The sequence below is a fragment of the Streptomyces sp. B5E4 genome (genome assembly GCF_039871555.1).
Lineage (GTDB): Bacteria > Actinomycetota > Actinomycetes > Streptomycetales > Streptomycetaceae > Streptomyces.
Map to the genome: position 1 here is coordinate 1 of NZ_JBDPMI010000035.1, position 56,102 is coordinate 56,102.

51 protein-coding genes and 1 tRNA gene (1 of these 52 running past the window's edge) are annotated in these 56,102 nt (G+C 73.1%); 29 read left to right on the forward strand and 23 right to left on the reverse strand.

Features of this window, described 5'->3' with window-relative positions; translation table 11 throughout:
- Positions 1–155: 155 nt before the first annotated feature.
- Together ABGA99_RS31335 and ABGA99_RS31340 are read left to right on the forward strand one after the other, a co-directional pair.
- Positions 156–229: transfer RNA gene (locus ABGA99_RS31335), tRNA-Ala, on the forward strand.
- Between the two features lie 371 nt (positions 230–600).
- Positions 601–1,410 (forward strand): DUF4253 domain-containing protein, encoded by an 810-nt coding sequence (locus ABGA99_RS31340; RefSeq protein WP_347579105.1) that lies wholly within the window; start codon positions 601–603, stop codon positions 1,408–1,410.
- A gap of 233 nt (positions 1,411–1,643) precedes the next feature.
- Here ABGA99_RS31340 and ABGA99_RS31345 read toward each other — a convergent pair whose 3' ends face one another.
- Positions 1,644–2,033: a hypothetical protein gene (locus tag ABGA99_RS31345; RefSeq protein ID WP_347579106.1), complete on the reverse strand. Its 390-nt coding sequence runs from the start codon at positions 2,031–2,033 to the stop codon at positions 1,644–1,646.
- A gap of 80 nt (positions 2,034–2,113) precedes the next feature.
- Positions 2,114–2,554: a DUF4265 domain-containing protein gene (locus tag ABGA99_RS31350; protein WP_347583964.1), complete on the reverse strand. Its 441-nt coding sequence runs from the start codon at positions 2,552–2,554 to the stop codon at positions 2,114–2,116.
- Between the two features lie 590 nt (positions 2,555–3,144).
- Between ABGA99_RS31350 and ABGA99_RS31355 the strand changes: the two genes are divergently transcribed.
- Entirely contained in the window at positions 3,145–3,627 is a 483-nt protein-coding gene (locus tag ABGA99_RS31355; RefSeq protein WP_347580495.1) for a hypothetical protein, read from the forward strand.
- A 95-nt stretch (positions 3,628–3,722) separates the two neighbouring features.
- Here the strand turns inward: ABGA99_RS31355 and ABGA99_RS31360 are convergent, their stop codons facing one another.
- The gene (locus ABGA99_RS31360) at positions 3,723–4,184 is read right to left on the reverse strand and encodes a hypothetical protein (RefSeq protein WP_347580490.1); all 462 of its coding nucleotides are present in this window, start codon (positions 4,182–4,184) and stop codon (positions 3,723–3,725) included.
- Between the two features lie 222 nt (positions 4,185–4,406).
- Here ABGA99_RS31360 and ABGA99_RS31365 point away from each other — a divergent pair, with 222 nt between their 5' ends.
- Positions 4,407–6,260: a sugar-binding domain-containing protein gene (locus ABGA99_RS31365; RefSeq protein WP_347580489.1), complete on the forward strand. Its 1,854-nt coding sequence runs from the start codon at positions 4,407–4,409 to the stop codon at positions 6,258–6,260.
- A 122-nt stretch (positions 6,261–6,382) separates the two neighbouring features.
- On the opposite strand, the gene ABGA99_RS31370 is transcribed toward ABGA99_RS31365, so the two are convergent.
- Positions 6,383–7,411, reverse strand: coding sequence for a LacI family DNA-binding transcriptional regulator (locus tag ABGA99_RS31370; protein WP_347580488.1), 1,029 nt, complete (start codon positions 7,409–7,411; stop codon positions 6,383–6,385).
- A gap of 138 nt (positions 7,412–7,549) precedes the next feature.
- Here ABGA99_RS31370 and ABGA99_RS31375 point away from each other — a divergent pair, with 138 nt between their 5' ends.
- Complete coding sequence (locus tag ABGA99_RS31375) at positions 7,550–8,545, forward strand: superoxide dismutase (RefSeq protein ID WP_347583965.1); 996 nt, start codon at positions 7,550–7,552, stop codon at positions 8,543–8,545.
- Positions 8,546–8,567: 22 nt separating this feature from the next.
- Positions 8,568–9,251 (forward strand): YdcF family protein, encoded by a 684-nt coding sequence (locus ABGA99_RS31380; protein WP_347583966.1) that lies wholly within the window; start codon positions 8,568–8,570, stop codon positions 9,249–9,251.
- 33 nt (positions 9,252–9,284) lie between these two features.
- Here the strand turns inward: ABGA99_RS31380 and ABGA99_RS31385 are convergent, their stop codons facing one another.
- On the reverse strand, positions 9,285–9,902 hold the full coding sequence (locus ABGA99_RS31385) for a hypothetical protein (protein ID WP_347580486.1): 618 nt from the start codon (positions 9,900–9,902) through the stop codon (positions 9,285–9,287).
- Positions 9,903–10,007: 105 nt separating this feature from the next.
- Between ABGA99_RS31385 and ABGA99_RS31390 the strand changes: the two genes are divergently transcribed.
- The gene (locus ABGA99_RS31390) at positions 10,008–10,526 is read left to right on the forward strand and encodes a GNAT family N-acetyltransferase (RefSeq protein WP_347580485.1); all 519 of its coding nucleotides are present in this window, start codon (positions 10,008–10,010) and stop codon (positions 10,524–10,526) included.
- 126 nt (positions 10,527–10,652) lie between these two features.
- Here the strand turns inward: ABGA99_RS31390 and paaK are convergent, their stop codons facing one another.
- Positions 10,653–11,912, reverse strand: a complete 1,260-nt coding sequence (gene paaK, locus ABGA99_RS31395; protein WP_347580494.1) for a phenylacetate--CoA ligase PaaK — start codon at positions 11,910–11,912, stop codon at positions 10,653–10,655.
- Between the two features lie 50 nt (positions 11,913–11,962).
- Positions 11,963–12,466 carry a hydroxyphenylacetyl-CoA thioesterase PaaI gene (gene paaI, locus ABGA99_RS31400; protein ID WP_347580484.1) on the reverse strand — a complete coding sequence of 168 codons (504 nt, stop codon included), beginning with the start codon at positions 12,464–12,466 and terminating at the stop codon, positions 11,963–11,965.
- 86 nt (positions 12,467–12,552) lie between these two features.
- Between paaI and ABGA99_RS31405 the strand changes: the two genes are divergently transcribed.
- The 5 genes from ABGA99_RS31405 (at position 12,553) to ABGA99_RS31425 (ending at position 17,987) form a co-directional block, all read left to right on the forward strand.
- Entirely contained in the window at positions 12,553–13,452 is a 900-nt protein-coding gene (locus tag ABGA99_RS31405; RefSeq protein ID WP_347580483.1) for a 3-hydroxyacyl-CoA dehydrogenase family protein, read from the forward strand.
- A gap of 219 nt (positions 13,453–13,671) precedes the next feature.
- The gene (locus ABGA99_RS31410; RefSeq protein WP_347583967.1) at positions 13,672–15,069 is read left to right on the forward strand and encodes a DMT family transporter; all 1,398 of its coding nucleotides are present in this window, start codon (positions 13,672–13,674) and stop codon (positions 15,067–15,069) included.
- A 152-nt stretch (positions 15,070–15,221) separates the two neighbouring features.
- Positions 15,222–16,097 (forward strand): glutaminyl-peptide cyclotransferase, encoded by an 876-nt coding sequence (locus ABGA99_RS31415; RefSeq protein ID WP_347583968.1) that lies wholly within the window; start codon positions 15,222–15,224, stop codon positions 16,095–16,097.
- Between the two features lie 107 nt (positions 16,098–16,204).
- Positions 16,205–16,561: a YciI family protein gene (locus ABGA99_RS31420; RefSeq protein ID WP_347580480.1), complete on the forward strand. Its 357-nt coding sequence runs from the start codon at positions 16,205–16,207 to the stop codon at positions 16,559–16,561.
- Positions 16,562–16,634: 73 nt separating this feature from the next.
- Positions 16,635–17,987 (forward strand): RNA polymerase sigma factor, encoded by a 1,353-nt coding sequence (locus ABGA99_RS31425; RefSeq protein ID WP_347583969.1) that lies wholly within the window; start codon positions 16,635–16,637, stop codon positions 17,985–17,987.
- Between the two features lie 267 nt (positions 17,988–18,254).
- On the opposite strand, the gene ABGA99_RS31430 is transcribed toward ABGA99_RS31425, so the two are convergent.
- The gene (locus tag ABGA99_RS31430) at positions 18,255–19,262 is read right to left on the reverse strand and encodes a sigma-70 family RNA polymerase sigma factor (RefSeq protein ID WP_347583970.1); all 1,008 of its coding nucleotides are present in this window, start codon (positions 19,260–19,262) and stop codon (positions 18,255–18,257) included.
- 153 nt (positions 19,263–19,415) lie between these two features.
- Here ABGA99_RS31430 and ABGA99_RS31435 point away from each other — a divergent pair, with 153 nt between their 5' ends.
- A complete protein-coding gene (locus ABGA99_RS31435) occupies positions 19,416–20,420 on the forward strand; it encodes a DUF6528 family protein (RefSeq protein ID WP_347580477.1) in 1,005 nt (334 codons plus the stop codon).
- A gap of 131 nt (positions 20,421–20,551) precedes the next feature.
- Here ABGA99_RS31435 and ABGA99_RS31440 read toward each other — a convergent pair whose 3' ends face one another.
- Positions 20,552–21,322, reverse strand: coding sequence for a MerR family transcriptional regulator (locus ABGA99_RS31440; protein WP_347580476.1), 771 nt, complete (start codon positions 21,320–21,322; stop codon positions 20,552–20,554).
- A gap of 267 nt (positions 21,323–21,589) precedes the next feature.
- Between ABGA99_RS31440 and ABGA99_RS31445 the strand changes: the two genes are divergently transcribed.
- From ABGA99_RS31445 to ABGA99_RS31455, 3 genes are read left to right on the forward strand one after another with little or no spacing between them, the layout of a single operon-like run.
- Entirely contained in the window at positions 21,590–23,128 is a 1,539-nt protein-coding gene (locus ABGA99_RS31445) for an NAD(P)/FAD-dependent oxidoreductase (RefSeq protein ID WP_347580475.1), read from the forward strand.
- Positions 23,125–24,210: an alpha/beta fold hydrolase gene (locus ABGA99_RS31450; protein ID WP_347583971.1), complete on the forward strand. Its 1,086-nt coding sequence runs from the start codon at positions 23,125–23,127 to the stop codon at positions 24,208–24,210. Before ABGA99_RS31445 ends, ABGA99_RS31450 begins: the two co-directional genes overlap by 4 nt.
- Positions 24,207–25,115, forward strand: coding sequence for an SDR family oxidoreductase (locus ABGA99_RS31455; RefSeq protein WP_347583972.1), 909 nt, complete (start codon positions 24,207–24,209; stop codon positions 25,113–25,115). Before ABGA99_RS31450 ends, ABGA99_RS31455 begins: the two co-directional genes overlap by 4 nt.
- A gap of 172 nt (positions 25,116–25,287) precedes the next feature.
- On the opposite strand, the gene ABGA99_RS31460 is transcribed toward ABGA99_RS31455, so the two are convergent.
- Positions 25,288–25,485 carry a hypothetical protein gene (locus tag ABGA99_RS31460; protein WP_347580472.1) on the reverse strand — a complete coding sequence of 66 codons (198 nt, stop codon included), beginning with the start codon at positions 25,483–25,485 and terminating at the stop codon, positions 25,288–25,290.
- A gap of 105 nt (positions 25,486–25,590) precedes the next feature.
- Positions 25,591–29,031, reverse strand: coding sequence for a S41 family peptidase (locus ABGA99_RS31465; RefSeq protein ID WP_347583973.1), 3,441 nt, complete (start codon positions 29,029–29,031; stop codon positions 25,591–25,593).
- Positions 29,032–29,232: 201 nt separating this feature from the next.
- Between ABGA99_RS31465 and ABGA99_RS31470 the strand changes: the two genes are divergently transcribed.
- Positions 29,233–29,976, forward strand: a complete 744-nt coding sequence (locus ABGA99_RS31470) for an MOSC domain-containing protein (RefSeq protein WP_347580470.1) — start codon at positions 29,233–29,235, stop codon at positions 29,974–29,976.
- Between the two features lie 21 nt (positions 29,977–29,997).
- Here ABGA99_RS31470 and ABGA99_RS31475 read toward each other — a convergent pair whose 3' ends face one another.
- The 5 genes from ABGA99_RS31475 to ABGA99_RS31495 form a co-directional block, all read right to left on the reverse strand.
- Positions 29,998–31,227: a hypothetical protein gene (locus tag ABGA99_RS31475; RefSeq protein WP_347580469.1), complete on the reverse strand. Its 1,230-nt coding sequence runs from the start codon at positions 31,225–31,227 to the stop codon at positions 29,998–30,000.
- 115 nt (positions 31,228–31,342) lie between these two features.
- Complete coding sequence (locus ABGA99_RS31480) at positions 31,343–32,194, reverse strand: EamA family transporter (RefSeq protein WP_347580468.1); 852 nt, start codon at positions 32,192–32,194, stop codon at positions 31,343–31,345.
- Entirely contained in the window at positions 32,191–32,685 is a 495-nt protein-coding gene (locus ABGA99_RS31485; RefSeq protein ID WP_347580467.1) for a YbaK/EbsC family protein, read from the reverse strand. The genes ABGA99_RS31480 and ABGA99_RS31485 overlap by 4 nt, the downstream gene beginning before the upstream one ends.
- A 94-nt stretch (positions 32,686–32,779) precedes the next feature.
- A complete protein-coding gene (locus ABGA99_RS31490) occupies positions 32,780–34,525 on the reverse strand; it encodes a penicillin-binding transpeptidase domain-containing protein (protein WP_347583974.1) in 1,746 nt (581 codons plus the stop codon).
- A 97-nt stretch (positions 34,526–34,622) separates the two neighbouring features.
- Positions 34,623–36,371, reverse strand: coding sequence for a phospholipid carrier-dependent glycosyltransferase (locus ABGA99_RS31495; RefSeq protein WP_347580465.1), 1,749 nt, complete (start codon positions 36,369–36,371; stop codon positions 34,623–34,625).
- 210 nt (positions 36,372–36,581) lie between these two features.
- Between ABGA99_RS31495 and rsmI the strand changes: the two genes are divergently transcribed.
- The 7 genes from rsmI (at position 36,582) to ABGA99_RS31530 (ending at position 44,524) form a co-directional block, all read left to right on the forward strand.
- Positions 36,582–37,436: a 16S rRNA (cytidine(1402)-2'-O)-methyltransferase gene (gene rsmI, locus ABGA99_RS31500; RefSeq protein ID WP_347583975.1), complete on the forward strand. Its 855-nt coding sequence runs from the start codon at positions 36,582–36,584 to the stop codon at positions 37,434–37,436.
- A gap of 121 nt (positions 37,437–37,557) precedes the next feature.
- Positions 37,558–37,821, forward strand: a complete 264-nt coding sequence (locus ABGA99_RS31505) for a hypothetical protein (RefSeq protein ID WP_347580412.1) — start codon at positions 37,558–37,560, stop codon at positions 37,819–37,821.
- 79 nt (positions 37,822–37,900) lie between these two features.
- Positions 37,901–38,815: a TatD family hydrolase gene (locus tag ABGA99_RS31510; protein ID WP_347583976.1), complete on the forward strand. Its 915-nt coding sequence runs from the start codon at positions 37,901–37,903 to the stop codon at positions 38,813–38,815.
- Positions 38,812–39,705, forward strand: a complete 894-nt coding sequence (rsmA, locus tag ABGA99_RS31515) for a 16S rRNA (adenine(1518)-N(6)/adenine(1519)-N(6))-dimethyltransferase RsmA (RefSeq protein WP_347580410.1) — start codon at positions 38,812–38,814, stop codon at positions 39,703–39,705. Before ABGA99_RS31510 ends, rsmA begins: the two co-directional genes overlap by 4 nt.
- Positions 39,702–40,664, forward strand: coding sequence for a 4-(cytidine 5'-diphospho)-2-C-methyl-D-erythritol kinase (locus ABGA99_RS31520; RefSeq protein WP_347580409.1), 963 nt, complete (start codon positions 39,702–39,704; stop codon positions 40,662–40,664). Before rsmA ends, ABGA99_RS31520 begins: the two co-directional genes overlap by 4 nt.
- A 120-nt stretch (positions 40,665–40,784) precedes the next feature.
- The gene (locus ABGA99_RS31525; RefSeq protein ID WP_347583977.1) at positions 40,785–42,641 is read left to right on the forward strand and encodes an ABC-F family ATP-binding cassette domain-containing protein; all 1,857 of its coding nucleotides are present in this window, start codon (positions 40,785–40,787) and stop codon (positions 42,639–42,641) included.
- Positions 42,642–42,763: 122 nt separating this feature from the next.
- Positions 42,764–44,524, forward strand: coding sequence for a PQQ-binding-like beta-propeller repeat protein (locus tag ABGA99_RS31530; protein ID WP_347583978.1), 1,761 nt, complete (start codon positions 42,764–42,766; stop codon positions 44,522–44,524).
- A 54-nt stretch (positions 44,525–44,578) separates the two neighbouring features.
- Here the strand turns inward: ABGA99_RS31530 and galK are convergent, their stop codons facing one another.
- The 3 genes from galK to galT all read right to left on the reverse strand — a co-directional run bounded on the left by galK (position 44,579) and on the right by galT (position 48,142).
- Positions 44,579–45,796, reverse strand: a complete 1,218-nt coding sequence (galK, locus tag ABGA99_RS31535) for a galactokinase (protein WP_347583979.1) — start codon at positions 45,794–45,796, stop codon at positions 44,579–44,581.
- Positions 45,793–46,827 carry a UDP-glucose 4-epimerase GalE gene (gene galE / locus ABGA99_RS31540; RefSeq protein WP_347583980.1) on the reverse strand — a complete coding sequence of 345 codons (1,035 nt, stop codon included), beginning with the start codon at positions 46,825–46,827 and terminating at the stop codon, positions 45,793–45,795. The genes galK and galE overlap by 4 nt, the downstream gene beginning before the upstream one ends.
- A gap of 226 nt (positions 46,828–47,053) precedes the next feature.
- Positions 47,054–48,142: a galactose-1-phosphate uridylyltransferase gene (gene galT, locus ABGA99_RS31545; protein WP_347583981.1), complete on the reverse strand. Its 1,089-nt coding sequence runs from the start codon at positions 48,140–48,142 to the stop codon at positions 47,054–47,056.
- Between the two features lie 261 nt (positions 48,143–48,403).
- Between galT and ABGA99_RS31550 the strand changes: the two genes are divergently transcribed.
- Together ABGA99_RS31550 and ABGA99_RS31555 are read left to right on the forward strand one after the other, a co-directional pair.
- Positions 48,404–50,074, forward strand: a complete 1,671-nt coding sequence (locus tag ABGA99_RS31550; RefSeq protein ID WP_347580404.1) for a sodium:solute symporter family protein — start codon at positions 48,404–48,406, stop codon at positions 50,072–50,074.
- Positions 50,075–50,083: 9 nt separating this feature from the next.
- Positions 50,084–50,467, forward strand: a complete 384-nt coding sequence (locus tag ABGA99_RS31555; protein ID WP_347580403.1) for a hypothetical protein — start codon at positions 50,084–50,086, stop codon at positions 50,465–50,467.
- A 93-nt stretch (positions 50,468–50,560) separates the two neighbouring features.
- Here ABGA99_RS31555 and ABGA99_RS31560 read toward each other — a convergent pair whose 3' ends face one another.
- Positions 50,561–51,256 (reverse strand): LuxR C-terminal-related transcriptional regulator, encoded by a 696-nt coding sequence (locus tag ABGA99_RS31560; protein ID WP_347580402.1) that lies wholly within the window; start codon positions 51,254–51,256, stop codon positions 50,561–50,563.
- A 357-nt stretch (positions 51,257–51,613) separates the two neighbouring features.
- On the opposite strand from ABGA99_RS31560, the gene ABGA99_RS31565 reads away from it, so the two are divergent.
- A complete protein-coding gene (locus ABGA99_RS31565; RefSeq protein ID WP_234380420.1) occupies positions 51,614–52,378 on the forward strand; it encodes a response regulator transcription factor in 765 nt (254 codons plus the stop codon).
- 237 nt (positions 52,379–52,615) lie between these two features.
- Here ABGA99_RS31565 and ABGA99_RS31570 read toward each other — a convergent pair whose 3' ends face one another.
- Positions 52,616–53,110, reverse strand: a complete 495-nt coding sequence (locus ABGA99_RS31570) for a MarR family transcriptional regulator (RefSeq protein ID WP_347580401.1) — start codon at positions 53,108–53,110, stop codon at positions 52,616–52,618.
- A 71-nt stretch (positions 53,111–53,181) separates the two neighbouring features.
- On the opposite strand from ABGA99_RS31570, the gene ABGA99_RS31575 reads away from it, so the two are divergent.
- Positions 53,182–53,979: a trans-aconitate 2-methyltransferase gene (locus ABGA99_RS31575; RefSeq protein WP_347580400.1), complete on the forward strand. Its 798-nt coding sequence runs from the start codon at positions 53,182–53,184 to the stop codon at positions 53,977–53,979.
- A complete protein-coding gene (locus ABGA99_RS31580) occupies positions 53,976–54,335 on the forward strand; it encodes a VOC family protein (RefSeq protein WP_347580399.1) in 360 nt (119 codons plus the stop codon). Before ABGA99_RS31575 ends, ABGA99_RS31580 begins: the two co-directional genes overlap by 4 nt.
- Before the next feature lie 217 nt (positions 54,336–54,552).
- On the opposite strand, the gene ABGA99_RS31585 is transcribed toward ABGA99_RS31580, so the two are convergent.
- Both ABGA99_RS31585 and ABGA99_RS31590 read right to left on the reverse strand, forming a co-directional pair.
- Complete coding sequence (locus ABGA99_RS31585; protein ID WP_281623503.1) at positions 54,553–55,155, reverse strand: TetR/AcrR family transcriptional regulator; 603 nt, start codon at positions 55,153–55,155, stop codon at positions 54,553–54,555.
- Between the two features lie 88 nt (positions 55,156–55,243).
- Positions 55,244–56,102 carry the 3' portion of a fatty acid desaturase gene (locus ABGA99_RS31590; RefSeq protein ID WP_347583982.1) on the reverse strand. It continues 185 nt past the right edge of the window, so the window shows 859 of its 1,044 coding nt (coding positions 186–1,044); its start codon lies beyond the right edge, outside the window; its stop codon occupies positions 55,244–55,246.

The following is a 56,102-nucleotide window of genomic DNA, read 5'->3' on the forward strand; positions in this document are numbered from 1 at the left end:
CCACCCCGCCGCCCCACCAACCGAACCCCGCTCTTCGACCAGTACGCCGACCCACCCCGCCGCCGCGCAGCGAACGAGTAGCGGGCACCCCCGCACCCGGCAGGAACCGATTTCCGGGCCAGGGATCCGGGATGCTAAGGTTCCTTCCGTTGTGAGGGCCTGTAGCGCAGTCCGGTAGCGCACCTCGTTCGCATCGAGGGGGTCTGGGGTTCAAATCCCCACAGGTCCACTTCAACTTCAGGGCCGTTCACGAGTTAACTCGTAGGCGGTTCACGAGATCCCGTCCCATCGTCTCGATCGGGCGGGATTTCGCCGTTTCCGGGTTCGTCGGGAGGCATGCGTGCCGGTGCCGCGGGGGTGTGGCGGGCGTGCAGCGCCTGCTTGCCTGCTTCCGGGCATGGGGAAGCACACCGATCGTGGCGAGCGGCGTGCTACGGCTACGTGGTGTTGATGTGCGGGGGTCCGGTCAGCGGGCCTCCGGTGCAGCCGTGACGCACCCCTCATCCCCGCGCCACCACCCCTGTGCCTTGCCGGCTTCGAGAGTCTGCGCCACCGCCGTGGGGAAGGAGCACTGTCAGACCTCCGAACTACTCTCCGCTCGTGACCCCTGAACTGCTTGCCTCCCTTTCAAGTTCGCTTCCGGAGGGCCGGGTGATCACATCCGGCGAGGATGACGGCGATGTGCCCTTACTGTGGCTGAGCACCGCTCCGGTCTCGGCCGAGCTTTGGGCTTCTCTGCTCGCCGAGCACTCCGCCTCGGGCCTATGGCCGCTTCTTCTCGATGCCCACGACCCAGACGACGCCGAATTCAGCCCGTGGGCCTCCGGCGAACTGGTTCCTGAACGCCTCACCTCACCTCACGCGTATGACGCGGGCGAACTCATGGATCAGTGGTGGAGCGCGTACACGGAGACCGACGAGGACGATGACATGCTGACGCCGGACCAGCGGCTCGCCCTCGCCGCCCCGTTCGGGCAGACCTGGCCGGGTCCGAACCTCAGCTACGAGCCTGAAGCGAATGCTGACCAGATGGCCGCGGAGTACGCGCAGGTCTTCGCCGACCGGCACCCCCAGGCACGTCTCGGGCTCGTCGCCGCTGCCTGTGGCGCGGACGCCCTCACTGCCGCTGGCTGGAGCGGCCCCGCCAACTACGACGACACGGCCAAGTTCTCCGCGGTCGTGCGCGACTGGGAGCGCCGCTTCGGCGCACGTGTCGTGGGAGTCGGCTTCGACACCCTCCATCTCAGCGTCGCGGGGCCCCCGCTGCATGCGCAGGACGCCCTTCTGGTCGCCGCCGAGCACTTCGCCTTCTGCCCGGACAACGTCTGGCAGGGCTCAAGCCCCCAAACCCTGGCCGCCTACGCGGAGCGCATCGTCGGCATGAACTGCTGGGACTTCTGGTGGGACTGACCGATGGCACCATCCCGGGGAACGATCACCCGAACCCGGGAAATGATCTCCAATGCCCTGGTGCCGTGCAGGTCAACCCCACTCGTGAACACCCCACTTCAACTTCAGAGCCGCTCTCGGGTCAGCTCAGGGTTGGCTGACGGGTTCCCATCCGGTCCTTTGATCGGGCGGGATTTTGTCGTTTCCGGGTTGTCCGGTGAAGTGTCCGACTCCGGCGGCGATTGCGGATACGTCTATGACGCCTCAGGTCCGTCAGTGACGGCGGCGGCGACCAGCGCGACAAGATTGTCGGTCCAGCAGTCCGACTCCTTGGTCGCCACTTCGACGCCGCAGCCGCCGCAGACGAGGTTGGGGCCGTCCTGACCGGCAGGCCCGCAGCAACCGGCGAGACGCCGGGCGTCGCGGTGCCGTGCGGCCCCGGGAAGGTCATCCGGATGCAAGATCAACAGGGTTGCATCGAAATTGACCTTGAAGATGCCCGCAGCCATCCGAGGGGAGGCGATCGCGTGGGCCGTGGGGCGCTCCGGACCTCGCAGAGGTTCTCCAGCCTCCACCTCGTTCGTCAGGGGCTGCCGGCAGTTGGCGCAGTGGAAGACGGTCATCCGGTCGCCCTCCTGCAGCATTCACGCCATGAGAGATGAGCCCGCCATGGCACTCACCTCGAATCCGCGGCCCGCCAGGCATCGGTGACGCACCCTTCCTCTCAATGCCACCACCCCTGGGCGTCGCCGTGCTCGAGGAGCCTCCGGATCCGGGACAGGTCAGCATCCGGTGGAACATCGAGAGCCACCATCCGGAACTGCTCGAGCCCTTCGCCGGTCGTGCCCAGGCGGTGGAACGTCTCCAGCACCTTCTGCCGCGCAGCGCCGGAGCCACCGTCCTTCAGGACGATAAGTCGGATGGTGCAGTTCTCCGAAGCCCTCACCGTCTCACCGGCCCAGCGGACACCCTCCGCGTCGACCTCGACCCGGATGATGTCGTCGCTGGCCACTCCGCGTGCAAACCAGGGGGTGTTGTCCAGGCGTACGGTCCCGTCGCCGAGGTCCACCGCCCACATGCTCTCCACGCTTACCGGCGGCCAACCGTTCTCGTCCACCTCCAGCCGGGAATGAACCTTCACATGACCGTTCCTGACACTCGTCACGGCACCATCATCCGCAGCGGCGGCCATGCGGTGTTTTCGGGTCGCCGATGCCGGGGCCGGCGGTCTGTTGCCCGGGTGGCGCCGTGTGGGGTCGTGCAGCTCTCGGCCGAGCCGGCGGGAGGGTGAAGCGGTGGGATGGGCTTGGGTTGTCGGGGGTTCGTCTAAGGGGTGGCGATCGTCTTGCGAATGCCCGGTGAACGGGGTGGGAACGTTGTGTCGTCTTCGTTTGTCCTCGTCCGCTTTTCGTGCGGGATATGTGAAAGTGCACCGCAGGGGAAGGGTGGGGCTGCTGAGCACGACATCGGTGCTCGCAGGAGTCAGAGGGTGGGATCTCCGTGTCCTGATGTCCGCCGCTGCCGTGCGGCGGACGGCCGCTGCCGTTCCGCGACAACTGCCGGCGCACCCGGTCTCCCGGCGGGCCGCGAGGCATCGACCGACACGAAGGACATCACACAGTGAGACGCACGCTTGTAGTACTGGTCAGCCTGTGCACCGCGCTCGGGCTTCCCGTGCTGGAGACGGCCGCGGCGCAGCCCGGCCCGTCGGCGGCCGTGCCCGACGGGTGGCAGGAAGTGCAGGGTGAGGAAGCGGTGGCCGCCGACGGGGCACGCGCGGTCACGGCGAACGCGCAGGAGCCTGTCGCGATCCAGTCCGTCCGCAACGGCGGCTACGCGACCGCCGAGGTCAACTACGCCGCGCCGCGCACCGGCGTGGTGCGCGCCCGGTCCGCCAATCCCGGCACCTGGGAGACCTTCGACCTGATCTGGAACGAGGCCACCGAGACCTACGCCCTGAAGTCCAAGGCCAACAACCGCTACGTGGCCGTCGAGCGCAACTTCACCGGCAGCGCCGCGAACGTCCTGCGCGCCCGCTCCGCCACCGCCGGCGCCTGGGAGCGCTTCTCGCTCTGGTACAACGAGGAACTCGACCGCTGGGCCTTCCGCTCCGAACTGAACGGCCGGTTCGTCGCGATGGAGAACAACTACACCGGCTCCCTGCAGTACGTGCTGCGCGCCCGCTCCGAGACCGTCTCGGGGGCCTGGGAGCAGTTCCACCTCTACGACCGCAGCTGACCCCCACCCCGACGCCGCCCCCACCGTCAAGCGTCCCCTCCGGCCGCACCGCCCCACCCGGGCGGCCGGAGGCCCGGTCCGGGCCCGTCGTCGCGTCAATCTGCGCCGGGATAAGCGGTGGTGCGCCACCAGAGGCCGGGTTTGAGATGCTCGATCAGTCGTGAGTCGGTGACCACGACGTCGTAGTCGGCCCCCACGCGGACCTCTTCGCACCGGAGGAAGGCCGCGGCGGATTCCGGGGACATCTCGTCGAATGGTCCCTCGTCCTCCCAGGGAAATCCTCTGCCGCTCTCGGAGAGCCGTTCTTCGGCCTCAGCCGTGAAGGGGTAGTTGCGGGTCGCGGTGCGCTCCGCACTCTCGACGAAGTCCTGCTCGATCCCGTCGTCCTCGACAAGAAGGTCGAGTACGGCCTCGTCCTCTTCCAGGTCGCGGAGGAAGAAGTTCTTGTCGGGCAGCGGCCAGTGCCATACGTCCGGGTTGAAGGCGGTCACCCGCAGTTGTATGCGCCGCCGCGGAGGGTCGGCGGCCAGCACGCGCACCGCGTAGAGATCAGTCACGGCGCCATTCTCGGCGTGGGCACCCGCACCGGCAAAGTCCTCCTGCGCGGCAGCCGCCGCGCCTGCGTGAGCACCCCACCCCCGCCCCCCGTGGTTTTAACGTTACGCGGTGGGGGTGTCTGCCCGGTCCCGGTGTGGTTTACAACGTTGCATCTTGGTGTTGTGATGGCAGGGACCGCGTCCCGTCCGATCTGACGTCCTCTCCCCAGGAGACCCTTCGCCATGCCCGATTCGTACGCCCCCTCCGCCCCCGCGGGGACTCCCCGGCCCGAGTACCCCCGGCCCAGCTTCGTCCGTGCGGACTGGCTCAACCTCAACGGCACCTGGCAGTTCGCCCGCGATCCCGGTGACAGCGGGTTCGAGCGCGGGCTCGTCGGGGGTGAGCTGCCCGAGCGCATCGTCGTTCCGTTCTGTCCCGAGTCGGAGTTGTCCGGGATCGGGGACACCGACTTCCATCACGCCGTCTGGTACCGGCGCACCGTGCGGATACCGGAGGCGTGGGCGGGGCGGCGGGTCCTGTTGCACTTCGGGGCCGTCGATCACGATGCCACCGTGTGGGTCAACGGGCGGGAAGTCGTCCGGCACAGCGGGGGGTTCACGCCGTTCAGCGCCGATCTCGGCGGTGTCGTACGGGCCGGGGAGGAGGCCGTCGTCGTGGTGCGGGCGCGGGATGCCGCGCGGGGGCCGCAGGCGCGGGGGAAGCAGTCGACCGCGTACGACAACCACGCCTGCTTCTACACCCGTACCACCGGCATCTGGCAGACCGTCTGGCTGGAGCCCGTCGCGGACACGCATCTCCAGCGGCCCCGGATCACCCCCGACCTGGCCGCTGGCTGCTTCCACGTCGAGGTCCCCCTCGCCGGCAGCCGCACCGGTCACCACGTCCGCGCCGAGCTGCGCGACGAGCACGGCGTCGTCGTCGAGGCCGCCGTCGCGGCGGACTTCGACCTCGCGCCGCGCCTCGTCCTGCACGTGCCCGGCGACCGGCGCCGCCCCTGGTCCCCCGAGGATCCGCATCTGTACGAGCTGACACTGGAACTGACCGGTCCCGACGGCACCGTGACCGACCGTGCCGTCTGCACCGCCGGTCTGCGCGCGGTGACGATCGACGGGAAGCGGATCCTGATCAACGGCAAGCCCGTCTTCCAGCGGCTCGTGCTCGACCAGGGCTGGTACCCCGACGGGCTCATGACCGCCCCCGACGACGCCGCCCTCGTCCGCGACATCGAACTCTCCCTCGCCGCCGGCTTCAACGGCGCGCGTCTGCACCAGAAGGTCTTCGAGGAGCGCTTCCTCCACCACGCCGACCGCCTCGGCTACCTGGTCTGGGGCGAGTTCGGCGACTGGGGCGCCAGTACGGGAGGCCCGGTCGGACCCGACAACCAGCAGCCCACCGCCGGCTTCGTCGCCCAATGGCTGGAGGCGGTCGAACGCGACTACTCCCACCCCGCCCTCATCGGCTGGTGCCCGCTCAACGAGACCCGGCAGGTGCTGACCGACCGGCAGAGCGTCCTCGACGACGTCACCCGCGCCATGTTCCTCGCCACCAAGGCCGCCGACACCTCCCGGCCCGTTCTCGACGCCTCCGGTTACGCCCACCGCGTACCGGAGACCGACGTCTACGACTCGCACTGCTACGAGCAGGACCCGAAGGTCTTCGGCGAGCTGATGGCAGGGCTGCGCGCGGGTACCCCCTTCGTCAATCCCGAGGACGAGGCGGCCGGGCAGACCTGGTCGCTGCCGTACGGCGGACAGCCCTACTTCTGCAGCGAGTTCGGCGGCATCTGGTGGAACCCCGAGGACGCGGCGGCCGCGGGCGAGGACCGGCTGGTGTCGTGGGGGTACGGGCAGCGGCCGCGCGACGAGGAGGCGTTCCACGAGCGGTTCGCCGGGCTGACGGGGGTGCTGCTCGATGACCCGGACATGTTCGGTTACTGCTACACGCAGTTGACGGACGTCTTCCAGGAGCAGAACGGGATCTACCGGTTCGACCGGTCGGAGAAGCTGGACGTCGCCCGGGTACGGGACGCGCAACTCCGGCCGGCGGCGTTCGAAGGGGAGGGGGAGGCGCCGTAAGACCCGGGCCCGCGTGTGCGCCGGGTGTGTGCGCGTCCGCGCGTACGCACCGGCGCGTACGCCCCTGCCTTACGCGCCCTCACGTTCCGCCCCGCCTTACGCGCCCTCACACTCCGCCTGCCTCACGCGCTCCGCCTGACCTCCAGCCTGTGCGCCGCCACCACCTGCCGCGCCGCCCGTCCCCCGTCCGCGATCCGGTCCAGCAGCAGCCCCAGCGCCGTCCGCGCGATCTCCGCCTTGTCCGGCGCGATCGTCGTCAGCGTCGGGTTGCTGTACCGCCCGTCGTCGACGTCGTCGATCCCGATGACCGCCACGTCCTCCGGCACTCTCAGCCCGCGCTCGTGCAGGGTGTGGATCGCGCCGAGCGCGAGGAGGTCGGTGTAGCAGAACACCGCGTCGGGGCGGGCGCCGCGGTCCAGGGCCGCGGCCATGGCCAGGGCGCCGTCGCGGCGGTGGTACGAGGGCGTGTGGACGACGAGGGACGGGTCGTACGGCACGCCCCCGGCCTGCAGCGCGCGGCGGTAGCCCTCCGTCCGCCGGGGCGCCGTGCCGCCGCCGCGCGGCTCCTGGTGCCCGAGCGCGGCGACGCGGCGGCGGCCGCGGCCGAGGAGGTACGCGGTGGCGTCGGCGGCCGCGGCGACGTTGTCGATCGCCACGTGGTCGACGCCGGTGCCGGTGATGCGCTCGCCCAGGAGCACCAGCGGGGTGCTGCCGCGCCGGGTGTCGAACTCGTGGCGCTCGATGCCGAGGGGGCTGAAGAGCACGCCGTCGACCATACCGGGGTTCATGCCGCTGAGCACGAAGCGCTCGGCTTCGAGGCGGCCCTCGGTCTGGTCGATGAGCACGGTGTAGCCGCTCTCGCGGGCGGCCTGGACGACGTGCCGGGTCAGCTCGGCGAAGTACGGGATGTCGATCTCGGGTACGGCGACGGCGATCAGGCCGGCGCGGCGCAGCCGCAGGTTGCGGGCGGAGAGGTTGGGACGGTAGCCGAGCTGGTCGATCGCCCAGTGCACCCGCTCGCGGGTCGCCGCGCTGACGGGGCGGTTGCCCGACAGCACGTTGGACACCGTCGTCGGCGACACCCGTGCCAGCGCGGCCACGTCGCGTACGCCGATGGCGCTGCGCTGGGGCGATGCTTCGGGGGGCGGCATGGGGCCATCTTCTCAGGCAGGCGCGGCGGGGGTGTGCGGGGGAACTCCGGGACGTGCACAATCCGTTGTGTCGGAAGTTCGCAGAGTTACCGAGGTGCGCACACCCCTGCCGTCCCCTGCCACGGAAGGCCCGCAACCATGACTCCGAACCACCCCGGACTCTCCCGCCGCCTGCTCCTCGGCGCCGCCGCCGGCGCGACGCTCACGGCCGCGACGGCGGCCGGCACGGGAGCCGCGTACGGCACGAGCAGGCCGGCCGGGACGACGATGCCCCCCGGTACGACCGGGCCGGCCGACGGCGACTGGCCCACCGAGTTCCCGCTCCCCGACGGCTGGCTTCCCGAGGGCATCACCATCGGCAGCCGCCCGTACGCCTACATGGGCTCCCGTGCCCACGGCGCCATCCTCCGCGCCGACCTGCGCACCGGCGCGCTCAGGGTCCTCCGCGCCGGAGCCCTCGGCAGGGCGTCCATCGGCCTGAAGCTGGACCGCGACGACCTGCTGTACGTGGCGGGCGGCGCCGGCGGCACGGCGAGCGTCATCGACGCCCGCACCGGCGACCTGGTCGCGACCCACCGGCTGACGCCCCCGGCCGGCCACTTCATCAACGACACCGTCCTCCTCGGCCGTGACGCCTGGTTCACCGACTCCAACGAGGCGGTCCTCTACGCCGTCCCCCGCGGCCGCTCCGGCGAGGTCCGCGCCCTCCCGCTCACCGGCGACTGGGTCCAGACCCCCCACGTCTACAACGCCAACGGCATCGTCGACACCCCCGACGGCCGCGGCGTCATCGTCGTCAGCAGCATCCCCGGCCGCCTGTACCACGTCGACGTGCGGACCGGCCACGCCACGGAGATCGCGCTGCGCGGCGCGGCGGACGTTCTCAACGGCGACGGCCTGGCCCGCGTCGGCCACACGCTGTACGTGGTCCGCAACCGCGACAACCTGGTCGCGGTCTTCCGCCTCGACCGCGCGATGCGCACCGCCACGCTGCACCACACCGTCACGGACCCCCGCTTCGACGTCCCCACCACGGCGGCCCGCCACGGCAACCGCCTCTACCTGGTCAACGCCCGCTTCACCTCCCCCCAGAAACCGGACACCACCTTCAACGCGGTGGCGGTCCCCCTCTGAGGGCCTTCTCCGAGGGGCATGCATGAACGAACGCCGGCTCAGCGCGCGGGAGATCGGCGAGATCACCGCGTACGTGGACGTCTCCGCGCCGCCGCCCGCCGGGCGGGCCGCCGCCCATCTCGTCTTCGGCACCAACCAGTCCGGCCCGCCCGTGGAGATCGTCGCCGAGCGCTACCACCGGGGGCTGATGCCGCTGGTCATCCTGACCGGGGGCGTGAACCGGCACAACGGGGTCGTCGAGGCGCGGGAGTTCCGCCGGCTGCTGATGGCCCGGGGAGTGCCGGAGAGGGTGATCCGGTGTGAGGACAGGTCGGCGAACACCTGGGAGAACGTCGCGTTCTCGCTGCCGTACGTGCACGAGGCGCTGGCCGCCGGGCTGTCCGTCACCACCGTCAGCAAGTGGTACCACCGGCGCACCGTGCACATGCTGGCCACCCAGGTGCCCGGCATCGGCCCCTTCCACGCGCTCACCTGGGAGCCCGCGTACGGCGGGCCGGTGGTGACACGCGCCGCGTGGACCGCCACTCCCGGCGGGCGGCGGCGCGTGCTCCGGGAGTGGGAGGAGGTCAGGCGGCGGGTGGCGGGCGGGAGCTTCTGCGGGCTGGCGCTGGTGGACGGCGCCTGGCGGCGGCGCCGCGGGCCGGGGGCGTCGACGGCACCGCGGGAGCCGCCCGTGTCGGATGAATTCGCTTCCGTGCGTAGGTGACCTCTCTCCGGCGGTCCTATGAGCGGGGGACGGTCAGGACGACGACTCCTCGAAGTAGGTGTCGAGGGCGGACTCCAGGCCGGCCGCCCACTCCTTCAGCGTCGCCTTGTCCGGGGCCTCCACCTCTGCCGGGCAGATGCCGCGGCTGTCGTGGACGCTGAGGACGAGGCGGCGGCCGAACCGGGAGGTCTTGTACTCGACCGCGCCGATCTCCGACCACGTGAACTCGGCCTCGGTGTCGTCGAGCTGGAAGCGGACACCGGTGCTGTCGACGGTCACCGAGCCGCGGCGGTCGGCGGCCTCGAAGACGGGACGGTCGTCGTCGGAGTCCTCGGCTTCGGCCGCCTTGTCCCCGTCGGCGTCCTTGTCCGTGTCCTTGTCGGCGTCCTTGTCGGCGGACGCGGCCTTGTCCTTGCCGGCCTCGTCCTCGTCGCTGTCGTCGCTGTCGTCGTCCGAGGCTGCTACGGAGTCCTCCGACTCCCCGGACTCCTCGGTGTCCGCCTCGGATTCCTGCTTCTCGTCGGTCGTTTCTGTTTCGTCCTGCTCCTTCTCCTTCTCGTCCGGCGGCGACGATACGAGGCCGGGCAGAGCGGCCGGGTCCATCGCGGCGGCATTGACGGGCGTGATGTTCAGACCTTTGTTCTCCTCCACGGTCCCAAAGTATGGCCGCTGGCCCCCCTCGCGGTCTCCGGGTCCGGCCACCTGCACCGGGATGCCCGGTTCGGCACGGGGCGGCGGCTTCGTACCATTGCCGTCATGGAGATCGTCGCCGTGCCCTACGACCACCCCGACGCGGTCATGCTCAACGACCGGGTCCAGATCGAGTACGCCGAGCGGTACGGCGAAGGGGATCACACGGTGATGGACCCGCAGCACTTCACGCCCCCGCACGGGCTGTACCTGCTGGCGTACGACGCCGACGGCACCCCGCTCGCCACGGGCGGCTGGCGGGCCATGGACGGGACACCGGAGGGGCACCGGGCCGGTGACGCGGAGCTGAAGCGGATGTACGTGGTCCCGGAGGCCCGGGGGCGCGGGCTGGCACGGCGGATACTCGCGGCGCTGGAGGAGAGCGCGCGGGCCGCGGGGCGGACGCGGATGGTGCTGGAGACCGGCATGAAGCAGCCGGAGGCCATAGCGCTGTACCGGTCGGAGGGGTACGAGCCGACGGAGAAGTTCGGCTACTACCGCTTCGAGCAGGACAGCCGGTGCTTCGCCAAGCCGCTGCGGGCGGCGCTGGAGGACGAACAGGCGGAGGGCGTCGCGGCGCGCTGAGCTGCGGCGGGGGTGGCGGTGGCGGCTGCGCTACGGCCCGCGCCCCGGTCCGTACGCCGGCCCGCCCGGTCCGTACGCCGCCGGGCCTCCGGCACGTACGACCGCAGCCCCGGCCCGTACCACCCGTTACTTCTCCCGCTCGTCCACCACCCTGCGGATCTTGCCCACCGACCGCTCCAGCGTCTCCGGCGCCACCACCTCCACCTCCACGCCTACCCCCACGCTCTCCCGCACCCGCCGCGCGATCGCGTCGCCCGCCGCCGCCCGCTGCTCCACCGGCGCCCCCGGCCGGGCCTCGGCCCGTACCGTCATCCGGTCGAGACGGCCCTCCCGGGTCAGCCGCAACTGGAAGTGCGGGGCCACCCCGGGCGTGCGGAGCACGATCTCCTCGATCTGGCTCGGGAAGACGTTGACGCCGCGCAGGATGATCATGTCGTCGCAGCGTCCGGTGACCTTCTCCATCCGCCGGAACGCCGGCCGCGCCGTGCCGGGCAGCAGCCTGCTGAGGTCGCGGGTGCGGTAGCGGACGACCGGCATGGCCTCCTTCGTCAGCGACGTGAACACCAGCTCGCCGCCCTCGCCGGCCGCCCGCACCTCGTCCGTCACCGGGTCCACGACCTCCGGCAGGAAGTGGTCCTCCCACACGTGCAGCCCGTCCTTGGTCTCCACGCACTCCTGCGCGACGCCGGGCCCGATCACCTCCGACAGCCCGTAGATGTCCACCGCGTCCAGCCCGGCCCGCTCCTCGATCTCGCGCCGCATCTCCTCCGTCCACGGCTCGGCGCCGAAGATGCCGACGCGCAGCGAGCTGGCGCGCGGGTCGAGGCCCTGGCGCTCGAACTCGTCGATGATCGTGAGCATGTAGGAGGGCGTGACCATGATGACCTCGGGCGCGAAGTCCCGGATGAGCCGCACCTGCCGCGCGGTCATCCCGCCGGAGGCGGGGATGACGGTGCAGCCGAGGCGTTCGGCGCCGTAGTGGGCGCCGAGGCCGCCGGTGAACAGCCCGTAGCCGTACGCGACATGCACCCGGTGCCCGGGCCGGCCGCCCGCGGCGCGGATGGAGCGGGCGACGAGGCCGGACCAGGTGTCGAGGTCGGCCGCCGTGTAGCCGACGACGGTGGGCAGGCCGGTGGTGCCGCTGGAGGCGTGCAGGCGGCGGACGTCGGCGACGGGGACGGCGAACATCCCGAAGGGGTAGTCCGCGCGGAGGTCGTCCTTGGTGGTGAAGGGGAAGCGGGCGAGGTCGGCGAGCGTGCGGCAGTCGTCGGGGGTGACGCCGGCGGCGTCGAACTTGCGGCGGTAGAGGGGGACGTTGCCGTACGCGTGGCGGAGCGTGGCGCGGAGGCGGTCGAGTTGGTACGCGGCCAGTTCCCCGGCGGTCATGCGCTCGCCGGCGTCGAGCAGGGGAGTGGGGCCGCCGGTCGTCGAGTCGCTCACGCTTGTCCCTCCGGGCCGGTCCCGTCGTACTCGCCGTTCGCTCCGTTCCCGTCGTGTGCCCCGTTCACCGCGGTCGGCCCCTTCGCGCCCGTCGACGGGTCGCGGACGATACGGCTCCGGCCCCGGAACTCCGCGATCACCTCGGCGCCGCGCAGCACGCGCACGTCGTAGACCCCGTTCCGCCCGAAGCGCACCCGCTCCTCCGCCTGCGCCACCAGCACGTCGCCGATGTGCGCGGGCGCCGCGTACGTGATGTCCGCGCCCGCCGCGACGGCGACCCCGCGGCTGTTGCACGCGCAGGCGAACGCGGTGTCGGCGAGGAGGAAGACGTAGCCGCCGTGGGCGATGCCGTGGCCGTTGGCCATCTCCGGCGAGACCGCCATGCGCAGCGTCGCCGTGCCCGGCGCGGCGGCCAGCAGCTCGATGCCGTGGCGGCGGGCCGCGGCGTCGGCCGCGAACACCGTCGTGCCGTCGTGCGGCGCGGTCATGTGCTGCACCACCTGACTCCCCTTGTGGCCCGACCGATCATTCGGTTAGCTTGCGGAGCGGCCGGATCCCCGTCAAGAGGTACGACAGGACGTACGACATGACCGAGCACAGCACAGCGCCGGACGAGCCCGGCGCCGGGGCGCCCCGCGCCATGGCGGTCGTCGGCGGCGGCCGGATGGGCGCCGGGATCGCGCAGTCGTTCGCGACCGCCGGGTCGCGCGTCGTGATCGTGGAGAGCGGCGCGGACGCGGCGGCGGCAGCGGTGGCGCGGGTCGCCGGCGCGCTGCGGCGGGCCGCCGAGCGGGGCCGGCTGGCCGCAGGGGTGGACCCGGACGAGGTGAGCGCGCGGATACGGGCCGTCGGATCCCTCGCCGAGCTGCGGGCGGACGCCGGGCTGGAGCTGGTCGTGGAGGCGGTGCCCGAGGACGCCGGGCTGAAGGCGCGGGTGCTCGCCGCCGCCGAGCAGGCGGTGGGCCCGGACGCCGTGCTGGCGACGAACACCAGCTCGCTGTCCGTCACCGAGCTGGCCGCCTCCCTCGGCCGGCCGGGGCGGTTCCTCGGCATGCACTTCTTCAACCCCGTACCCGCCTCGGAGCTGGTGGAGCTGGTCACCGCGCCGGAGACCGGTGCCGCGGCGCTGGCGGCGGCGCGCGGCTGGACCCGGACGCTGGGCAAGACGGCGGTGGTCGTACGGGACTCGCCCGGCTTCGCCAGCAGCAGGCTCGGGGTGGCCCTGGGCCTGGAGGCGATCCGCATGGCCGAGGAGGGCGTGGCGGCGCCCGCGGACATCGACACCGCGATGGAGCTGGGCTACAAGCACCCGATGGGCCCGCTGCGCCTCACGGACCTGGTCGGGCTCGACGTGCGGCTGGCCATCGCCGAGCACCTGCGCGAGACGCTGGGGGAGCGGTTCGCGCCGCCGGAGCTGCTGCGGGCGAAGGTCGCGCGGGGCGAGCTGGGGCGCAAGACGGGACAGGGCTTCTACGCCTGGCCCTGAGCGGCCGCCGCGGGCCCTTGTGCCGCTCCCCCCTCCGGGTCCTCCCCGGCGTTCTCCCCGGCGCCGAGCGACACGCGCGGCCGGTTTTCGGCCGGACCGTGATGAGGGCGGAGTGCGACCGGAGTGGGGTTCCCAGAGGGGGCGTACTGCTCCGGCAGTACGACCCAGAGCATCCGCCAGGATGACGACTTTCGCCACCGATCGCGGGATCGTTGCTATATGAGCCCACTCATGCTGTCGGTGCTGCTTTCGCTGGTGTCAGCGGTGGCTTACGCCGGCGCCGCACTCGTCCAGGAGCGTGTCGCGGCCACCACGACCGACGCCGACGGCGCGGGCGGCGCGTTCGCGCCGCTGCACCGCGGGAGCTGGTGGGCTTCTGTCGTGCTCAACGCCTCGGGCGCGCTGCTGCACGTGGTGGCGCTCGCCTACGGGCCGCTGAGCCTGGTCCAGCCGCTGGGCGCGCTGACCATCGTCTTCGCGCTGCCGATGGCGGCGATGTTCCTCGGCCGCCGCGCCGGGCGGGCCGCCTGGCGCGGGGCGCTGCTGTCGACCGTGGGGCTCGTGGTGCTGCTGGCCCTGGTCGACCCCGTGGAGTCGCGGGAGCTGGGCGGGACGACGGCGCTGGGGCTGGCCGTGGCGACGGTGGGCGTGCTGGCCGCGCTGACGCTGGCGGCCACGCGGATACGGCATGTGGCGGCCCGCAGCGTGACGCTGGCGGTGGCCTCGGGCGCGGCGTTCGGCATGGCGTCGGTGTTCACCAAGGACGTCACCGCGGACTTCGTCGACCCGCTGGCCATCGGCATGATCGCGATTCTCGCCCCGGCGGGGCTGCTGCTGTCGCAGGCGGCGTACCGCGGCGCGGGGCTGTCGGCGCCGCTGGCGACGCTGACGGTGGTCAACCCCGTGATAGCGGCGGCGGTCGGCGTCACGGCGCTGGGCGAGACGGTGCGGTACGGGATGCTGGGCGCCCTGCTCGCCATCGGGGCCGGTGTGGTCGCGGCGGCGGGGCTGATCGAGCTGACGGTGCAGGCGCACCGTACGCCGGCTCCTTCGGAGGAGCCGGTCACCGAGCCCGCCGCCCAGCCCGTCGCGGGGCCGGCGGAGGAGGCCGCGGCGCCGGTCACCGGCGTGGTGCCCGCCCCCGCCGCGCCGCCCGAGCCGATCGCACCGGCCGAGCCGGTCGAACCCGTCGCGGCGGTCCCGGACGGGCCCGGGGTTCCGCCCGGCTCCGTACCCGCGCCCACTCCCGCGTACCACGCGGGCGCGGCCGCGGCGGCGGCGCACTACGAGACCCCGGCCGCGGAGGCCGGCACGGAGGCGCGCGGCACGGAGGCGCGGGGGACCGACAGGCCCGGGACGGACGGGTCCAGGACAGGTGTGTCCGAAGCCGGCCGTGCCGAAGCCCCCCGTGCCGACGCCGCTCACGCCGGGCCCCGTACCTCCGAGACCCCCGCCCCCCACACGCCGGCGCCCGAGACCCCCGCACCCCGGGTCCCGGCGCCGGAGAACGCCGCCCCCGCGGGCCCGTCACCCGCGGTGGCGGCGCTCATCATCGCCGGTGCCGCCGCCTCCGGCGGCGCGGCCCTGGCGCCGCACCACGCCGTCTGCTCCCGCTGAGCCGCGGCCCGGCGCCTGCCGGGCGACGACGACCGGCACGGCAGAGCAAGCCGGCGCCCCCGCCCCCGTAGCGCCCGGCTCCGCCGCCCCCGCCGACGACGCCGAAGCCGCACCTTCCGCGTGCCGTGCGACGGCTGTGCCAAGGTGGCCCCATGCGCCGCATCGTCGTGACCGCCTCAGCCCTCCTCGCCGCGGCCCTGGCCGCCTGCTCGGCGGGTGATCCCGAGGCGGCGGCCAAGGGGGGCACCCCCGCCAGTGAGGGCGTAGCCGGCGGGGGAGGGACCGGTGGGAGCCCGGTACCCACGGACCAGGACGTGCAGGAGCTTCGGGTACGGGTGCTGGAGCGCCTGCCGCATGACACCGAGGCGTTCACGCAGGGCCTGGAGCTGCGCGGGGACGTCCTCTACGAGGGCACAGGACTGGAGGGCAGCTCCTCCGTCCGCCGCGGCCCCGTCGGCGGCACCCCCACCGTCCGCCGCGACCTGCCCGCCCCGCTCTTCGGCGAGGGCCTGACCCTCGTCGGCCCCCGGCTCTGGCAGCTCACCTGGCAGAACGGCGTCGCCATCGAGCGCGACGCGGACACCCTCAGGGAACTGCGCCGTGTGCGCTACGAGGGCGAGGGCTGGGGCCTGTGCCACGACCGTACGGACGGCGGCACCGGCGGCCGGCTGGTCATGAGCGACGGCAGCTCCCGGCTCACCTTCCGCGACCGGCGGACGTTCGGGCCGACGGGCCATGTGGACGTCACCCGCGCGGGCGCCCCGGTCGACCAGCTCAACGAGCTGGAGTGCACCCCCGACGGCAGCGTCTACGCGAACGTCTACCAGACCGACACCCTGGTCCGCATCGACCCGGACACCGGCGCCGTCACCGCCGACATCGACGCCTCGGGACTGCTCGACCCGGCCGCCCTGCGCGACGGGGCGCTGCAGCTCAACGGGATCGCGGCCGTCCCCGGCGGCGACGAGTTCCTGCTCACCGGCAAGTACTGGCCGCGGATGTTCCGGGTCGCGTTCGTGCCGCGCTGAGGCCGCGGAAAAAACTTCGAGCGGGATGTCGATCCGGCAGGGTGCCGTTCGACGCATGGGCAGAAGGACGGCACGGGCCGCCCGCGACGAGAACGAGGAGACGCGCGATGCGCTACATGATGCTGATCGAGCCGGACCTGGACAACAGCCCTCCCGACGGGATGCCCAGCCAGGAGATCATGGACGAGATGGGCAAGCTCCTGGAGGAGATGACCAAGTCCGGCGTGCTGCTCGACACCGCGGGGCTGAAGCCCGCCGAGGAGGCCGTACGGGTCGTCTCCGACCGCGGGAAGCTGTCCGTGGTCGACGGGCCGTTCACCGAGTCCAAGGAACTGGTCGGCGGCTATCTGATCGCCCAGGTCAAGTCGAAGGAAGAGGCCCTGGAATGGGCCAACCGCTTCCTGAGGGTCCACGGCGAGGAGTGGGTCATCACCATCGAGCTGCGGGAGATCATGGAGCCGTAGCCGATCGTGACGGCCCAGGTCAGGGCCGTGGTGAGTTGCCTTCTGCCGGGGCGGGCTGTTCTGATGTGGGGCTGTGACGGCTTCGCAGGACGCCCGCGCCCGGCGGGAGGACAGCACCCGGGACGCCGGACCCCGGCCGCCCGCGGACGCGCGGGGGGCCACCGACCGCGCCGTGGCGGCGGTCTGGCGGATCGAGTCCGCGCGGATCATCGCGGGCGTGGCCCGTATCGTGCGCGACATCGGCGTGGCGGAGGAGCTGGCCCAGGACGCGCTGGTCGCCGCCCTGGAGCAGTGGCCCGGATCGGGCGTGCCCGACAACCCCGGCGCGTGGCTCATGGCCACGGCCCGGCGACGGGCCATCGATCTGGTACGCCGCAAGGAGCGCTACGCGCGCAAGCTGGCGGAGATCGGCCACGACCTGGAGAGCCGCCGCCCGGAGGGCGAGGCGCAGCTCGCCGCGGTCCTCGACGACGACATCGAGGACGACCTGCTGCGGCTGGTGTTCACGGCCTGCCACCCGGTCCTGTCCACGCCCGCGCGGGTGGCGCTCACGCTGCGGCTGCTGGGCGGGCTGACCACCGACGAGATCGCGCGGGCGTTCCTGGTCACGGAGCCGACGGTGGCGCAGCGCATCGTCCGGGCGAAGCGGACGCTGGCGAAGGCGGAGGTGCCGTTCGAGCAGCCGCAAGGGCCGGAGCGGGCGGAGCGGCTGGCGTCGGTACTGGAGGTCATCTACCTGGTCTTCAACGAGGGTTACTCAGCGACCGCGGGTGACGACTGGATGCGCCCGGGGCTGTGCGAGGACGCGCTGCGGCTGGCGCGGGTGCTGGCGGGGCTGATGCCCACGGAGCCGGAGGTGCACGGGCTGGCGGCGCTGCTGGAGATCCAGGCGTCGCGCGCGGCGGCGCGCACCGGGCCCGACGGCGAGCCGGTGCTGCTGCTGGCGCAGAACCGCAGGCGGTGGGACCAGTTGCTGATCCGGCGCGGGTTCGCGGCGCTGGCGCGGGCGCAGTCGCTGGTCGCGGCCGGGGCGCCGGGACCGGGCCCGTACGCGCTGCAGGCGGCGATCGCGACCTGCCACGCGCGGGCGCCGCGGGCGGAGGACACGGACTGGGGGCAGGTCGTCCGGCTGTACGAGGCGCTGGCACGGGTGGCGCCGTCGCCGGTGGTGGAGCTGAACCGGGCGGTGGCGGTGTCCATGGCGTACGGGCCCGAGGACGCGCTGCGGATCGTCGACGGGCTCGCGGACGAGCCGGCGCTGAAGGACTACCACCTGCTGCCGAGCGTCCGCGGCGACCTGCTGCGGCGGCTGGGGCGGGCGGAGGAGGCGCGGGAGGAGTTCGCGCGCGCGGCGGAGCTGACGCGCAACGCGCAGGAGCGCACGCTGCTGCAGACCCGCGCGGAGTCCTCCCCGGACGGGCCCTAGCGGACGGGGTCCTGGCGGGGCGGACCGTGGGGTGACGGGCGCGGATGGAGCTGCGGAACGGGCCGTGGCGGACGTGCCGCAGCGAACAGGGCTCCGGCGAACCGGGCCGTGCCGAACGGCCACCGCAGCGGACGCGCCGGACCGCACCGGGCCGTGGGAAACCGGGAGGTGGCGGACGGGGTCGGCGTGGTGTCCGGGCGCGGTGACGTCCGGGGTGGCGGGCGGCCCCGGGGGGCGCCCGGCCGGGCTTCGCCGGTCCGCTCGCGCTCAGTCCTCCAGCACCAGCGGCAGGCCGAAGAGCGGGAACAGCCGGTCCACGCCCAGGAAGCTGTTCAGCCCGGTGACCTTGCCGTGCTCGATCTCCAGGACCTGGATCGCCCAGCCGCGGTGACCGCCGCTCTCGGGGTCCGGGTGGTACTGCGCGAAGGCCGGCATGCCGTTCGCCGAGCAGGGGACCAGGCGGGAGCCGCGGCAGACCGCGCCGGTGCCGAGGAACCAGGTGCGGATGTCCTCCGGGCCCTGCAGCCAGAGCGGCAGCGGGGGCATGGAGAGGATGACGTCCTCGCGCATGAGCGCCGTGAGCGCATCCAGGTCGTACCGCTCGAAGGCGTCCACGTAGCGCTCGAGGAAGCGCTGCTGGTCCGCGTCCAGCGGCTTGGCCGGCTCGCTGTCGGCCGGGGCCTCCGCGGCCAGGGTGGCGCGGGCGCGCTGCAGCGCGCTGTTCACCGACGCCACGGAGGTCTCCAGCAGCTCCGCGACCTCGCTCGCCCTCCAGGCGAGCACGTCCCGCAGGATCAGCACCACGCGCTGGCGCGGCGGCAGGTGCTGCAGTGCGGCGACGAAGGCCAGGCGCACGGAGTCGCGCTGGGCCGCGACCTCGGCGGGGTCGCCGCCCTCGGGGAGCACCTTCGTGTCCGGCATCGGCTCCAGCCACGTGGCCTCCGGGAGGGCCGCGCCGAGGGCGGCCTCCGGGGGCGTGGTGGCGGCGCCGGGGGAGGACAGGTCCATCGGGCGGGCGCGGCGCTGGGGGCTGCCGTGCATGTCGAAACAGACATTCGTGGCGATCCGGTACAACCACGAGCGCATCGACGAGCGGCCCTCGAAGCGCTCGAAGCCCTTCCAGGCGCGCACCATCGTCTCCTGGACCGCGTCCTCCGCCTCGAAGGCGGAGCCGAGCATGCGATAGCAGTACCCGGTCAGCTCGATGCGGTGGGACTCCAGGCGATTCTCCACAGGCTCTTCTGCGGTGGGGTCCGCCACCGTTTCTCTGGTCACGTGCGCCATCGTAAGGGCGGGTACTGACAACGGTCACCGGGTGGGACAGATGCGCAGAATTCACCAATCAGCCACCGCAAGGGCTTACTTCCCGTCGTTCGCCGTGGCACTGTGCGGATGATGTTGATCAGAGCAACCCGATCAGGAGTGCCCATGACCGGCAGACCCACCCGTCGTACGGCCCTGCTCACCGCGCTCGGCGCGGGCGCGGCCGCCACACTCCCCGCCGCCGCCGCGCACGCGGCCGGCGGCAAGCCCACCCCGCCCGTCGTCGTCACCGACCAGAAGTCCCGGCGCGTCCTCATCCTCGACTCCCGGCTGCCGTGGAACTCGGCGGACGCCGTGCGCTGGTCGTTCTCGCCGGAGGGCGACGAGCGGTACGCGGACCTGGTGCCCGAGGCGAGCTGGACGTACGTCGACGAGGCCAAGGCCCGCCGCCGCAGGGGGCGTACGTACCTGCTCACCACCGCATCCTTCGGCTTCGCCGCCGTCGTCGAGGTGCCCACAGGGCGCCGCTACTGGGCCGGCGCCCTCGCCGGCGGCACGGACACGGTCAACCCGCACAGCATCGAGCTGCTCCCCGACGGCAACGTCGCCGTCGCCGGCAGCACGGGCGACACCATCCGCCTCTACGCCGCCTCGCAGGGGCCGGCGACCGACGCCTACGCCGAGTACCGCTTCGACGACGCGCACGGGCTGCAGTGGGACAACAGGCGCGGCGTGCTGTGGGCCATAGGCTACGACGAGCTGATCGCCCTCAAGGTCGGCGGCACTCCCGCCGAGCCCACGCTCACCCGCGTCGACAGCGCCGCGCTGCCGCACCCCGACGGCGTGCGGGCCGGCGGGCACGACCTCAGCCTCGTCACGAGCAGCCCCGGTCTGCTGTGGCTGACGACCAACCACGGGGTGTACCAGTACGACATCGCCCGGCGCGAGTTCCGCCAGGACTTCGCCGGCGCCGCGCAGATCAGCCGGCGCAGCGTGAAGGCCGTCAGCGACGTGCAGGGCAGCGGCCGGGTCGTCACGACCGTGCCGGAGCCGGGCCTCGGCAAGTCGTGGTGGACGACGACGGTGTCGGCCCACAACCCGGAGGGCGCGTACAAGCTCCCCGACGGCGGGATCTACAAGGCCCGTTGGTGGCTGTCCGAACCCCGGTGAACGCCGGGGGCATCCGGTCACCGGGCCCGGTCACGCCACGCCGGTGCCGCGGCGCCGGACCTGACCTCCGGTGACGTGACGCCCGTGGTCTGAGAGCCGGCGTCCCGAACGCCGGTGCCGGACCGGCCGGTTCAGCCCTCCGGCTCCTCGGCGGTGGACCCGGCGCGCGTGCGCTTCCACTCCTCGAACTCCTTGCGCACCCGCCGGTCCATCGCCATGGCCACCTCCGCCTCCAGCACCTCCATCGACACCGGCCGCAACTGCTCCAGCGCGTCCGTCAGCCGCTCCACCTGCTCACCCGTCAGCTCGCCGGCCGGTGTCTCCATGACGTCGGCCAGCACATGTGCGCGTATGAGCGCGGTGAACAGCTCGGCGAGGTCGTCCGCATGGGCCCGCACCTCGCGGGCGGCGGCGAGCACGGCGGCCAGCGGCACGCCCCTGGCCACCAGCTTCGACGAGGCGTCCAGCAGCCGCCTGCTGACGTGGATGAACTCCTCGCCCTCCACGGCGACATAGCCCATGTCGATGGACGTCGCCAGGTTCTCCGGCGAGACCTCGCCCGCGAACCTGTCGGCCAGTTCCTCCGGCGTGATGCGCACCGGGGTCTCCTCCGACCACGGCTTGGTCAGAGTCTCCTCCAGGCCGAGCAGTTCGGCCGCGCCGCGTACGTCCCGGCCGCTCTCGAAGGCGGAGATCAACTCCGCGATGCCGCCGAGGGTGTGGCCGCGGTCCAGCAGTCCGGCGATCGTCCGGAGCCGGGACAGGTGTCCCTCCCCGTACCAGGCGATACGGCCCTCGCGGCGCGGCGGTTGGAGGAGTTTGCGCTCGCGGTAGAAGCGCAGGGTGCGCACGGTGATGCCGGCGCGCTCGGCCAGCTCCTCCGTCCGGTATTCGCGTCCCACCGTCTCTTCCCTCCGCCGGTCTCCCCGTAGGTCCTTCGTTCGTCGTCTGCACCCGTCTGCCGCCGGCACTCCGCCGGTCTCCGGCCGTCCCCGCAGGTCCGTGCCGTACGCCCCGGACCACCAGGGTAGGACCTCCCGCCGACACCCCGCCCCCGGGCGGAAGTCGATCTCGCCGGCCCCCTACCCATCGGTAAGAACACGCCCTACGCTCTCATCGTGCCAGTAAATGCTGGCGCAATCGACTCCACGGCTGGGAGGACGACGGCGATGACGCGTGAACACGTCAGGGTGGCGGTGATCGGCTCCGGCTTCGGCGGTCTGGGTGCCGCCGTACGGCTGCGCCGGGAGGGGATCACGGACTTCGTCGTGCTGGAGCGCGCCGGCACGCTCGGCGGCACCTGGCGGGACAACAGCTACCCGGGCTGCGCCTGCGACGTCCCCTCCCACCTCTACTCGTTCTCCTTCGCGCCCAACGCCGAGTGGCCGCGCACCTTCTCCGGCCGGCAGCACATCCGGGACTACCTGGAGCAGGTCGCCGACGTCTTCGGCATACGGCAGCACATCCGCTTCGACCACGAGGTACGCAGCATCCGCTGGGACGACGACGAGCTGTACTGGGAGATCGACACCCCGCACGGCGAACTCGCCGCCGACGTCGTGGTCTCCGCCACCGGCCCGCTGTCCGACCCCAAGGTCCCGGACATCCCCGGCCTCGACACGTTCCCGGGCAAGGTCTTCCACTCCGCGCGCTGGGACCACGACGTGCCGCTGGGCGGCAAGCGCGTCGCCATGGTCGGCACCGGCGCCTCCGCCATCCAGATCGTGCCGTCCCTCCAGCCCGAGGTCTCCCGGCTCACCGTCTTCCAGCGCACCGCCCCGTGGGTGCTGCCGCGCGTGGACCGCGCCATCAGCGCCCCCGAGCGGTGGCTGCACGCGCGCGTACCCGCGACCACCAAGCTGCGCCGCGGCATCCTGTGGGGCATCCGCGAACTTCAGGTGCAGGCGTTCACCAAACATCCCCACGAGCTGGGATTCGTGGAGGGCCTGGCCAAGCGGAACCTGGGCCGGGCCATCAAGGACCCCGGGATGCGCCGCAAGCTCACCCCCGACTACCGCATCGGCTGCAAGCGGATCCTGCTGTCCAACGACTACTATCCGGCGCTCGCCCAGCCCAACGTCGACGTCGTCGCCGCCGGCCTGAAAGAGGTGCGCGGTTCGACCCTCGTGGCGGCCGACGGCACCGAGACCGAGGCCGACGCGATCATCTTCGGCACCGGCTTCCACGTCACTGACATGCCCATCGCCGACCGCATCAAGGGCCGCGACGGCACGACCCTCGCGGAGGCCTGGAGCGGAGGGATGGAGGCGCTGCGCGGCGCCAGCGCGGCCGGTTTCCCGAACCTGTTGACGATCATCGGCCCCAACACCGGCCTCGGGAACAGCTCGATGATCCTCATCATCGAGGCGCAGCTCACCTACATGGCCGACTTCGTACGCCAACTCGGCCGCCTCGGCAGGCCCGGCGGCCGCGTCGCGCTCGACGCGCGCCCGTCCGCCGTGAAGGACTGGAACGCGCGGGTGCAGGAACGGATGAAACGCACCGTATGGAACACCGGCGGCTGCGACAGTTGGTACCTCGACGCCCACGGCCGCAACACGACCGTGTGGCCGGGCACGACGACCGAGTTCCGGAAGGTGACGAGGAAGGTGCACCCGGAGGAGTACGAGGTCCTGCGCACCGGTGAAGGCGTGCCGGGCGCCCCGGCGTCCGCCGCCGCGCGACGCGGCGAGGAGGCCGTCCGATGACCCGGCTCATGCACGTCACCACCGGTCCGTACGCCCCGCCCGTGCCCCGGCGCGAGCTGACCGCCGTCTCCGCCGACGGCACCCGGCTGTACGTCGAGGAGCACGGCCCGAAGGACGCGCCCGCTGTCGTCCTCGCGCACGGCTGGTGCTGCTCGACCGCCTTCTGGGCGCCGGTCGTCCGACAGCTCGCACCGGACCACCGCGTCGTCGTGTACGACCAGCGCGGCCACGGCCGCAGCTCCGCCGGCGGCTATGGCTCCTACCACACCGCCACCCTCGCCGACGACCTCGGCGCCGTGCTCGACGCCGCGCTGGCGCCCGGTGAGAAGGCCGTGATCGGCGGCCACTCGATGGGCGGCATGACGCTGATGGCCGCCGCGGGCCGCCCCTACCTGCGTGAGCGGGCCGCCGCCGTGCTGCTGTGCAGCACGGGCAGCGCCCGGCTGGTGCCCGAGTCGCGGGTGGTGCCGCTGCGAGCCCGCGCGCTGCGCTCCGCGATCCAGCGCGCGCTGCTGGTCTCGCGGCTGCCGATGGGGCCGGTGACGCCGCTGTCGAAGAAGGTGCTGGGCCCGGCGATCCTGGGCCGCGGCGCCACCCCGGCGCAGATCGAGGCGAGCGTCCGTATCGTCTTCGCCACCCCGCGCAAGGCGCGCGGCGCGTGGGGGCGGGTGCTGGCGGCGCTCGACCTGGACGCGGAGGTGGCGCGGATGCCGGTGCCGGCCGCGGTGGTGCACGGCAGCGCCGACCGGCTCACGCCGGTGCGGCTGGCGCGGAGGATCGAGGAGCTGCTGCCGGAGCGCGCGGGGTTCACCGAACTCGCCGGGCTGGGGCACATGACGCCGATCGAGGCGCCGTACGCGATCGCCGAGGTGCTGCGCGGGCTCGTACGCGACCACCTGGCGGGAGCGCCGCGGGAGGCGCAGGCTGAAGGGGCCGCCGACGCGACCGCCGGGACGGCCGGCGGCAGGACCCCTGACGCGGCTTCTGAGACGACCCCTGACGCGGCCACTGACACGACCGCCGGGACGACCGCCGATCCGGCCGCCGCGGCGGCTGTCGAGAAGGAGGAGGCGGGCGCATGAGCCGCCGGCACGGACTTGAGGGCAAGACCGTCGTCGTCACCGGCGCCGCCCGCGGCGTCGGCGCGCTGCTGGCGCGCCGGCTCGCGGCGCGCGGGGCGCGGCTCGCGCTGGTGGGGCTGGAGCCGGACGAGCTGAAGAAGGTCGCCGACTCCCTCCCGGGCGACGCCGCCCACTGGCACGCGGACGTCACCGACCACGACGCGATGGCCGGCGCCGCCGCCGAGGTCGAGGAGCACTTCGGCGGCGTCGACGTCGTCGTCGCCAACGCGGGCGTCGCCACCGGCGGTCCGTTCCTCGACTCCGACCCCCGCTCCTTCGACCGCGTCATCGAGGTCAACCTGCTGGGCAGCGTGGCCACCGCCCGCGCCTTCCTGCCGGCGCTGGTCCGCGCGCGCGGCTACCACCTCCAGATCGCCTCCCTCGCCGCCGTGACGCCCGCGCCGATGATGGCGGCGTACTGCGCGTCGAAGTCCGGCGTGGAGGCGTTCGCGCACTGCCTGCGTGGGGAGGTCGGCCACCAGGGCGTGGACGTCGGCGTCGGCTATCTGAGCTGGACCGACACCGACATGGTGCGCGGCGCCGACGAGGACGAGGTGCTGCGCGACATGCGCGCGCGGCTGCCGTGGCCGTCCAACAAGACCTATCCGCTGGCGCCCGCCGTCGAGCGGCTGGTCGCGGGCATCGAGCGGCGCTCGCCGCACGTCTACGGTCAGTGGTGGCTGCGCGGCATGCAGTCGGTACGCGGCGCGCTGCCGTCGATCGTCACCGGGCCGCTGGGGCGGCGGGAGATGGGCAAGCTCGCGCCCCGGCTCGCGGCGACGCGGGGGGAGCGCGGCGGTCTGGTCGGCGCGGGCGGCGCGGCGGACGAGCGGACGCGGGCACTGCGGGAGACGCGGGGGGATTAGGGCGCGGCGGGGTCCCGGCGCGTACGGGGGCGGGGGCGAACGCCCGTACGCCGTAAGCCCGTACGCGCTGAAGGCAGACCCCCGCGCGCTCGTACCCGCCCGGCGTGGGCAACGGTGAAGGGGCGCACCCGGCATGGGGTGCGCCCCTCGTGCATGGCTCAACCACGCCGTGTCAGCGCTGCTCCCGCGTGTCGTCGCGGCCTTCCTTCGTACGGTCGCGGCCCTGCTCCGCGCCCTCCTGGCCGCGCCGCGAAGTGTCCTGGCCGGAGTCCTGCCTGCGCTCGCGGTTCTGCTGCGCCTTCTGTGCGGCTTCCTTGGCCTTCTCGGCCGCTTCACCGACCATGTCCTTCGCCTTGTCGAATGCGCCCATTCTTGTCACTCCTTGTGAGAAAGAGGGTTGGGGGCCTCCCTCAGGCTTGCATGGACCGGCGAATGCCGCATTTCGGGCCAAGTGCCATGACGCCTCCCGGGTCTTCTACGACCGCCGCGTGCGCGGCGGCAGCGGCGGCCGGCTCCGGTCCGGCACGTCGGTGTAGTCCGGCGGCGCCGCCGCCGGGTGCTCGCGCAGCAGGTCGAGCGCGGTGGCCACCGCGACGTTCAGCTCGGAGGTCCGGCCCTCCGCCCAGTCCAGCGGCGTGCGTTCGGCGATCACGTCGGGCGGGACGCCGGCGTTCTCCACGCCCCAGCCGTACTCGTCGAACCAGGCCGCGTTCATCGGCACCGTGATCACCGTGCCCTCGCCCAGCCGGTGCCGGCCCGTCATCCCGACCACCCCGCCCCACGTCCGCAGCCCCACCACCGGGCCGAGGCCGAGCAGCTTGAACGCCGCCGTGATCATGTCGCCGTCCGACGACGTGGCCTCGTCGGCCAGCGCCACCATCGGCCCGCGGGGCGCGGTCGAGGTGTACGAGACGGGCTGCGTGTGGCGCGTCAGGTCCCAGCCCATGATCGTGCGGGTCAGCTTCTCCAGCACCAGCTCGCTGATGTGCCCGCCCGCGTTGCCCCGTACGTCCACGATCAGCGCCTCGCGGTTCATCTCCATCCGCACGTCCCTGTTGAACTGCGCCCAGCCGCTGCCGATCATGTCCGGGATGTGCAGGTAGCCACAGCGCCCGCCGCTCAGCTCGTGCACCACCGCGCGCCGCGCCGCCACCCAGTCCTGGTAGCGCAGCGGCCGGTCGTCGACGAGCGGCACCACGGCAACCCGGCGCAGCCTGCCCCCGCCGCCCTCGATCGCGAACGTCAGCTCCACCGACGTGCCCCCCGCGCCCTCCAGCAGCGGGTACGGGCCCGTCACCGGGTCGACCGGGCGGCCGTCGACGTGCGTGAGCACCGAGCCGTCCGGGATGCCGGTGCCGGCCAGCGGGGAGCGGGCGCGGGTGTCGGAGGAGTCGCCGGGCAGGATGCGGGCCAGCGCCCAGCCGCGGCCGTCGCGGGTCCGGACGAAGTTCACGCCGAGGAAGCCGATGGGCCGCTGGTAGTGCGGCGGGCCCTCGTTGCGGCGGGCGGGCGTGACGTACGCGTGCGACGTGCCCAGCTCGCCCAGCACTTCGCGCAGCAGGTCGGCGAACTCGTCGGGGGAGGCCACCCGGTCCAGCAGCGGCCGGTACTGCGCCAGCACCTCGTCCCAGTCCACGCCGCACATGTGCGGCTCCCAGAAGTACGCCCGGATGATCCGGCCGGCCTCGTCGTACGCCTGGTGCCACTCGGCCACCGGGTCGGCGGTGTGCAGCACGCGCCGCATGTCGATGTAGACCGTGGTGTCCGCGTCCGCCAGGCCTGTCGCCGGGATCGCACGCAGCGAGCCGCCGTCGTTGGCGACCAGCCGGCTCCCGTCGCCGCTCACGGCGATCTCCGTCACCAGCGACGTCAGCTCGGTGAGCCGGGCGGTGGAGATGGCGAAGTGCTCCAGCGTCGGCCGGCCCGAGGTGTCCGCGGGGTTGGCGAACGTCTCACCGAGCGCCCCGGAGATCGGCCAGCGCAGCCAGACCAGCCCGCCGCCGGCGACCGGCACGAGAGAGGAGTACTTGGACGCCGGCACCGGAATCGGCGTCACCCGGCTCTCCAGCCCCTCCGGCTCCACCAGCACCGCGGAGTTCGCGCCCGCGTCCGCCGCCCGCGGGCCGACCGGGTCCATCCCGCCGGCCGCGGGCCGTCCTTCGGCGGACAGGGCGAACGGCGACGGCGTCGCGGGATGCAGCGGTACGAGATAGGGGCGGGAGCCCAGCGGGAACGACAGGTCGCCGGTGTGCACGTCGTACACCGGGTCGAAGCCGCGCCAGGACAGGAACGCCAGATAACGCCCGTCGCGCGTGAACACCGGCTCCTCGTCCTCGAACCTGCCGTCCGTGACGTCCACGATCATCCGGTCCGCGACCCGGGCGATCTTGATCTGCCGCAGCGAACGGCCGATGCCCGGATGCGCCCAGGCGAGCCACTTGGAGTCCGGCGAGAACGCCAGGTCGCGTACGGGCCCGTTGACCGACCGGATCAGCTCGGTGAGCTGGCAGTCGCCCGCCGCCTCCGCGGGCGACAGCTCCTCCGCGGCCCGTACCGCCTCCGCGAACTCTTCCGCCACCTCCGCCGACATCCGCTCGTCCGCGTGCACCCGCTCCGGCACCCGGACCAGCAGCAGCCGGCCGTCGTGCGAAGCGATCGCGAGGTGCCGCCCGTCCGGCGACGGCGTCATCGCCAGCACCCGGCCCAGCTTCCCGGCCGCCAGCCGCAGCGGTTCGCCCACGGCACCGGTGCGCGGCAGGTCGGCGATCTCGATGGCGTCGTCGCCGGCGGCGTCCGTGACGTACGCGACGCGGTTGGTGTCTCCCAGCATCTCCGGCAGCCTGATCCGGACGCCGGGGGTCTCGGTGATCGTGCGCGCCGGGCCGTCGCGGTGGGTCAGCCAGTACAGCGCGCCGCGCACCGCGACGGCGCTGGCCCGCCCGGTGGTGTCGACGGTCAGTCCGTGGACGTTGTTCTGCGCGGCCACCTGGTACGGCCGCCGCCCGACCCGCGGGCTGCCGAGCCGCACGTCGAGGCGGCGCGGCTCGCAGGCAGGGCCGAAGTCCTCGGCGAGCCACAGCTCGCCGGCGCACTGGTAGATCACCCGGTAGCCGTCCGTGGCGGCGTTCCTGGCGTAGAACTCGGCGTGGTCGCTGTGCCGGCGCAGATCCGTGCCGTCGGGGAGGCAGGAGTAGAGGTTGCCGACGCCCTCGTGGTCGGAGAGGAAGGCGATCCGCGTGGCGGGCGGCGGACCGACGAACATCACGCACTCCACGTGCCCGCCGAGGTCCGCGAGCAGCCGCTCGCCGTGCAGATAGATGCGGCCGGTGGCGCCGCCGCGGTAGCGCTTCCAGGAGGCGGGCTCGTGCGGCGGGCGGCCGGTGAGCAGCAGCGTCTTGCGGTGGCCGGACAGCTCCGCGACCGCGATGTCGTCGACCGGGCCCCAGGGCAGCCGGCGCCCGGGGGAGCCGTCGGTCGGCACGAGGTAGGACCAGGTCTGGTACGACAGCGGCTGGCCCTGGGAGGACACCGCGAGGATCTGCGCCGTGCCGTCCTCGCCGGTGCCCGGCGGCGTCCAGCCGCACACCCGGGTGTCCGGGCTGCCCCAGTACGTCAGCCGCCGGGCCCCGCCGCCCTCCGCGGACACGACGTGGATCTCGGCGTCGAGGCTGTGCCAACTGGTGAACGCGATGAACCGCCCGTCCGGCGAGAACCGCGGGTGGCCGACCCGGGTGCGGTCGACGGTCAGCCGCCAGCCCCGCTCGGGCTTGGCGCCGGGGGCGGGCAGCGGGGCCAGCCACAGGTCGTCCTCCGCGGCGAAGCAGAGGAGGTCGCCGTGCAGGTGAGGGAAGCGGAGGTAGGGCAGGCCGGGGCCGGGTGCGGCGGTGCTGTCGGAACCGGCTGTCACAACCTCCATGTTTCGGGGCAGAAGGGGACACGGCAAGTCGGGCGGCGGATGCCGTGGCGCGCCGGACGCCGTCGCGGTGGCCGGAGGCGGAGGGCGGGCCGGGCGGCGTCCGGGGGCGGGCGCCGTGGCGACGGCCGGGGTGCGTCCCCGGCCGCGTACGGCCGGGAAATACCCTTCGGCTTCGACCGGGCCGGGCATAGGGTCCGAAGCATGCCCGAACTCCCGCCCGCCATACCGGCTCCGACACCCTCTCCGGAACCCTCCGTCGCCACGCTCCGGCGCTTCCCGGTCAAGTCCATGCTCGGCGAACGGCTGCCGGAACTCGTCATCGACGAGCGCGGCGCGGTCGGCGACCGCCTCTGGGCCGTCACCTACGGCGACGGCAAGCTCGGCAGCGGCAAGAACTCCCGGCGCTTCCGCCGCACCGAGGGCCTGCTCCACTTCTCCGCCTCCTACGCCGCCGCCCACGACGCCGGCACCGCCCGCCCGCACGTCCTCACCCCCGACGGCTCCGCCCTGCGCGACGACGCCCACCTCGCCGAACTGCTCGGCGCGGACGTCCGGCTGGCCCGCGAGGACGCCGTCTCGCACTACGACGACTGCGGCGTGACGCTCATCGGCACCGCCTCCCTGCACGCGCTCGGCCGCATCCTCGGCGACACCGAACCCGCCGACGCCCGCCGCTTCCGCAAGAACATCCTTCTGGACACCGACGAACCCTGGATCGAGGAGGACTGGGTGGGCCGGGAGGTGGCCGTGGGCGACGAGGTGCGGCTGCGGGTCACCCTGCGTATGAAGCGCTGCGTGATGACGACCATGGCACAGCGCGACCTGCCGGAGGACCGCCGGGTGCTCAAGACCCTGACCGCGGACCGCGGGATGTGCATCGGCGTGGGCGCAGAGGTGCTGACCCCCGGCACCGTCCGCCCCGGCGACACGGTACGCCCGGTCTGACCCGTCGCCGCCCCCGCCTGATCAGCCCGCGGGCGGCGGACCGGCAGGCGGCGCCGGCGGCGGCGCGGCCGGGGGCGGCGGCGCGGCTATGGTCGGCGCCTGCGGCGTCGCGTCGTACGGCGGCTGGGGGCTCGCGTCGTAGTGCGGCTGAGCCGTCGGCTGCGCCTGCGGTGCCGGCTGCGCCATCGGCTGCGGCGGCACGTTACCGCCCGCCACCGGCGGCACGGACGCCCCGGCCGCGGGCTCCGGCGCGCGCAGCATCATCGCGATCACGGCGACGGCTATCAGCGCGCCCCCGACATAGGTGGCCAGGTTGAGCCAGCCCTCCGTGTCCTCGGTGTACACGTCCCAGCCGGGAAAGGGGATCCGGTTCCCGTCCGCCACGTCGTTCGGGTAGTCGCTGATGGTCATGCCGATCATCTGGCGGACGTACAGGTAGAGCAGCACCCCGAGGAGGGTGATCGATGCGCCCCGCACCACCGGCCGCCGCATCAGCGCCAGCACGCCCAGCACCAGCAGCGCCACCGGGAACACCGCCGACCAGAACTCCCCGGAGCCGGCGAGCGCCGGGTAGGGATTCTCGCCGGCGTCCACCAGCCCCTTGAAGTACGCCCCCTTGTCGACCCCTTCCCGGGTCAGCATGCGCACGATCCAGCCGACGAGCGCCAGGCCGAGGACGACCATCAGGCCTCCGGCTATCACGTAGAGCTGCGACCCCCGCGCCGGCATCCCCGCCGCGCCTGCGGCCGGCCGGTCGCCCGCCCGGAGCATCAGCACGACGACGGTCGCCGAGAACAGCAGGACCATCGCCCAACTGGTGATGATCGCGACCTCGAGGTCGTTGCCCCCGATGTACCACTGGCGGAACTGGTCGCTCGTCGCCAGGCCGATCAGCTCGCGCGCGGCGGTCGCGAACATCACGAAGCCGCACAGCAGCGCCGCCCCCCGCCCCGCCCGCCGGTTCAGCGCCGCGACCAGGCCCGTCGCCAGCAGCGCCACCGTGAACGCCCACACGTACGGGCTGAACAGCTCGGGCTCCAGGATGACGCGCGGGTCGTACAGCGCCTTGAGGAAGTCCTCCGCTTCGGTGTGCACATAGTCGAAGTCGTAGTAGATCCAGACGATCACCATGCGGCCCAGGGCCGTGAGCAGCACCGCCGCCGTCAGATACGCGCCGAGGTGGCGCCGCGGCGCATGCCGGTCCGACGCCTGCCCTGACTGCGGTTTGGTCCCTTCTTCGAGCACTGCCATGGTCATCCCCCGTGGTCGGTGTTGCGGAGATTCCATCCTGAAGGTGAACGCCCGCGGAAAAAACCCCTGTGGATAACCCCTGTTGCGTACTCGTCACACCCTCGGGACGCCCCGGCTACGCCGGGAGCAGAACCAGTGCGATCCCCGCCAGCATCAGGCACGCGCCGACGATCCGCGGCCCGCCGAACCGCTCCTTGAGGAACACCGCCCCGATCGCCGCCCCCACCACGATGCTCGACTCCCGTAGCGCCGCTATCGGCGCCAGCGGGGCGCGCGTCTGCGCCCAGAGCACCAGCCCGTACGCCGTGATGGAGATCGCCCCACCCAGCAGCCCCCGCATGGCCACCGGGCCCAGCTCGCGCACCATTCCCGGGCCGCGCAGCACCAGCGCCGCCAGCGGGATCCACGGACCCATGAGCAGGACCAGCCACGCCGTGTAGCCCATCGCGCTGCCGGAGGCGCGCACGCCGACGCCGTCGACGATCGTGTACGCCGCGATGGACAGGCCCGTCGCGAACGCCGCGGCCAGGGCCGCCCAGTCCGGGCGGGTGTCCTTGCCGCGCAGCCCCCACAGGGCGATGCCGCTCAGGCCCGCGCACGCCACCGCGACGCCCGCCGTCTGCCACAGGCCCAGCCGCTCGTCGAGGAAGAGATGGGCCACGGCCGCGACGACCAGCGGGGCCGTGCCGCGGGCTATCGGGTAGACCTGCCCGAAGTCGCCCAGCCGGAACGACTGCATGAGCAGCGTCATGTACACGAGGTGGATGGCGACCGACGCCAGCAGCCACGGCCAGGCGCCGGCCGCCGGGACCGGCACGAAGAACACCGCGGCCCCCGCGATCAGCACGTCGCCCACCCCGATGAGGGCGAAGACGACCAACTGGTCCTTGAACCCGTGGGCGATGGCGTTCCACGAGGCGTGCATCACGGCGGCCGCGAGGACCGCCGCGGCTATGAGGGGGGTCACACCCCCGGCTCGCACACCTCGGACACGTCGGCGACCCGCGCGCCCGCGTGCGCGACGAGGTCCTTGGGCGCCATGGGGAAGACGGTGTGCGGGTCGCCCGCGGCGGCCCAGACCTCGCCGTGGTCGAGGAGCCCGCGGTCGGCGAGCACCGTCATGCGCGTCACGTGCCCGAAGGGCGGCACGCCGCCGATGGCGTACCCCGTGGCCTCGCGCACCACCGCCGCGTCCGCCCGGCGCACGCCCGCGGCGCCCAACTCGGCACGTACGCGCTCGGTGTCCACCCGTGAGGCGCCGTCCATCAGGACGAGCACCGGTACGCCGTCCGCCGCGAAGATCAGGGACTTGACGATCTGGCTCAGCTCGCAGCCGATGGCCTCCGCCGCCTGCGCCGCGGTGCGGGTGGCGTCCGGAAAGCGGCGTACCGGAACGCTCAGGCCGAGTTCGGCGAGGGCGGCGGCGAAGAGCGGATGTGCGGTGTCGGCTGTCGTCATGGAGGTGACGTTAACGCCCGGTGTACGGGCCACGCGAACACATTCCGCACCCCGGGGCCCGGCGGCTGCCGCCGGGCCCCGGGGACGTCACGCCTCAGCCTCCGTGCGCCGCCAGCACGTCGCGCACCAGCGGACCCGCGAACTCACCGCCGTGCCCGATGTTCGGCACCGTGGCCGCCGCCGCCAGGTCCCCGCGGTACGCGGTGAACCAGGCGTCCGTCTCCTCCTGGCCGCCCATCTCCGCGGAGCCGGTCTTCGCGCCCACCTGCCCGGTCAGCCCGCTCATCGCCCCCGCCGCGGTCCCGGACCTCGCCGTCTCCTCCATCAGCTCCCGCAGCGACTGCGCCGTCGACGCCTTCATGCTCTTCGGCGCCGTCGCGAACTGCCGCCCGTCGAACGACTGCGGCACCAGGTGCGGCTGCTTGAAGACGCCGGACTTCGCGGTCGCCGACACCGACGCCATCGTCAGCGGGTTCATCCGCACCCCGCCCTGGCCGATCAGCGACAGCGCCATCTCGACGCCGGACTGCACCGGCACCGAGCCGTCGAACGTGGTCACGCCCGTCTGCCAGTTGAGCCCGATGCCGAAGACGTCCCGGGCCTGCTTCGTCAGATCGTCGTTCTCCAGCTTCTCCGCCATCGAGATGAACGCGGTGTTGCAGGAGGCGGTGAAGGACTGCGTGAACGTGCCGCCCTGGATGGTGAACGAGTTGTCGCCGACGTTCTCGAACTCCCAGCCACCGTACGCCTTGTACCGCGGGCACGGGTGCGGCTCGTCGGGCGCGGCCAGGCCCTTGTCCATGAGCATCGAGGCCGTGACGACCTTCATCGTCGAGCCGGGCGGCAGCGTGCCCTGGAGCGCCGTGTTGAAGCCGTCGGCGGTCTGATTGGCGACCGCGAGCACCTGGCCGGTGCTGGGCTGCAGCGCGACCAGCGCCGCGCCGCCCTGCTTGGCGACGGCCGCCTCGGCGGTCTCCTGCACGGCCGCGTCCAGCGTCGTCTGCAGCGTGCCGGCCTTGGGCTTGGAGAGCACCAGAAGGGTCTCGGGCGTGCCCGCCTTGTCGTCGTCCTCGTCCTTCTTCTTGTCGCCCTTGTCGCCCTTGTCGCGCGCGTCCGCGGGCTCGGTCCAGACCTTGACGCCCGCCTTGCCGCCGGCCTTCGCGCCGTAACGTTCGCGCAGATCGGCGATGACGGGCTCGAGCGAGGGGTACTTCTCGGGGTCGAGCCTGGCGCCTGTGCGGTCCAATGCCTTGATCGGCGGGGCCTCGGTCGAACCGGTGCGCAGCCGCTCCCCTTCGGTGAGCTTGGGATGTATGAGGGACGGGTCCCAGGCGACCTCGGCCTCGCCCGTCTTCTCGTCCCGTACGACTTCGAGCGCCGAGTTGTACGCCCACGGCTTGACGTTGTCCCCGAAGGTCACCCGGGCGTCGACGCTGAACGGCACTTCGGTGCCCTGCGGCCGGCCGGGGGTCAGCTTCACCTTCTCGACGCCCGCGTCCTCGCGGTAGGACTTGAGGGCGCGAAGCGCCGCCTTTCTGTTGTCCGTCAGCCCGGCCGCGGTCTCGGTGTTGCCGCTCGCCCAGGCGGCGAGGAAGTCCCCCGCCGCCCTGCCGGTCTCCTTGGGGCCCGGTGGTCCGGTCTTCACCGGATCGGATGAGGCCGGCGCCGACAGCGCGTTGCCGCCGTTCTCCGCCTTGTCGTCCTCCAGGAGGCTGTACGCGCCGAACCCGGCCGCACCCACGACCGCGGCACCGACTCCGACGACTACTGCGATCCGGGTGCGCGTGGCTCGCGCCGACGCATATGATCCGGCGCGTCTGCGCCGGTGGCTGCCCGCCATCTGCCGTGCTCCCTCTGCGCGCCCCGAGACCATTTCGACCCTGCGTCAAGCACATTAAGCCACCTGCCGCACGGACGCCCACCCGTGGTCGTCGCGCTCAGACCCAACTCCCCAGCCACATGCGCGCCTCCCAGGCGTCGCGGGTAATCGTCTCGCCGGTGTAGATCGGCCAGAAGTAGATGAAGTTCCAGAGCACCAGGAGGACGAGCACCCCCGCCGCGACCACGCCCGCGGCTCTGCGCCATTCGGTGGGCTGGGCCGGGCCGGGGCCGGCTCCGGACGTGGCCGGGCCCGCGAGGGCGGCGGTGCCGGCGCGGGCCATCGCGCCGAGCATCATCGTCACCGCCAGACACAGGTACGGGAGGAAGACGACGGCGTAGAAGAGGAAGATCGTGCGCTCCTGGTAGAAGAGCCACGGCACCCAGCCGGCCGCCAGCCCGCACAGGATCGCGCCGGCGCGCCAGTCGCGGCGCAGGCCCCAGCGGTAGAGCGCGTAGACCACGGCGGCGATGCCCAGCCACCACAGCAGCGGGGTGCCCAGCGCCAGCACTTCGCGGGCGCAGTTCTCCGTCGCGTCGGCGGGGCAGCCGTCGTAGCCGGGGCGGGGGTCGTCCCAGAAGTACGACACGGGCCGGCCGACCACGGGCCAGCTCCACGGGTTGGAGTCGTAGGTGTGGCCGGAGTCGAGGTTGACATGGAACCTGTAGACCACCGCGTGGTAGTGCCACAGGCTGCGCACGGCATCGGGGACGAAGGGGAACGCGGTGTCGCGGTCCTCGGCCCAGCCGCGGAAGTAGCCGTTGTCGGAGGTGAACCAGCCGGTCCAGGAGGCGACGTACACGGCCACCGCCACGGGCACCGTGGAGAAGAACGCCGGCACCACGTCGAGGCGCAGTGCGCGCGCGTACGGGCGGCGGGATCCGGCCGTACGGCGGGCGCCCGCGTCCCACAGCACCGTCAGCAGCCCGAACGCGGCGAGGATGAACAGCGCGTTCCACTTGGTGCCCAGCGCGAGCCCCATGCACACTCCCGCCGCGAGCCGCCACGGGCGCGCCCCCAGCCGCAGACCGGAGGCCACCGTGTCGTCGGGCCGTCCCGCGGGCAGCGCGGCGGCCAGCCGTTCTCGCGCACGGTCCCGGTCGACGAGCAGACAGCCGAACGCCGCCAGCACCCAGAACATCAGCACCAGGTCGAGCAGCGCCGTACGGCTCATCACGAAGTGCAGGCCGTCGACCGCCATCAGCAGCCCCGCCAGACAGCCGAGCAGCGTGGAGCGGAACAGCCGGCGGCCGATGCGGCACAGCATGAGCACCGACAGCGTGCCCAGCAGGGCGACGACGAAGCGCCAGCCGAAGGGGTCCAGGCCGAACGCCCACTCGCCCAGCGCGATCATCCACTTGCCGACGGGCGGGTGGACGACGTAGCCGGGATCCTCGCTGAGCGGGATGACCTGCGGGTCGTCGAGGAGCTTGTCGTTGGCGTCCTTGGGCCATGTGCCCTCGTAGCCGAGCTGCAGCAGCGACCAGGCGTCCTTCGCGTAATACGTCTCGTCGAATATCACCGCACGCGGGCTGCTCAGGTTCACGAACCGCAGCACGCCGGCGAAGAGCGCCACGAGCAGCGGACCGCCCCACGCGCCCAGCCGCGCCACCCGCATCGCCGTCACCGCGGGCACGCCGACCACGTGCAGCAGCCGCGCCCCGGACCGCCGGTACGGCGGCACCAGCCGCTCCGTGACGCCGGGCTCACGCCGCGGCACGTACCCGAACGCGCGGAGCCGCCGTTGCCACGCCGGGGCGGGCGCGGACCGGCTCTGCGCGGGCTGCGTCACGGTGTCACTGCTCACGTGGGCATCCTAGGCGCGCCCGTGACGGGCACGGCGGGACTGATCCGAACCGGCCGGGACCGGTCCTGCGCCCGCCGCACGGCCCGTACGCCCCCGGGCGGACCGCCCGCCGCGAGGCACCCGGTCACGGACTCCGCCGGGGGCCCGGTCACGGACCTGCGACGGGACCCGTCCTCGCGACCTGTCCGTGCCATCGGACAGGATGGGGACGTGAGCGGACTACTCGTACTGGCAGGCACGCCCATCGGCGACCCCGCGGACGCCCCGCCGCGGCTGGCGACCGAGCTGGCCGCCGCCGACGTCATCGCCGCCGAGGACACCCGCCGGCTGCGCCGGCTGACGCAGGCGCTCGGGGTGCAGCCGACGGCCCGGGTCGTCTCGTACTTCGAGGGCAACGAGAGCGCCCGTACCCCCGATCTCGTCGAGGAACTGGCCGGCGGCGCGCGGGTCCTGCTCGTCACCGACGCCGGCATGCCCTCCGTCTCCGACCCCGGCTACCGCCTCGTCGCCGCCGCCGTGCGGGCCGGCATCACCGTCACCGCCGCGCCGGGCCCCTCCGCGGTGCTGGCGGCGCTCGCGGTCTCGGCGCTGCCGGTGGACCGGTTCTGCTTCGAGGGCTTCCTGCCGCGCAAGCCGGGGGAGCGGCTGGCGCGGCTGCGGGAGGCGGCGGCCGAGCGGCGCACCCTGGTGTACTTCGAGGCCCCGCACCGGCTCGCCGACAGCCTCGTCGCCATGGCCGGCGTCTTCGGCGAGGACCGCAGGGCCGCCGTGTGCCGGGAGCTGACCAAGACGTACGAGGAGGTCAGGCGCGGCCCGCTGAAGGAGCTGGCGGACTGGGCGGCCGAGGGCGTACGCGGCGAGGTCACGGTGGTGGTGGAGGGCGCGCCCGTGGACCGCGAGCGGCCCGGTGCCGCGGAGCTGGCCCGCCGGGTCACCGTCCGCGAGGAGGCGGGGGAGGGGCGCAAGGAGGCCATCGCGGCGGTCGCCCGGGACGCCGGGGTACCCAAGCGCGAGGTGTTCGATGCGGTGGTGGCCGCGAAAAACTCGGCAAACAACTCTGAGTAGTCGTATCAAAACTCTTTCAATTCATGGTATCGGCGGCTGCGGGCGGCGCCGAATGGGTGTCCACTGGAATAGGGGATGCGTTCCGGTGACTTGTCCCTCACATGGACAAGAGGAGCAGCCAATGTCCGAACCCGAGCCAGTGACCGAGTCATATGCCTTCGCCTGCATGATGTGCGGGCACGGCTGGGAACAGAGCTACGAGATCCACCACCACGTCGATTCGAAGGGACGGCCCTTCGTCACGTACCACACCGACGGGGAGCGGGTGCCCTCGCCGCTGACCCGGCCCACGTGCCTGAACTGCGGCGAGCACGTCGTACGCATCATGCGCGCCGGCCAGGTCCGGTCCGTCGAGTCGGTGCGGCAGCGCTCACGCCGCACCTGACCCCGCGGGGGCCCCGGCCGGCCCGGGGCGACCACCGCCCCGCACGGCGGTGTCGTAGCGGGCCAGTAGAGTCCCCGGCATGGCTCAGCACACCTCCGGCGGCGCGGACGCGACGTCCGCGCCGCCGCCGCCCGAGCCGCTCGGCCACCCCGCGGCGGACTCGCACACGCACCTCGACATGCAGGACGGCACGGTCGCCGAGGCGGTGGCCGCCGCCGCCCGGGTGGGCGTCACCACCCTCATCCAGGTCGGCTGCGACCTGGAGCGCTCCCGCTGGTCCGCGGAGACCGCCGCCGCGCACGACGCGGTATGGGCCACCGTCGCCCTGCACCCCAACGAGGCCCCGCGGCTGGGCGCGGGACTGGAGGCCGCCCTCGACGAGATCGACGCGCTGGCCGCCCTGCCGCAGGTCGTCGGCGTCGGCGAGACCGGCCTCGACTATTACCGGACAGGCCCCGACGGCGTCGCCGCGCAGCAGCACTCCTTCCGCCGCCATATCGAGATGGCAAAACGCCGGCAAAAAGCGCTCGTCATTCACGATCGGGAAGCGCACGACGACGTGCTGCGCATTCTTGAGGAAGAGGGGGCGCCGGAGCGGGTGGTATTCCACTGCTATTCCGGGGGCGCGGCGATGGCCGAAACCTGCGCGGAAAACGGTTACTTCATGTCCTTCGCCGGAAACGTGACCTTCAAGAACGCGGGGCAGTTGCGCGAGGCGGTCGCCGTCGCGCCCGCGGAGCTGCTGCTCGTCGAGACGGACGCGCCGTTCCTGACGCCGATGCCGTACCGGGGCCGCCCCAACGCGCCGTATCTGATCCCCCTCACGCTGCGCGCCATGGCCGCGACCCGCGGCACGGACCCCGACGAGCTGGCGGCGGCGATCGCGGCCAACACCGCGCGCGCGTTCGGCTACGCCCCCGCAGACCCCGTACGCCCCGCCGCCGGCGGCTCGCCAGGAGTCCGCCAAGACGCAGGGAATAACCTGGAGCGGTGAGCGCCCCCACCGGCGAGCCGGACCCGCTGCTCGGCCCCGCGGACGTCCGCGAGCTGGCGGCGGCCCTCGGCGTACGCCCCACCAAGCAGCGCGGCCAGAACTTCGTCATCGACCCCAACACCGTCCGCCGCATCGTGCGCGCCGCCGGCGTGCGGCCGGACGACGTCGTGGTCGAGATCGGCCCCGGCCTCGGCTCGCTCACCCTCGCCCTGCTCCAGGCCGCGGCCCACGTCACGGCGGTCGAGATCGACGACGCGCTCGCCGCCGCCCTGCCCGCGACCGTACGGGCCCGGCTGCCGCGCCGCGCGGAGCGCTTCGCGCTGCTGCACGCCGACGCGCTGCGGGTCACCGAGCTGCCGGGCCCGCCCCCGACGGCGCTGGTGGCCAACCTCCCGTACAACGTCGCGGTGCCCGTGCTCCTGCACATGCTGGCCACCTTCCCCGGCATCGAACGCACCCTGGTCATGGTGCAGGCCGAGGTCGCCGACCGGCTCGCCGCCGCCCCCGGGTCGAAGGTCTACGGCGTGCCGTCGCTCAAGGCCGCCTGGTACGCGGACGTCAAGCGGGCCGGCGCCATCGGCCGCACCGTCTTCTGGCCCGCCCCGAACGTCGACTCCGGGCTCGTCTCGCTCATCCGCCGCGAGCCGCCCGCGACCCACGCGACGCGGACCGAGGTCTTCGCGGCCGTCGACGCCGCCTTCGCCCAGCGCCGCAAGACGCTGCGCGCGGCGCTCACCGGCTGGGCCGGTTCGGCGCCCGCCGCCGAGGCCGCGCTGCGCGCCGCGGGCGTCTCGCCGCAGGCCCGCGGCGAGTCGCTGACCATCGAGGACTTCGCGCGGATCGCGGAGTCCCGGCACCGGACCGCCACCACGAGGAGCAGCACGCCGTGACATCCGGATCGACCCCGTCCGCCCCCGGTCCCGCGCCCGCCGGCGCGCGGAGCGTCACCGTCCGCGTACCCGCGAAGGTCAACGTGCAGCTCGCCGTCGGCCCGCCGCGCCCCGACGGCTTCCACGACCTCGCGAACGTCTTCCTCGCCGTCGGCCTCTACGACGAGGTCACCGCCACCGAGGCCGACGCCCTGAGTGTCACGGTCGCGGGCCCCGACGCCGCCGCCGTCCCCACGGACACCTCGAACCTCGCCGCCCGCGCCGCACAGTTGCTCGCCGCCCGGCACGGGCGGCAGCCGAACGTGCACCTGCACATCGCGAAGGACATCCCCGTCGCCGGCGGCATGGCCGGCGGCAGCGCGGACGGTGCGGGCGCGCTGCTGGCCTGCGACGAGCTGTGGGGCACCAGGACCGGCACCGACGAGCTGCTGCGGATCTGCGCCGAGCTGGGCAGCGACGTGCCGTTCAGCCTGGTCGGCGGGGCGGCGCTGGGGCGCGGCCGCGGCGAGCGGCTGACGACGCTGTCCGCGAAGGGCCCGCTGTACTGGGTCTTCGCGGTGGCCGACGGCGGCCTGTCGACGCCGGAGGTCTACGGGGAGTTCGACCGCCTGGCGGCGGACCGCTCCGTACCGGACCCGGACCCGTCCCCGGCGGTGCTGGACGCGCTGGGCTCCGGCGACCCGGCGGACCTCGCCGCGGCCCTGACCGCGATCGACGGCGGCAACGACCTGCAGCCCGCGGCCCTGTCCCTCCGCCCCTCCCTGGCCGCGACCCTCCGGGCCGGCACCACGGCGGGCGCCCTGGCGGCCCTGGTCTCGGGCTCGGGCCCGACGTGCGCGTTCCTGGCGGCGGACGAGACGGCGGCGGCGGAGGTCGCGGCGGCCCTGGAGGCGTCGGGCACCTGCCGCAAGGCCCGCGTCGCCCAGGCCCCGGCACCGGGCGCGGTGGTGGTGGGCTGACGGAGGGCCCCGGTTCCGGGACGGGGAAAGGCCGCGGGCGGTGTTCCGGCGGGCGCGAACTACGCTGGAGGCCGCCCGCCGAGGAACCCGGCCCCGACCCCCGAGGAGCACCGCACCGCCATGGCCGCCGCCAATCTGGTCAACCTGGAAGCCGTCGACAAGGTCTACGGCACCCGCGCCCTCCTCGACGGCATCTCCCTCGGCGTCGCCGAAGGCGACCGCATCGGCGTCGTCGGCCGCAACGGCGACGGCAAGACCACCCTCATCCGCCTCCTCGCCAAGCTGGAAGAGCCCGACGCCGGCCGCGTCACCCACACCGGCGGCCTCAGCCTCGGCGTCCTCACCCAGGGCGACACCCTCGACCCCGCCGCCACCGTGAGGCACGAGGTCGTCGGCGACATGGCCGACCACGAGTGGGCGGGCGACGCCCGCGTCCGCGACGTGCTCACCGGCCTCTTCGGCGGCCTCGACCTGCCCGGCTTCGAGCAGGGCCTCGACACCGTCATCGGCCCGCTCTCCGGCGGCGAACGCCGCCGCATCGCGCTGGCCAAGCTGCTCATCGGCACCCCCGGCCTCATCGTCCTGGACGAGCCGACCAACCACCTCGACGTCGAGGGCATCGCCTGGCTCGCCGAGCACCTGCGCACCCGCCGCGCCGCGCTCGTCGTCGTCACCCACGACCGCTGGTTCCTCGACCAGGTCTGCACCCGCATGTGGGACGTCCAGCGCGGCGCCGTCCACGAGTACGACGGCGGCTACTCCGACTACGTCTTCGCCCGCGCCGAGCGCGCCCGGATCGCCGCCACCGAGGAGGCCAAGCGGCAGAACCTCGTGCGCAAGGAGCTGGCCTGGCTGCGCCGCGGCGCCCCGGCCCGTACCAGCAAGCCCCGCTTCCGGATCGAGGCCGCCAACGCGCTCATCGCCGACGTGCCGCCGCCCCGCGACTCCGCGGAGCTGATGAAGTTCGCCAACTCCCGCCTCGGCAAGACCGTCTTCGAGCTGGAGGACGTCACCGTACGGGCCGGGGGCGGCGCCGACGGCAGGGTGCTGCTGAAGGGGCTGACCTGGCAGCTCGGCCCCGGCGACCGCATCGGGCTCCTCGGCGTCAACGGCGCGGGCAAGACGTCCCTGCTGCGTACGCTCGCGGACGCCGCCCGCTCCGGCGGCGAGGCGCAGCCGGCCGCCGGGCGGATCGTCGCGGGGCGGACCGTGCGGCTCGCGTACCTCTCGCAGGAGGTCACCGAGCTGGACCCGCAGTGGCGGCTGCTGGAGTCGGTCGAGCGGGTGCGGCAGCGGGTGGACCTCGGCAAGGGGCGGGAGATGACCGCCTCGCAACTGTGCGAGCAGTTCGGCTTCGGCCGGGAGAAGCAGTGGACGCCGGTGGGCGACCTGTCCGGCGGCGAGCGGCGGCGGCTGCAGTTGCTGCGGCTGCTGATGGACGAGCCGAACGTGCTGTTCCTCGACGAGCCGACCAACGACCTGGACATCGAGACCCTCACCCAGCTCGAAGACCTGCTGGACGGCTGGCCGGGGACGCTGGTGGTCATCAGCCACGACCGGTACTTCATCGAGCGCACGACGGACACGGTGCACGCGCTGCTGGGCGACGGAACGCTGCGGATGCTGCCGGGCGGGATCGAGGAGTACCTGCGCCGCCGGGCCCGTATCCGCGAGACGCAGACGCAGCCGCAGACACAGCCGCCGCAGGCCCCGGCCGCGACCGGGGGGCAGGCGCAGCCGGCGGCCGGGCTGTCCGCGGCGGACGCGCGGGCGGCGAAGAAGGAGCTGCAGCGCATCGAGCGGCAGTTGGACCGGATCGGCGGCAAGGAGAGCGACCTGCACGCCGCGATCGCCGAGCACGCGACGGACTTCGCGCGGGTGGCGGGGCTGGACGGGCAACTGCGTGAGCTGGCGGCCGAGCGCGAGGAGTTGGAGCTGCGCTGGCTGGAGCTGGCGGAGGCGGCCGAGGCGGGCTGAGCCCGCGGCGGACGGCCGGATGCCCGGTCCGTACGCGGCCGGCGGCGGCTGTCACCCGCGGGTGGTAGAAATGAGCCACGCGACCGCAGCTCGTACGCACATCCATCCGGGGGGACAGGGAAATGTCGCAGCCGCCACCGCCGCCGGGCCAGCCGCCGTCCGGTGGCTTCGGGCCGCCGCCCGCCGAGGACCCGCAGCAGCCCGGTTACGGGTATCCGCAGACCCCGCCGCCGCCCGCGCCCGGCGGCGGTTTCGGCGCGCCGCAGGAGCCGCAACAGCCCGCGCAGCAGCCCCAGTACGGCTATCCGCCGGCGCAGCCCCAGGCCCAGCCCTCGCAGCCGCCGCAGCCCCCGGCCCCGCAGCCGTACGGGCAGGCACCGCAGCAGGCGCAGGAGCCGTACAGCTTCGCGCAGCCCGCCCCGCAGCACTCGGGCGGCTACCCGCAGGCGCAGGTCCCGGGCATGCCGGCCAAACCGCAGGCGCAGAAGCTCGTCCCCGTCTGGACGGTCGTCGCGGCGGTGGTGGCGATCCTCGTGGTCGCGAGTGGTACGGGCTGGTTCCTCACCCGCGACGACGGTGACACGCAGGCCGGCGGCGGTGGCGGGGGCGGTGTCGGCGGCGCCAAGAAGACCGTCAGCGACAGCAAGCCCGCCAGCGCCGACGGCGAGTTGCTTTTCGGCGTCCCGTACCCGCAGGCCGAGGAGGGCGCGACCTGGCCCGCCGAGGGCCAGTGGGCGACGGAGAAGGTCTACGCCAAGGGCGAGCTGAACGCCGTGAAGGGCTACGACACCACGACCGGCAAGGAGGCCTGGGAGCTGCCCACCGACGGCCTGGTGTGCGGCGCCTCGCGGGCGGTCACCGACGACGGCAAGGCCGCCATGCTGGTCCAGGACGGCAAGGTCTCCGACCCCGACGACTCGTACGCGCCGTGCACCGAGGTCGTGGTCTTCGACGTCAACACCGGCGAGGAGCTGTGGAAGCAGCACGTGGCGACCGCCGACGAGAGCCTGAAGTTCGACCACGTGACCATCGCCGACGGCACGGTCATCGCTTCGGGCCTCTCCGGCTCCGCGGCGTTCCCCCTCGCCGGCGGTGACCCGGTCTGGCAGACCAAGCCCACCACCGAGTGCAAGGACCACGACTACGCCAGCGACGGGACGAACCTGCTCGGCCTGGTCTTCTGCGGCTCGCTCAACGAGGACATGAAGGTCCAGAAGGTCGACCCGGCCAGCGGCGGCATCTACTGGTCGTACGACGTGCCGGACGGAGTGCAGAGCGTCCAGGTGCTCAGCGTCGAGCCGCCGGTGATCACGATCGGCGCGGGCAAGACCACCGAGACCGACATCTTCGCCCTCGACGAGGGCGAACTGCGCTCGAAGATCTCGCTGGGCACGGAGACGGCGGGCCCGCGCTACAAGCCCGGTTGCGACTACTCCGGCGGCGCCGAGTCGTGCACGACGGTGGCGGTGGACGGCGACACGATGTACCTGCCGTCGCGCGAGCACCAGGGCAAGAGCGACTACGGCGACACGAACGAGATCATCGCCTTCGATCTCGACACCGGCAAGCCGACGAAGAAGTACGACGCCGGTGAGAAGCGGACGATGGTGCCGCTGCGGGTGGAGGACGGCAAGATCATCGCGTACCGGAAGGGGACGTACGACTCCGGAGGCGAGATCCTGGCGATAGACCCGGACTCCGCCAAGGAGGAGACCTGGCTGGAGCTGCCGAACGACACGGCGGAGGCCGAGTCGACGCTGACGTACAGCGACAGCGTGCCGTACGTCTTCGAGCACGGCCGGTTCTATCTGGCGCAGGACATCATCAGCGACCGCGACGACGTGCAGTATTTCGCCCTCGCGTTCGGCAGCAAGGACAAGTGACGGACCGGTGACGGCGGCTGCCCGGCGCCCCCGGGCGGGGGCGCCTGAGCGGCCTCAGACCAGGCGGCGGGCGCCCGCGCCGGGTACGGCGGCGAAGATCCGCGGCGGGCGGAAGTCCGCCGCGGCGAAGGCCGATTCGACGGCCTTGCCGACGGTGTCGGCCGCGTCCGTCTCGGCCAGCACGATCGCCGAGCCGCCGAAGCCGCCGCCGGTCATGCGCGCGCCGAGCGCGCCCGCGGCGACCGACGACTCGACGACCACGTCGAGTTCGCGGCAGGAGACGCGGAAGTCGTCGCGCAGCGAGGCGTGTCCGGCGAGCAGCACCGGCCCGATGTCGCGGGCGCGGCCGGTGTCGAGCAGCGTGATGCACTCCTCGACGCGCCGGTCCTCGGTGACGACGTGCCGGACGAGCGGGCGCACCGCCGGGTCGGTCAGCCGGCCCAGCGAGGCGTCCAGCTCCGCGTACGGCACGTCGCGCAGCGCCGGCACGCCCAGCGCCCGCGCCGCCGCCTCGCAGCCGGCGCGCCGCTCGGCGTACTCGCCGTCGCCCAGGGCGTGTTTGACCTGCGTGTCGACGACCAGCAGCGTGAGCCCCTCGGCGGCCAGGTCGAAGGGCACGGCGCGCTGCGTGAGGTCGCGGGTGTCGAGATAGAGCACGTTGCCCGCGGTGCAGCAGGCGGAGGCCATCTGGTCCATGATCCCGCTGGGTACGCCGACGAAGTCGTTCTCGGCGTGCCGGCCGGCCTTCGCCAGCCCTACGGGGTCGAGGCCCAGTCCGTACAGGTCGCTGAGCGCCAGCGCCGTGGAGACCTCCAGCGCCGCCGACGAGGACAGCCCGGCACCCGTGGGGACCGTGCTCTCGTAGTGGATGTCTGCACCGCCGAAGTCCGCGAAGGCGTCGACGGTGCGGCGCAGCGCCCACACCACGCCCGCCGGGTACGCGGCCCAGCCGCCGCGGTCGCCGCCCACGGTCAGGGGGTCGATGCGGTCGACGTCCAGCTCCACCAGGCGCGATTCCCCGTCGCCCGAGTGCAGCCGCAGCACGCCGTCGTCGCGGCGGCGCGCGGCGGCGAGGGTGGTGTGCGGGAGGGCGAGCGGCATGACGAAGCCGTCGTTGTAGTCGGTGTGTTCGCCGATGAGGTTGACGCGCCCGGGGGCGGCCCACACCCCGGCGGGCCGTTCCCCGTACAACTCCGCGAACCCCGCGGCCGTCGTCTCCGCCGCGTCCGGGCCCGCCGCGTCCCGCGCCGCCGTCGTCTCCCCAGCCGTCATCTGTCCCCTCCGCCTTCCCCCGCGCCCGTACCCCGCCGTGCGAAGTCCCAGGCGTCCGACACGATCCCCGCCAGCTCCGTACGCGACGGGCGCCAGCCCCACTGCTCCTTCGCCGCCTCCGCCGACGCCACCAGCACCGCCGGATCCCCCGCCCGCCGCGGCGCGACCACCTCGGGCACGGGGTGCCCGGTCACCCGGCGGACGGTCTCGATGACCTCGCGCACGGAGAACCCCGCGCCGTTGCCGAGGTTGCAGATGCGGTGCTCGCCGGGGCGTACCGCGTCGAGCGCGAGCAGGTGCGCCTCGGCGAGGTCCGCGACGTGGATGTAGTCGCGGACGCAGGTGCCGTCGGGGGTGGGGTAGTCGTCGCCGAAGACGGAGATCGACTCGCGCTGCCCCAGGGCCACTTGGAGGACCAGCGGGATGAGGTGCGACTCGGGGTCGTGCCGCTCGCCGTACGGGCCGCCGCCCTGCGCGGGCAGATAGGCGCCCGCGACGTTGAAGTAGCGCAGCGAGGCGGCGGCGAGCCCGTGGGCGTGGCACTCCGCGCCGATCATCTGGTCGACGGCGAGCTTGGAGGCCCCGTACGGGTTCGTCGGTGCGGTGACGGCGTCCTCGGTGATCGGCACGGACTCGGGCTCGCCGTAGGTGGCGGCGGTGGAGGAGAACACCAGCCGCCGCACGCCCGCGTCGCGCATCGCGGCGAGCAGCTCCAGCGTGCCGCCGACGTTGTTGCGCCAGTACTTCTCGGGGTGCGTGACGGACTCGCCGACCTGGGAGAAGGCGGCGAAGTGCAGCACGCCGTCGTACGAGGAGTCCAGCCACTTCGCGGCGTTCTGGATCCGGTCCTCGACGAACTCGGCGCCCTCCGGCACCCCGTCGCGGAACCCGGTCGACAGGTCGTCGACGACGGTCACCGCGTGCCCGGCGGCCAGCAGGTGCGCCGCGACGACGCTCCCCACGTACCCGGCCCCACCGGTCACCAGATACTTCCGCCCGCCCCCGGCACCCCCGGCTACGTCATGACTCACGTGCTCGCTACCTCTCGCAGTCGTTCCGCCGCTTGTTCGGGCGGCACATCGGTGACGAAGGCGTCCATCGCGGACTCCGAGCCTGCAAGGTACGTGAGCGCGGGGACCGCGTCCCTCAGGCCGAAGCGGGACGGGGCGCCGGGTCCGGGCGGTGCGCCCGCGGCGTTCCGGCCGGGGACGACACCCCGGAGCCGGCCACCACAAGCCCGGTCGCCGTCGGCAGACATCACGTGCTCGCTACCTCTCGCAGTCGTTCTGCCGCTTGTTCGGGCGGCACATCGGTGACGAAGGCGTCCATCGCGGACTCCGAGCCTGCAAGGTACTTCAGTTTGCCCGGGCTCCGCCGGATCGTGAACAGTTCGAGGTGCAGAGCGTAGTCATCGCGGCCCGCCGCCCGCACCGGCGCCTGATGCCACGCCGAGATGTACGGGGTCGGGGGCTCGCCGGGGCCGAAGATCCGGTCGAATCGGCGCAGCAGTTCGAGGTAGACCCCGGGGAACTCCGCGCGCGCCGCGCCGCCCAGCGCCGGCAGGTCGGGCACCCGCTGCCGCGGGTAGAGGTGGACCTCGTACGGCCAGTGCGCCGCGAACGGCACGAACGCCACCCAGTGCGCCCCCTCCAGCACCACCCGCGTCCCCGCCGCGACCTCGGCGGCGACGAGGGTGTCGAAGAGGTTCTCGCCCGTCCGCGCCCGGTGCTGCTCGACGCACCGCATCATCTGCGCGGTACGCGGCGTGACATACGGATACGCATAGATCTGCCCGTGCGGGTGGCCGAGGGTGACGCCGATCTCCTCGCCGCGGTTCTCGAAGCAGAAGACCTGCTCGACGCCGGGGAGTTCGGCCAGTTCCACGGAGCGGTCCGTCCAGGCCTCCAGGACCAGCGCGGCCTGCCCGGGGGAGAGGCCGGCGAACGAGGCGTCGTGGGCGGAGGTGAAGCAGACGACCTCGCAGCGCCCCGCACCCGGGGCGCCGGTGAAGGGCGGTTCGCCCGTGACCGGACCGGGGCCGCCGGTCAGCGAGGGGAAGCGGTTCTCGAAGACGGCGACCTCGTAGTCGTCGGCGGGGATCTCGCTCAGCCGCCCGTCGCGGGAGGGGCACAGCGGGCACTCGTCGGCGGGCGGCCGGTACGTACGCCCCTGGCGGTGGGAGGCGATGACCACCCACTCCCCGCGCAGCGGGTCGAAGCGCGCCTCCGAGGCGGTGCGCGTCGGCTCCAGGGGGCGGCGGTCGGCCGCGTCCCGGGCGGCGTCGTCACGCGCGTCGAAGTAGATCAGCTCGCGCCCGTCCGCGAGCCGCGTGTGCGTCTTCTTCACTGGAGCCTCTTCCTCGGCCCTGGCCTGCCCTGCCCGCCGGTCGTCATGGTCCGGTTCCCCAACACAATCGAACACAATGAACCACAAGCCAACAGGCGAGTCAACGCCGGAGCGTCGCTTACCCCAATTTATCCTTTATCAGACATTCTGGGTGCGAGATCCAACAGACAAGCAAACAGTCCCAACAGAAGCTTTCGGAATCCAACGCCACCGTCTGGCTTCGTCTTCTGAACGCCTCACGCACGGAAGCGGACCTGAAGCATGCACCCACTTGCGACAGAGCTGCGGCTCGACACCAACGCGCTCGACTACGTGATCATGGCCATGTACTTCGCCGTCGTGCTCGGCATCGGGTTCCTGGCCCGGCGAAGCGTCAAGACCAGCCTCGACTTCTTCCTCTCCGGCCGATCCATGCCCGCCTGGATCACCGGACTGGCGTTCATCTCCGCCAACCTCGGCGCCACCGAGATCCTCGGCATGGCCGCCAACAGCGCCCAGTACGGCGTCTACACCGCGCACTTCTACTGGATCGGCGCCATCCCGGCGATGGTCTTCCTGGGCCTGGTGATGATGCCCTTCTACTACGGCTCGAAGGTCCGCTCCGTGCCGGAGTTCCTGCTGCACCGCTACGACCGCGGCGCGCACCTGCTCAGCTCCGTGCTCTTCTCCCTCGCCGCCGTGCTCATCGCCGGCGTCAACCTCTACGCCATGGCCATCGTCGTCGAGGCGCTGCTCGGCTGGCCGGAGTGGGTCGCCATCGTCATCTCCGCGGCGGTCGTGCTCGCGTACATCACCCTCGGCGGGCTGTCGTCCGCGGTCTACAACGAGGTGCTGCAGTTCTTCGTCATCATCGCCGCGCTGCTGCCGCTCACCCTTATCGCGCTCAAGCGCGTCGGCGGCTGGGACGGCCTCAAGGACACCCTGACCGCCTCCCGCGGCAGCGACTTCACCACCGCCTGGGGCGGCACCGCCATCGGCCACACCAACCCGCTGGGCGCCAACTGGCTGACGATCGTCCTCGGACTGGGCTTCGTCCTCAGCTTCGGCTACTGGACGACCAACTTCGCCGAGGTGCAGCGCGCGCTGTCCGCCAAGAACCTCTCCGCCGCCCAGCGCACGCCGCTCATCGGCGCGTACCCGAAGATCTTCATCGTCTTTCTGGTGATGATCCCCGGCCTGGCCGCCGCGGCCCTGGTGCCCGAGATCGGCACGTCCGGTTCGGACCTGACGTACAACGACTCGATCCCGTTCCTCATGGAGCAACTGCTGCCCAACGGCGTGCTGGGCGTGGCCGTCACCGGTCTGCTGGCGGCGTTCATGGCGGGCATGGCGGCCAACGTGTCGTCGTTCAACACGGTGTTCACCACCGACATCTGGGAGCCGTACGTCAAGCGCGGCCAGACGGACGCGTACTACCTGCGCTTCGGGCGGATCATCACCGTGATCGGGGTCGCGGCCAGCGTCGGCACGGCGTTCATCGCGTCCAGGTTCAGCAACATCATGGCCTACCTGCAGACGCTGTTCTCCTTCTTCAACGTGCCGATGTTCGTGGTCTTCATCATCGGCATGTTCTGGAAGCGCACCTCCGCCAAGGCCGGCTTCTGGGGGCTGCTCGTCGGCACGATCGCCGCGATGCTCAACTACTTCTGGATCTACAAGCAGGGCGTCATCAGCATCCCCAGCGACCAGGGCGCCAACTTCGTCTCCGCGATCGTCGGCTTCGTCGCCGGCGCGGTCGCGATGCTCGTCGTCACGCCCTTCACCCGGCCCAAGTCCCCCGAGCAGCTTGCGGGCCTCGTCTACGGCACCCGCTCCCCGGGCATGTCCGAGCCCGCCGCCGTGGGCGACGACGCCTGGTACCGCAAGCCGGCGCTGCTGGGCTGGGGCGCGATCGTCCTGGCCGCCCTGTGCTACATCCCCTTCTCCTTCTAGGAGCGCACCATGAGCGACACCAACGAACCCCCGGACGACCCGGACGGCCGGGACCACCGGATCCCGGACACCGGGGAACTGGCGCAGCAGATCGAGGACCTGGAGCGCAGATCGGCGACGGCCAGCAGGCTGTTCGACGTACGGCGGCTGATCGGCGGCCTGTTCGTCGTGTACGGGCTGATCCTCGTCGTCACCGGCGCCTTCGACTCCGACGCGGAGATCGCCAAGGCCGAAGACGTGCGCATCAACCTGTGGACGGGGCTGGGGATGCTGGCGCTCGGGCTGTTCTTCCTCGCCTGGCAGCTTCTGCGGCCGGTACGGCCGCCGTCGGGGGAGGAGCTGGCGGAGGCGATCAACGGCCCCGGCGGAGGGGACCGCCCGGACGAGCACTGACCGTATGCCGTCGGCGCCCCGCCCGTACGCGCGCCGCCCCCGCCCGTACGCGATTGTCCGAAAGCCGCCGCGCCTTCGCGGCTGGAAAACCCGCTACGCCCCCGCGTCGCCGTCCGGCGACGGCCGGGCGGCCGCGCGGTCCAGCAGCCCCGTACGGGCCGCCAGCGCCGCCGCTTCAAGCCGTGAACCCACCCCGAGCTTCATCAGCACGCGCTGCACGTGCGTACGGGCCGTACTCGCCGCTATGCGCATCCCCTGGGCGATCAGCCGGGTGTCCTCGCCCTCCGCCACCCGCACCAGCACCTCGACCTCGCGCGGGGTCAGCAACTGCAGCAGCCGGGCGCCCTCGTCGTCGGGCTCCGCCGCCGGGTTCAGCAGCTCCGTGAACGCGCTCTGCAGCAACTGAGGAGCCACCGCCGCCTCCCCGGCCCGCGCCTTGACCAGGGCACGTTCCACGCCCTCGATGCGCTCGTCATGCCGTACGTACCCGGAGGCACCCGCGGCGAACGCCGCCGCTATGCCACGCGGATTCGGCACCGGGCCGAGCACCACCACCGCTATCTGCGGGCGCTCGCGCTTGATGCGCAGCACAGGGTCGAACGCCCCGGGTGCGGCCGGGGTCGCCGTGCCCAGCAGGCACACCTCAGGTCCTCTGCTCACCACCAGCTCCGCGGCGCCCGCCGTGGGCGCGGCCGCGGCCAGCACCCGGTGCCCGCGCAGCTTCAGCGCGGACGCGAGAGCCTCGGCGAGCAGGCGGTGCTCGTCGACCACGATCAGCCGAACGGCCATCTCGCCCTCCCCCCGGGGGTCTACTGCCCCGGCAACGTACAGCCTTACCGCTCCCGGGCCCGCCGGAACTCCGGAATCCATCCGCAACGGGGCCGTATCCGGCCGGTTTCTACTCCGCGTGGCGAACTCGCCACGGAAAGTCGGTCGTTGGGCTTCCTTTGGCGGTCCCGCGCCCTACGCTGTGGGGCAGCACCGGTGGGGGCCGGTGCCGTTCAGGGGGCGAGACCGTGGGTACGGCGCACGGGGTGGGGTAGCTATGGGACGCGGCGGCGGCCGCAGCTCAGGCCAGCGCTCCACGCTCCGAGCGCCGTATTCCGCATTCCGCGAGTTCTGGTAGTCCGCGACATGGGGGTGTCCGTGGTTCGGATCCGGGTCCTGGTGGCCGATGCCCACCGCGTGTTCGCCGAGTCGCTGGCCGCCGCGCTGGCAGCGGAGCCCGACGTCGACGTGCTGCCGGCCGGCAGTGGTCAGGCCGCGCTGCGCTCGCTGGAGCGGGCCGCGGCGGAGGGCCGCAGGTTCGACGTGTTCCTGGTCGACGCCGACCTCGACCGCGATACGCCCGCGGGCGCCCCGGTGCCCGCGCAGGCGGTCGCGGGGAACGGCTCGGCCGCCGGCGGGCCGGGCGGGATATCGCTCACCGCGCGCGTCCGCTCGGCGCACCCGCAGACGCGCACGGTGGTCCTCGCGGCCCGCGACGACCCGGCGCGGGCGGCGGCGGCGCTGCAGGCGGGGGCGTTCGGCTGGGTCGCCAAGGACAGTTCGCTGTCCCGGCTGCTGGCGGTGATCCGGGGCGTGCTGCGCGGGGAGACGCATCTGCCGCCCGCGCTGCTCACGGGCGTACTGCGGGAGCTGACGGCGGCGCGGGAGCACCGCACGGAGAGCGAGCAGCTCGTCGAGTCACTGACCCCGCGGGAGCACGAGGTGCTGCGCTGCATGGTCGCGGGCCTGGGCCGCAAGGCGGTCGCGGAGCGGCTGTACCTGTCGCCGCACACGGTCCGTACGCACATGCAGAACGTCCTGGGCAAGCTGGGCGTGCACTCGACGCTGGCCGCGGTGGCCCTGGCCCGCCGCGCCGGCGTGGGCCCGGTGGACCTGGGCGAACCGGCCAGAGTGGGCGGCTAGGCGATACGTGCAGGGGCGGGCCCGCGGTCGTACGGGGCTGCCTGGCGGCAGGCCGGCCCGTTCGGGGCCCGGCCGGCGGCGCGCCGTGCCCACTGCGCATCAGCAGGTGCACCGGGAACATGTGGCCGTTCCGGTCGGGTCGTCCTCAGGGCTGTGCCGCGTCCGGTCGGCTTCGGTGCTCGCACCGGAGCACACCGGTGATTCCGCCGCGTCGGTCCCGCCGTGCCGCCCGCAGGACTACGGCACGTTGTCGAACGGGGCCGTCAGCCGGCGTAGCAGGTCCGCCAGCTCCCGGCGGCGCTCCGGCGGCAGCTCGGCGAGGATCGCGCGCTCCTGCTTCAGCAGCGCCGCCAGCGCCGCGTCCGCGCGCTCGCGGCCCTCCGCGGTGAGCCGCACGAGCACGCCGCGCCGGTCGCTGGGGTCCGGCAGCCGCTCGACGAGGTCCTTCTTCGCCAGCCGGTCGATGCGGTTGGTCATCGTCCCGGACGTGACCAGGGTCTGGGTGAGGAGCTGCCCGGGGGAGAGCTGGTACGGCTCGCCGGCCCGGCGCAGCGCGGTCAGCACGTCGAACTCCCAGCCCTCCAGGCCGTGTTCCGCGAACGCCAGCCGCCGCGCGCGGTCCAGGTGGCGGGCCAGCCGGCTCACCCGGCTCAGCACCTCCAGCGGCTCCACGTCGAGGTCGGGGCGCTCCCTGCGCCACGCCGCGACCAGCCGGTCCACCTCGTCCCGCATGCGATCAGTGTAGTCGGTCTGTCGACATGAAGTCTCTTGACATCGAGATACATCGGCGGAACGCTGGAGACATGACCTCACCCTCCTGGGACCCGCAGCAGTACCTGCGCCACGAGGGGCCCCGCACCCGCCCCCTCGCCGACCTCCTCGCCCGCGTCGGCGAGCTGCCGGGACACCCGGCGCGGATCGCCGACATCGGCTGCGGCACGGGCAACGGCACCGCGCTGCTGGCCGCCCGCTGGCCCGCCGCCCACGTCACGGGGTACGACAGCTCCGCCGCCATGCTCCGCACCGCCGCCGCCCACGCCGGCCCCACCCCCGGCGGCGGCCGGATCGACTTCGCCCACGCCGATCTCGCGGACTGGACGCCGGAGCCCGGCACGTACGACCTGATCCTCGGCAACGCCGTGCTGCAGTGGGTGCCCGACCACTGGGAGCACTTCCCCCGCTGGCTCGCCGGACTCGCCCCCGGCGGCACCTTCGCCTTCCAGGTCCCCGGCAACTACGACGCCCCCAGCCACGCGCTGATGCGGCAGCTCGCCCGCGACCCGCGCTGGCGCGAGCGGCTGCACGGCGTGCTGCGCGACCAGCCGGTGCTGCAGCCCGTCGCGTACCTGGAGCTGCTCTGCGACCTCGGCTGCGCCGGCGACGCCTGGGAGACCACGTACACCCACCTCCTGCACGGCCCCGATCCGGTGCTGGACTGGGTGAAGGGCACCGGGCTGCGTCCCGTCCTCGACGCCCTCGGCGACGAGGCCGACGCCTTCGTCACCGCCTACGCGGCCCTGCTGCGCACCGCCTACCCGCCGGGCCCGCACGGCACCCCGTTCCCGTTCCGCCGCATCTTCGCGCTGGGAGTCATGCCATGATCACCGGACTCGACCACGTCCAGCTCGCCGTCCCCGCCGGCAGCGAGGAAATCCTGCGCATCTTCTACGGCGACGTCCTCGGCATGACCGAGGTGCCCAAGCCGGCGGCGCTCGCCGCCCGCGGCGGCTGCTGGTTCACCTCCGGCCCCGTGATGCTCCACCTCGGCGTCGAGCAGGACTTCCGCCCCGCCCGCAAGGCGCACCCGGCGCTCGTCGTCACCGACCTCGACGCGCTGGCCCGCCGGCTGGCCGTCCGCGGCCACGACGTGACGTGGGCGGACGGCGAGATTCCGGGCGTACGGCGCTTCCACACCGCCGACCCGTTCGGCAACAGGCTGGAGTTCCAGGCCGCGTGACGGCTCCGCCGGCGCCGGAGGGGGCTCGCCCCGGGCGCCCGGGACCGGCACTGGACGGCGCCGGCACCGCACGGAAGCGCGCGGACCCTGCGCGCCGCGGACCCTGCGTACCGCGGACTACCCGCGCCGCCGGCCATGCGTACCGCTGGCCTTGTGTCCTGCCGGCCGTGCGCACCCGGGGCCCACCGCGCACCGCCGGCCCACCGCGCACCGCCGGCTACGCGCGGCGGTGGCCTATCAGCCGCGGCTTTGCCTCCAGGTCGCCCAGGCCGTGCCAGGCGAGATTCACCAGGTGGGCCGCGACCTCCGCCTTCTTGGGCTTGCGCACGTCCAGCCACCACTGGCCGGTCAGCGCCACCATCCCCACCAGCGCCTGCGCGTACAGCGGCGCCAGCTTCGGATCGAAGCCGCGGGACTTGAACTCCAGCCCCAGGATGTCCTCCACCTGGGTGGCGATGTCGCTGATCAGCGAGGCGAACGAGCCGTGCGACTGCGCCACCGGGGAGTCCCGGACCATGATGCGGAAGCCGTCGGTGTACTCGTCGATGTAGTCCAGCAGCGCGAACGCCGCCTGCTCCAGCAGCTCCCGCGGATGCCCCGCGGTCAGCGCGCTCGCCACCATGTCGAGGAGCCGCCGCATCTCCCGGTCGACGACGACCGCGTACAGCCCCTCCTTGCCCCCGAAGTGCTCGTAGACGACCGGCTTGGACACGCCCGCCTTCGAGGCGATCTCCTCCACCGACGTCGCCTCGAAGCCGCGCGCCGCGAACAGCGTGCGCCCCACGTCGACGAGCTGCTCGCGGCGCTCCTTGCCCGTCATCCGCCGCCGGGTACGGCGCGGCGGCTTCCCTTCGCCGCCGTCGCCGCTGTTGCCCGTGCTGCTCTTACCGCCGGTAGCCACGGCTCCATCATGCCGCGTCGGCGGCGGCCTCCTCACGCCGGGCCGACGCGGCGGCCGCGTCCTTGCCCGCGCCCTTGCGGGCGTCGCCGTCCTTGTTGCGCTTCGAGTCGATACGGGACTTGCTCGGCCAGCGCACGTCGTACGCCCAGCCGAGCTTCTCGAACCAGCGGATGATCCGGGCGCTGGAGTCGATCTGGCCCTTCATCACGCCGTGCCGGGCGGAGGTCGGGTCCGCGTGGTGCAGGTTGTGCCACGACTCGCCGCCGGAGAGGACCGCCAGCCACCACACGTTGCCCGAGCGGTCCCGGGACTTGAAGGGGCGCTTGCCGACCGCGTGGCAGATGGAGTTGATCGACCAGGTGACGTGGTGCAGCAGCGCGACCCGGACCAGCGAGGCCCAGAAGAACGCCGACAGTGCGCCCTGCCACGACCAGGTGACCAACCCGCCGACCAGCGGCGGGAAGAGCAGCGAGACCGCCGTCCACAGCACGAACTGACGCGAGACCCGGCGGATCGCCGAGTCCTTCATGAGGTCCGGCGCGTACTTGTTCTGCGGGGTCTGCTCCTCGTCGAACAGCCAGCCGATGTGGGCCCACCACAGGCCCTTCATCAGCGCCGGCACCGTCTCGCCGAAGCGCCAGGGGGAGTGCGGGTCGCCCTCGGCGTCGGAGAACTTGTGGTGCCTGCGGTGGTCCGCCACCCAGCGCACGACCGGGCCCTCCACCGCCATCGACCCGGCGATCGCCAGCGCCACCCGCAGCGGCTTCTTCGCCTTGAACGAGCCGTGGGTGAAGTACCGGTGGAACCCGACCGTCACCCCGTGCAGGCCGAGGAAGTACATGAACGTCATCAGTCCGAGGTCGAGC

Bases quoted from the DNA above. Each gene is read 5' to 3' on its own strand.
- ABGA99_RS31345 (WP_347579106.1), bottom strand. From the start codon at position 2,033: ATGCTGCAGGAGGGCGACCGGATGACCGTCTTCCACTGCGCCAACTGC.
- ABGA99_RS31365 (WP_347580489.1), top strand. From the start codon at position 4,407: ATGCCCGATTCGTACGCCCCCTCCGCCCCCGCGGGGACTCCCCGGCCC.
- ABGA99_RS31370 (WP_347580488.1), bottom strand. From the start codon at position 7,411: ATGCCGCCCCCCGAAGCATCGCCCCAGCGCAGCGCCATCGGCGTACGC.
- ABGA99_RS31375 (WP_347583965.1), top strand. From the start codon at position 7,550: ATGACTCCGAACCACCCCGGACTCTCCCGCCGCCTGCTCCTCGGCGCC.
- ABGA99_RS31380 (WP_347583966.1), top strand. From the start codon at position 8,568: ATGAACGAACGCCGGCTCAGCGCGCGGGAGATCGGCGAGATCACCGCG.
- ABGA99_RS31390 (WP_347580485.1), top strand. From the start codon at position 10,008: ATGGAGATCGTCGCCGTGCCCTACGACCACCCCGACGCGGTCATGCTC.
- paaK (WP_347580494.1), bottom strand. From the start codon at position 11,912: ATGACCGCCGGGGAACTGGCCGCGTACCAACTCGACCGCCTCCGCGCC.
- ABGA99_RS31405 (WP_347580483.1), top strand. From the start codon at position 12,553: ATGACCGAGCACAGCACAGCGCCGGACGAGCCCGGCGCCGGGGCGCCC.
- ABGA99_RS31410 (WP_347583967.1), top strand. From the start codon at position 13,672: ATGAGCCCACTCATGCTGTCGGTGCTGCTTTCGCTGGTGTCAGCGGTG.
- ABGA99_RS31415 (WP_347583968.1), top strand. From the start codon at position 15,222: ATGCGCCGCATCGTCGTGACCGCCTCAGCCCTCCTCGCCGCGGCCCTG.
- ABGA99_RS31420 (WP_347580480.1), top strand. From the start codon at position 16,205: ATGCGCTACATGATGCTGATCGAGCCGGACCTGGACAACAGCCCTCCC.
- ABGA99_RS31435 (WP_347580477.1), top strand. From the start codon at position 19,416: ATGACCGGCAGACCCACCCGTCGTACGGCCCTGCTCACCGCGCTCGGC.
- ABGA99_RS31445 (WP_347580475.1), top strand. From the start codon at position 21,590: ATGACGCGTGAACACGTCAGGGTGGCGGTGATCGGCTCCGGCTTCGGC.
- ABGA99_RS31450 (WP_347583971.1), top strand. From the start codon at position 23,125: ATGACCCGGCTCATGCACGTCACCACCGGTCCGTACGCCCCGCCCGTG.
- ABGA99_RS31455 (WP_347583972.1), top strand. From the start codon at position 24,207: ATGAGCCGCCGGCACGGACTTGAGGGCAAGACCGTCGTCGTCACCGGC.
- ABGA99_RS31460 (WP_347580472.1), bottom strand. From the start codon at position 25,485: ATGGGCGCATTCGACAAGGCGAAGGACATGGTCGGTGAAGCGGCCGAG.
- ABGA99_RS31465 (WP_347583973.1), bottom strand. From the start codon at position 29,031: ATGGAGGTTGTGACAGCCGGTTCCGACAGCACCGCCGCACCCGGCCCC.
- ABGA99_RS31470 (WP_347580470.1), top strand. From the start codon at position 29,233: ATGCCCGAACTCCCGCCCGCCATACCGGCTCCGACACCCTCTCCGGAA.
- ABGA99_RS31475 (WP_347580469.1), bottom strand. From the start codon at position 31,227: ATGGCAGTGCTCGAAGAAGGGACCAAACCGCAGTCAGGGCAGGCGTCG.
- ABGA99_RS31485 (WP_347580467.1), bottom strand. From the start codon at position 32,685: ATGACGACAGCCGACACCGCACATCCGCTCTTCGCCGCCGCCCTCGCC.
- ABGA99_RS31490 (WP_347583974.1), bottom strand. From the start codon at position 34,525: ATGGCGGGCAGCCACCGGCGCAGACGCGCCGGATCATATGCGTCGGCG.
- ABGA99_RS31505 (WP_347580412.1), top strand. From the start codon at position 37,558: ATGTCCGAACCCGAGCCAGTGACCGAGTCATATGCCTTCGCCTGCATG.
- ABGA99_RS31510 (WP_347583976.1), top strand. From the start codon at position 37,901: ATGGCTCAGCACACCTCCGGCGGCGCGGACGCGACGTCCGCGCCGCCG.
- ABGA99_RS31525 (WP_347583977.1), top strand. From the start codon at position 40,785: ATGGCCGCCGCCAATCTGGTCAACCTGGAAGCCGTCGACAAGGTCTAC.
- ABGA99_RS31530 (WP_347583978.1), top strand. From the start codon at position 42,764: ATGTCGCAGCCGCCACCGCCGCCGGGCCAGCCGCCGTCCGGTGGCTTC.
- galK (WP_347583979.1), bottom strand. From the start codon at position 45,796: ATGACGGCTGGGGAGACGACGGCGGCGCGGGACGCGGCGGGCCCGGAC.
- ABGA99_RS31550 (WP_347580404.1), top strand. From the start codon at position 48,404: ATGCACCCACTTGCGACAGAGCTGCGGCTCGACACCAACGCGCTCGAC.
- ABGA99_RS31555 (WP_347580403.1), top strand. From the start codon at position 50,084: ATGAGCGACACCAACGAACCCCCGGACGACCCGGACGGCCGGGACCAC.
- ABGA99_RS31560 (WP_347580402.1), bottom strand. From the start codon at position 51,256: ATGGCCGTTCGGCTGATCGTGGTCGACGAGCACCGCCTGCTCGCCGAG.
- ABGA99_RS31570 (WP_347580401.1), bottom strand. From the start codon at position 53,110: ATGCGGGACGAGGTGGACCGGCTGGTCGCGGCGTGGCGCAGGGAGCGC.
- ABGA99_RS31575 (WP_347580400.1), top strand. From the start codon at position 53,182: ATGACCTCACCCTCCTGGGACCCGCAGCAGTACCTGCGCCACGAGGGG.
- ABGA99_RS31580 (WP_347580399.1), top strand. From the start codon at position 53,976: ATGATCACCGGACTCGACCACGTCCAGCTCGCCGTCCCCGCCGGCAGC.
- ABGA99_RS31585 (WP_281623503.1), bottom strand. From the start codon at position 55,155: ATGACGGGCAAGGAGCGCCGCGAGCAGCTCGTCGACGTGGGGCGCACG.